Source organism: Kineosphaera limosa NBRC 100340, assembly GCF_000298215.1.
In the GTDB taxonomy this organism is placed as follows: Bacteria; Actinomycetota; Actinomycetes; order Actinomycetales; family Dermatophilaceae; genus Kineosphaera; species Kineosphaera limosa.
The window spans coordinates 57,672-98,614 of the sequence record NZ_BAHD01000014.1; the positions used below are offsets into that span (position 1 = coordinate 57,672).

Annotated in this window: 22 protein-coding genes (1 of these 22 only partly in view); 19 read left to right on the top strand and 3 right to left on the bottom strand. The window is 72.9% G+C overall.

Annotated features, from left to right (window positions below; translation table 11 throughout):
- Together KILIM_RS04530 and KILIM_RS04535 are read right to left on the bottom strand one after the other, a co-directional pair.
- A protein-coding gene (locus KILIM_RS04530; RefSeq protein ID WP_006591450.1) for an ABC transporter permease crosses the window boundary here: on the bottom strand, positions 1-1,120 show its 5' portion. The gene continues 410 nt to the left of window position 1, outside the view; only the first 1,120 of its 1,530 coding nucleotides appear in the window; its start codon is at positions 1,118-1,120; its stop codon lies off the left edge, out of view.
- A 116-nt stretch (positions 1,121-1,236) separates the two neighbouring features.
- The gene (locus KILIM_RS04535) at positions 1,237-2,301 is read right to left on the bottom strand and encodes an extracellular solute-binding protein (protein WP_006591451.1); all 1,065 of its coding nucleotides are present in this window, start codon (positions 2,299-2,301) and stop codon (positions 1,237-1,239) included.
- A 547-nt stretch (positions 2,302-2,848) separates the two neighbouring features.
- On the opposite strand from KILIM_RS04535, the gene KILIM_RS04540 reads away from it, so the two are divergent.
- From KILIM_RS04540 to KILIM_RS04630, 19 genes are all read left to right on the top strand, one after another.
- Positions 2,849-4,597 (top strand): heparinase II/III domain-containing protein, encoded by a 1,749-nt coding sequence (locus KILIM_RS04540; protein WP_006591452.1) that lies wholly within the window; start codon positions 2,849-2,851, stop codon positions 4,595-4,597.
- Positions 4,598-4,702: 105 nt separating this feature from the next.
- Positions 4,703-6,160: a DUF3375 domain-containing protein gene (locus tag KILIM_RS04545; protein ID WP_006591453.1), complete on the top strand. Its 1,458-nt coding sequence runs from the start codon at positions 4,703-4,705 to the stop codon at positions 6,158-6,160.
- A complete protein-coding gene (locus KILIM_RS04550; protein ID WP_006591454.1) occupies positions 6,157-6,900 on the top strand; it encodes a DUF4194 domain-containing protein in 744 nt (247 codons plus the stop codon). The genes KILIM_RS04545 and KILIM_RS04550 overlap by 4 nt, the downstream gene beginning before the upstream one ends.
- Complete coding sequence (locus KILIM_RS04555) at positions 6,897-10,241, top strand: ATP-binding protein (protein WP_006591455.1); 3,345 nt, start codon at positions 6,897-6,899, stop codon at positions 10,239-10,241. The genes KILIM_RS04550 and KILIM_RS04555 overlap by 4 nt, the downstream gene beginning before the upstream one ends.
- Positions 10,238-11,581, top strand: coding sequence for a Wadjet anti-phage system protein JetD domain-containing protein (locus KILIM_RS04560; protein ID WP_006591456.1), 1,344 nt, complete (start codon positions 10,238-10,240; stop codon positions 11,579-11,581). The genes KILIM_RS04555 and KILIM_RS04560 overlap by 4 nt, the downstream gene beginning before the upstream one ends.
- A 360-nt stretch (positions 11,582-11,941) precedes the next feature.
- Positions 11,942-12,649 (top strand): isochorismatase family protein, encoded by a 708-nt coding sequence (locus KILIM_RS04565; RefSeq protein WP_006591458.1) that lies wholly within the window; start codon positions 11,942-11,944, stop codon positions 12,647-12,649.
- Between the two features lie 142 nt (positions 12,650-12,791).
- Positions 12,792-13,925: an isochorismate synthase gene (locus tag KILIM_RS04570; RefSeq protein ID WP_006591459.1), complete on the top strand. Its 1,134-nt coding sequence runs from the start codon at positions 12,792-12,794 to the stop codon at positions 13,923-13,925.
- Complete coding sequence (locus KILIM_RS22065; protein WP_006591460.1) at positions 13,922-17,047, top strand: SidA/IucD/PvdA family monooxygenase; 3,126 nt, start codon at positions 13,922-13,924, stop codon at positions 17,045-17,047. Before KILIM_RS04570 ends, KILIM_RS22065 begins: the two co-directional genes overlap by 4 nt.
- Complete coding sequence (locus KILIM_RS04580) at positions 17,044-17,898, top strand: ABC transporter ATP-binding protein (protein WP_006591461.1); 855 nt, start codon at positions 17,044-17,046, stop codon at positions 17,896-17,898. The genes KILIM_RS22065 and KILIM_RS04580 overlap by 4 nt, the downstream gene beginning before the upstream one ends.
- On the top strand, positions 17,885-18,193 hold the full coding sequence (locus tag KILIM_RS23105) for a phosphopantetheine-binding protein (protein WP_006591462.1): 309 nt from the start codon (positions 17,885-17,887) through the stop codon (positions 18,191-18,193). Before KILIM_RS04580 ends, KILIM_RS23105 begins: the two co-directional genes overlap by 14 nt.
- A 48-nt stretch (positions 18,194-18,241) precedes the next feature.
- Positions 18,242-19,246 carry an ABC transporter substrate-binding protein gene (locus KILIM_RS04590; RefSeq protein WP_006591463.1) on the top strand — a complete coding sequence of 335 codons (1,005 nt, stop codon included), beginning with the start codon at positions 18,242-18,244 and terminating at the stop codon, positions 19,244-19,246.
- Positions 19,243-22,593, top strand: a complete 3,351-nt coding sequence (locus tag KILIM_RS04595; protein WP_006591464.1) for a non-ribosomal peptide synthetase — start codon at positions 19,243-19,245, stop codon at positions 22,591-22,593. The genes KILIM_RS04590 and KILIM_RS04595 overlap by 4 nt, the downstream gene beginning before the upstream one ends.
- Positions 22,590-31,127: a condensation domain-containing protein gene (locus KILIM_RS04600; RefSeq protein WP_006591465.1), complete on the top strand. Its 8,538-nt coding sequence runs from the start codon at positions 22,590-22,592 to the stop codon at positions 31,125-31,127. Before KILIM_RS04595 ends, KILIM_RS04600 begins: the two co-directional genes overlap by 4 nt.
- A 1-nt stretch (position 31,128) precedes the next feature.
- Positions 31,129-35,256 (top strand): non-ribosomal peptide synthetase, encoded by a 4,128-nt coding sequence (locus KILIM_RS04605; RefSeq protein WP_006591466.1) that lies wholly within the window; start codon positions 31,129-31,131, stop codon positions 35,254-35,256.
- Positions 35,257-35,280: 24 nt separating this feature from the next.
- Entirely contained in the window at positions 35,281-35,541 is a 261-nt protein-coding gene (locus tag KILIM_RS04610) for an MbtH family protein (RefSeq protein ID WP_006591467.1), read from the top strand.
- Positions 35,538-37,076, top strand: a complete 1,539-nt coding sequence (locus KILIM_RS04615) for an MFS transporter (protein ID WP_006591468.1) — start codon at positions 35,538-35,540, stop codon at positions 37,074-37,076. The genes KILIM_RS04610 and KILIM_RS04615 overlap by 4 nt, the downstream gene beginning before the upstream one ends.
- Positions 37,073-37,945, top strand: a complete 873-nt coding sequence (locus KILIM_RS04620; RefSeq protein WP_006591469.1) for a siderophore-interacting protein — start codon at positions 37,073-37,075, stop codon at positions 37,943-37,945. Before KILIM_RS04615 ends, KILIM_RS04620 begins: the two co-directional genes overlap by 4 nt.
- Positions 37,942-39,057, top strand: coding sequence for a FecCD family ABC transporter permease (locus tag KILIM_RS04625; protein WP_006591470.1), 1,116 nt, complete (start codon positions 37,942-37,944; stop codon positions 39,055-39,057). Before KILIM_RS04620 ends, KILIM_RS04625 begins: the two co-directional genes overlap by 4 nt.
- The gene (locus KILIM_RS04630) at positions 39,054-40,160 is read left to right on the top strand and encodes a FecCD family ABC transporter permease (RefSeq protein WP_006591471.1); all 1,107 of its coding nucleotides are present in this window, start codon (positions 39,054-39,056) and stop codon (positions 40,158-40,160) included. Before KILIM_RS04625 ends, KILIM_RS04630 begins: the two co-directional genes overlap by 4 nt.
- Before the next feature lie 19 nt (positions 40,161-40,179).
- Here KILIM_RS04630 and KILIM_RS04635 read toward each other — a convergent pair whose 3' ends face one another.
- Positions 40,180-40,929 (bottom strand): 2,3-dihydro-2,3-dihydroxybenzoate dehydrogenase, encoded by a 750-nt coding sequence (locus tag KILIM_RS04635; RefSeq protein ID WP_006591472.1) that lies wholly within the window; start codon positions 40,927-40,929, stop codon positions 40,180-40,182.
- Between the last annotated feature and the right edge of the window lie 14 nt (positions 40,930-40,943).

The window sequence follows — 40,943 nt, forward strand, 5'->3', positions numbered from 1 at the left end:
CCGCGGGTAGGAAGAGCACGACGTAGGCGAAGACGAGCATCGGCCCGCGCTGGTACAGGTCAGGCACGACGCGCAGGCCGAAGAACACGAGGGACAGGGCGACGACGATGCCCGGCAGGGCGTGCCCGGCCCACGTCGCGGACTCGATGAGGCGGGCGGCGCGGCCGCGGTAGCGGGCGGCGAGGATGCCGACGGGCACGGCGAGCAGCGTGCAGACGAGGGCTCCGGCGACGGAGTAGCGGGCCGTGGCCAGGGTGCTGGCCAGGAGCCGGTCGACGTCGATGCCGGCGTTGAGGCTGACGGAGGCCCAGCGCGCCAGGCCCGCGAGCGGCACACCGAGGGCGAGCACGAGGAGGCCGACGACGCCGGCCCACCAGGCCCAGCGGCTCGCGCCGAGGGTCACCGGCTCGTGGCGGCGGGACATGCCGCCGCCGACCCGGGCGGTCTCGGTGCCCGAGCGGGTGCTGTGTTCGGCGGTGGTGATCGCGATGGTGAGGCCGACCAGGACGCAGGCCAGCACGGCCGCGGGGGTGCGATCGAAGCTCGCCTGATAGCTCATGAAGATCGCCCGGGTGAAGACGTCGCACTGCAGCATGGCGACGGCGCCGAAGTCGCTGAGCGTGTAGAGGGCGACGAGCAGGGCACCGGAGGCGGCCGCGGGCCGCACGCGGGGCACGGTGACCCGGCGGAACGTCTCCCAGCGGCCGGCGCCCAGCGAGCGGGCGACCTCCTCCTGTGCGGGGTCGGTGCGCCGCAGGGCGGCCGCGACCGGCAGGTACACGTAGGGAAAGGAGACGAGCGTCAGCACGATGCTCGCCCCGAGCAGCCCGCGGGCCCACGGCGCGGAGATGAGCCAGGCGAACGCCGCGACGTAGCTGGGGACCGCCAGGGGCAGCCCGGCGAGCACCGCCAGCACGCGGCGGCCGGGTAGGTCGGTGCGCACGACGAGCAGTGCGGTCGTGATGCCGAGCACGAGGGAGCCGCCGGTGACGATGCCGGTGAGGGCCAGGCTGCGGAAGAGCAGTTCGAGGGTGCGGGGGCGGCTGAGGATCTCCAGGATGCGCTCGGGTCCGGCCTCGGCGGTGCGCACGAAGAGGTAGAGCAGCGGGATGAGCGCCACCGTGGCCGCGACCGCCCCGGCCGCCAGCAGCAGCGGCGGCGCGGAGTCGGGGCGGCGGACACGCCGACGGCGCGCCGGGGTGGAATCCTCGGCGCGCCGCTGCGTCGTCGTCAGGCTCAGGTCAGGCCCACCTGTCCGAGCAGCTCAAGGGTCTGGGGCAGGGAGTCCAGGTCGTTGAGGTCGATCGCGGGCTTCTTGAGGGTGCTCAGGTCGGGTAGGTCGTGCTTGGACGTCACGCCTTCGATCACCGGGTATTCGGCGGTCTCGTCGGCGAAGTACGTCTGCGCCTCCTTGCTGAGCAGGAAGTTCACGGCCTTGTTCGCAGCCTCGCTCTGGTCGGTGCCCGCGACCACTCCGACTCCGGCGACGTTGATGAGGGCGCCGGGGTCTTCGCTGTCGAGGAAGCGGATCTTGCTCTTCACGGCGTCGCCCTCTTCGGCAACCTTGGCATACCAGTAGTAGTGGTTGATGAGGCCGAGGTCGACCTCGCCGGACTCCACGCCCTCGAGCACCCCACCGTTGCGCTCGTAGGCGCGGGGCTCCTGTGCCTTGAACTTCGTCAGCCAGTCGCGGGCGCCGTCCTCGCCCTTGGTGACGCGCAGCGCCGTGACGAAGGACTGCCAGGAGGCGTTGGTCGGCGCGTACCCGATCTTGCCCCCCTTGTACTTGGGCTCCAGCACAACGTCGATGGAGGTGGCGTTGGCGATCTCCGGCGCCGTCGCCGGGTTGTAGGCGATGACGCGGGCGCGGGCGGACGTGGCGACCCACAGGTTGTTCTCGTCGGCGTAGCCGTCGATGACCTGGCCGGTGGTCTGGGCGTCCAGCGCGGCGAGTCGGTTCTGCTTGGCGAGGGCTCCGAGCGCTCCGGCGTCCTGGCCGAAGAAGAGGTCGGCCGGGGAGTTGTCCCCCTCCTCCAGGATCTGGGCGGCCATGGCGGCGGTGTCGCCGTAGCGCACCTGCACGGGAGCGCCGACGGCCTGCTCGAGTTTGCCCAGCAGCGGGCCGACCAGCTTCTCGTTGCGGCCGGAGTAGATGACGAGGCCGGAGTTGTCGGCCGCGGCGGCGGCGGTCTGCTCGGCGGTCGGTGCGCTGCCCGCGCCGGCGCCGTTGCCGCAGGCGGCGAGCACGCCGGCCGTCAACGCCGCGGCAAAGATGGTGGTGACCGCGCGGGTCGAGTGCATGGTGGAGGCCTCTCCTCAGCTGTATCTCAGGAACGCGCCCACCCTATAAGGCAAGGCTCACCTAAGAGAAGGGGTGGGTTGTCTCGGCTGGGCCCGCGGCCCGGGGGGCCCGACCACACCCCTCGGCCCGGCCCCACCCCTCGGCCCGGCCCCTCCCCTCCGCTCGGCCCCACCCCTCCGCTCGGCCCCACCCCTCCGTTCGACTGTTGCGGTCGTTGCCGACGGTTGTGGTTGCGACCGCGCCCCTCGGCAGTGGGCGCAACCGTCGACTTCGGCGGCGACAATGCGGGAACATTTCGATCAATCGTTCAAGACGAACGTTTCAGGATTTCGCTGTTCTCGACATTCTCTTCAAACACTCGGCGCCTTTCTGGATGGCCCGACAATTCTTGACCGAGCGGGTTCGGCGACCTAGCCTGAATTGCATACACGTGCGCCGAGCCGGCGCGTGTCCACCCAGGACGTGAGATGCGGGGGTATCTCGAGGCAGCAGCGCTGCGCGTCCGGCGGTGTGAGTTGACGGGGGTCCGGGTGGATAGGGGCGGCGATGCCGCGTGTGCGTGTGCTGGCGGCTGCGGCCGCCTGCCTGGCCGTGCCGATCCTCGTCACGACCCTGTTCAGTTCCGGCGCGCCGCCGCAGGCACCGCCGTCGCAGCTAGTGGCTGAAAACCCCTGTCCGAGAACTGAGGTCGATCCGCTGGGGTTGAACCGGCAGGTCACCAGCCGCTGCGACCGGACGAGCGAAGAGCCGGTCCGCGACGACGCTCCGATCCACGTGACCCTCGACTCGGGGCCGTCGTTCACGCTCGGCGCCGAGCCCTGGCGGCGCGGCGGGCAGCTCTCGAGCGACCCGACGTGGCAGATGACGATGTTCAGCCTCGACTGGGTGCCACCGTTGGTGCGCCGTGCGATCAGTGATTCGCAGGATGAGGTGAAAGAAAGACTGCTGGCGACGGTCACCCGCTTCTATGCCGAGAATCCGGACCCGGGAAACAATGACCGGGGATGGGACGAGGGCACGTCCCTGCGCCGGCTGGAGGCCCTCTCCTGTCTGTATTCGATGACCTCGGATCGCCGCCTCATCCCGGCCATGGAGGCGGAGGCCGGGGTGCTTTTCAGCGACCGCTATTACGGCCCGCCGAATCACCCGGTGCACAACCACGGACTGATGGCGAACGTACGGCTCATCGAGGCCGGCCGCCAGATCGGCCGGGACGACTGGGTGCGGGACGCGACGGCGCGGCTCAAGGACGAGATGCCGGAGGCGTTCAGCACGAGCGGCACGACGCTGGAGCAGTCGTCGGGGTACCAGATCATCAACGCGAACATGTGGGCCGGCGCTGGGCGGATGGTCGCGGCGGCTGATCCCGACGATCCGTTCCTGACGTTGCTGGGTGAGACGGTGACGCGGGCGCGGGGCGTCGCGGCGTGGCTGACGGAGCCCGACGGCCGGATCGTGCAGATCGGCGACGCGAATCGCGTGAAGGGCACCGCGACGGACTGTTCGGCGCCGGGGCTGTTTCGGGATGACGAGGCGGGGCTCGTGGTGGGTCGGTGGTCGTGGACGGACCCGAAGACGACGTACTTCACGCTGCGCTACGGCCCGCCGCGCCGATCGCACGGGCACCACGATCAGGGGTCGCTGACGTGGACGGCCGGCGGGCATCGGGTGCTCGTGGGCAGCGGCTTCTTCGGCTACGACCAGAAGGATCCGCTGGTCGTGTGGGGCTTCTCGCCGGCGGCGGCCAACGTGGCGCGCCCGCCGGGGGCGGCGCCGACCCGCAAGGACGGGTTCATCCTCGTCGACGAGGCGCAGGACGCGGCGGGCCGCACGCTGACTCTGACGGGCTCGCCCTACGGCGCGCAGCAGCGGCGGATCGTGCACATCGACCCGGGCCGCGCAGGCGTCTCCACGGCGACGATCACCGACGACCTCCCCAGTGGCGCCGAATCGCCGCTGGAGCAGCGCTGGCTGCTGGACCCGGACTGGACCGCGGCCAAACAGCTGGCTCCAGGCCGCTGGTCCCTGACGCATAAGTCCGGCGCCCAGCTCGTCGTCGACAGTCCCGGCGCCACCATCGCTGCCGTGCGCGGCAGCAGCGATCCCATCGGCGGTTGGGTCTTTCCGCACCGCGGCCAGAAGCAACCCGCCTACCAACTGACCATCACCGGCCCCGGGCTCGTCCGCACGACCTTCCGTCTCACCACCGAAAAGCCCGCGCCGTCCGGCTCGGCGACTCCGTCGGTCGACCCGACCGCTTCGAGCCACGCCGACGCTGCCCAGGCCGCGCCGTAGGGGCCTGCTGCCGGAGACCCCCCGGCGGCGTCGGGTGACCGCCACAGCGGTGGCGCAAGAGCGGCCCTTGGGCGGGTGGAACAGGCCGTCGGGCAGCATGGGGGGATGTCCGCCCTCGCCGCCGCGCTCACCTTCGGGCGGCTCGTGCGCGAGAGCGCGACGCTGCGCCTGCTGCGGGCCGACCATGTGGCGGTGGCCGCGGCCATGCTCTCGACGCACCTCGGTGCCCCCGGCGCGCGCCTGCCGGCCGATGACCTGCACGAACTGCTCGAGGCCGACCTCGAGGAGCTGCGCGATCACTTCGATCTGGGGGCCAAGTCCGCGAAGGCGTACTGCGACGACTGGCGGGCGGCCGGCCTGCTCGTCCGCCGTCCCGCGCCGGAGTCGCGCGGGGAGACCTACGAGCTGTCTCCGGAGGCGATCGACGGGCTGCGGATCCTCGCCCAGCTCGACGAACCCCGCTCGACGGTCACCGAGTCGCGCCTGGTCGGGCTCATGGCGGCGGTCCATCAGCTCGCGATCGACACCGACACCGACGTCACGCGCCGCGTCGAGGCGTTGCGCGCCGAGCGGGACCGGCTCGACGCGCAGATCGACCGGCTCACCGGAGGCGACGTCGACGTGCTCGACGATCGGCGGGCCCTCGAGCGGGTCACCGACGTGCTTCTCCAGGCCCGCGACCTGCCCGCGGATTTCGCCCGGGTGCGGGCCCGCTTCGAGGAGCTCAACCAGGACCTGCGCGCGAGCATCGTCAACGCCGACGCGGCCCAGAGCACCGTGCTCGACGACGTCTTCCGCGGCGTCGACCTCATCGAATCCTCCGACGAGGGAAGGACGTTCACGGCCTTCTCGGCGCTCATCCGGGATCCGGAGCGGTCGGCGACCTTCGACGTCGACGTCGCCGACATCCTCGATCGGGAGTTCGCGCGGCGCCTGCCGCCGGAGGCCCGCCGGATGCTGCGGACCCTCGTCCGCGAGCTGAAGAACGGCAGCCGCGAGGTGCACGGTGTGCTCACGGAGTTCGCCCGCGGCCTGCGGCGCTACGTGCACTCCCAGGAGTTCGCGCGCGACCGGGCGATGCGCCAGGCCCTCCAGGAGGCGCTCGCCGCCGCGATCCCCGCGAGCCGCCAGACCCGCCCGTACCGCGACGTCGGGCTCGAGCTGGAGCTGTCGGCGATGCGCCTGACCAGCGTCGGGGAGACGACGCCGCACGATCCGACGGAGTTCGACACCGGCTCCGCCCTGCTCGACGAGCCGCCTGGCAGCGTCGATCTCGCGGTGCTCGCGGCGCTGGCGCGCGAGACCGAGATCGACTACCCCGAGCTGGTGCGGCACGTCAACGCCGTGCTGGCGGGAGCCTCGACCGCGAGCGTCGGCGAGGTGCTGCACGCCCATCCCGCGAGCCAGGGCGTCGCGAGCGTCGTCGGACTGCTGTCGCTGGCCACCCGTTACGGCGAGGTGCGCGACGCCGAGACCGAGCAGCTCACCTGGCAGGGCGTCGACGGCATCGACCGCCACGCCGACGTCGAGCGGCACCTCTTCACCCAGGAGGTGGACGCGTGAGCCCCGATCAGCCCGTGAGTTCCGACCGGCCCAGCGGCGTGGGGATGGGCCAGGAGATCGGCCACGACGATTGCCGCGACGATGCCCACGACGACGGCGCGCAGGTCGGCCTGTGGCCCGGCGACACCGGCACGCTGCACGACGGCTCCCGCCGCGCGCTGCTGCGCCTGCTCCAGGGGCCCTACGTCTCGGGTCGCGCGAATCCGCAGCTGTGGGCCGCGCTCGTGGCGGACGAAAAGGCGATCCGGTCGCGGCTGCACGACCTGTTCCTCGACCTCGTCATCGACCGGGTCGACGAGTTCGCGTTCACCCGCAAGGTCCGCACCACCCAGGCCGACGTGCCGCAGGCGCTGCGCAGCGAGCGACTCACCTTCGTCGACACCGCGATGCTCCTCGTGCTGCGGCAACTCCTGCTGTCCGCGGCTGGGGAGCCGCGCGTCATCGTCGGTCAGGAGGAGGTCTACGAGCGGCTCTCGGTCTATCGCGACGGCGACGAGAGCACCTACCTGCGCAACCTCAACGGCGCGTGGACCCGCATGAAGAACCGCTTCCGGGTGTTGCACGACGTCGGCGAGGACCGGGTCGAGATCTCGCCCGTCGTCAAGTTCCTCATCGACGAGGAGCAGGTCGGGGCGCTGAGCCGGGTCTACGCCAGGCTCGCCGAGAGCGACGAGCCAACGCTTCCCGATGCCGATGCCGATGCCGATGCTGCGGAGACCGATGACGGGGAGGCTCCGTGAGCGACACCCTGCCCTTCGACCTCGCCGCCGAGCCCGACCGCGACGCGGGCGCCGCGCCCGACGGGCAGTGGCGCCTCGCCGAGATCCAGGTCGCGAACTGGGGCACGTTCGACGGGGCGATCTACCGGATGCCGATCGCGCGCGCCGGGCACCTCGTCACGGGGCCGTCCGGCTCGGGCAAGTCGTCGCTGCTCGACGCGATCGCGGCGGTCCTCACCCCGGATCGGTGGCTGCGGTTCAACCAGGCCGCGCAGGGGGCCGGCGCGCGCGTCGACCAGCGCAGCGTCGTCAGCTACGTGCGCGGCGCGTGGTCGCGGACGACGGACGAGCTCGAGGACCGGGTCGTCTCGGCCTACCTGCGCACCGGCGCGACGTGGAGCGGGATCGTGCTGCGCTACGAGAACGGCGTCGATCGGCCGGTCTCGCTGGCCCGGCTCTTCTTCGTCAAGGGCACGGGGACGACGTCGTCGGATGTCAGCGACCTCTATCTGCTCGACCGGAGCGCGATCGACCTGCGCGACCTCGAGCCCTACGCCCGCGCCGGGCTCGAGACCCGCAAGGTCAAGGCGGCCTGGCCGGATGCGGTCGTCACGTCCGGCGGGGCGCACGCCCGTTTCTACGCGCGGCTGCGCTCGCTCTTCGGCATCCCGCACGAGGGTGCGCTGCAGCTGCTGCACAAGACGCAGTCGGCCAAGAGCCTCGACAGCCTCGACCAGTTGTTCCGCGAGTACATGCTCGAGCGGCCGGGCACGTTCGCGCTCGCGGAGTCGGCGGTCACCCAGTTCGGGGAGCTGCGCGACGCCCACGACCACGTCGTGCAGCTACGCAAGCAACGCGACCTCCTCCTGGAGCTGCGCACGGCGGCCCAGGAGTTCGACCGCGCGAACACGGCGGCGAGCACGGCGGGGGCGCTGGCGGAGGCGTTGGGTCCGTATCGCACCCGCCGCGGCCTCGACCTCACGCGCGCCGAGATTCGGGGGGTGCTCGAGCAGATCGCCGGGCTGAGCCTCGACGCGCAGCGCGCGCAGGAGACCGCGGCCCGGGCGGAGGAGGACTTCGAGCGGGCGCAGCGACGGGCCCGCGACCTCGGCGGCTCCGAGGCCGAGCATCTGCAGCACCGGATCCGGGCGGCGCGGGAGGCCGTCGACTCCACGACCCGGCGCTGGGAGGAGCTGCGCCGACTCGTCAGCACCGCCGGGATCGCGCACACGCCGACGACGTCGACGGAGTTCACCGAGCTGCTCGCGCAGATCGACACGGCGCCGACGCCGAGCGCGGCCGGCCCGACCCACGCGCAGCTCGACCGGCACGCTCAGGCCCGCCGCGAGAAGGAGCGGGTGGAGGTCGAGATCGCGTCGCTGCGCCGGAGCGGGTCGACGGTGCCCGACCGGCTCGTCGCGGTGCGTGCCTCGATCGCCCAGGCGACGGGGCTGCCGGTGAGCGCGCTGCCGTTCGCGGCCGAGCTCATCGACGTGCGTGCCGAATTCGCGGAGTGGGCTGGTGCGATCGAGCGGGTGCTGCGGCCCTTCGCGCTCACGCTGCTCGTGCGCAGCGAGCACCTGCCGGTCGTGCGCCGGTGGGTCGATGCGCACCGCATCCCGGCGCGGCTAGTCTACGAGGAGGTGCGCGGCGACGCCCCGGCCCCGCGGCCGGCCGGGCACGAGAGTTCGCTGGTGCATCGCGTGCGGGTCGCCGACGGCCCGTTCGCCGCGTGGGTGTCGGGGCAGCTGTCGGAGCGCTTCGACGTCGCGTGCGTCGACAGCCCCGACGATCTCGACGCGCATCCGCGGGCCGTGACGATCCACGGCCAGATCAAGTCGCGATCGCGCTACGAGAAGGACGACCGGCAGCGCCTCGACGACCGCGCGCACTGGGTGCTCGGCGACCGGGAGGGCAAGCTCGAGGCGCTCATCGCCCAGCTGCGCGAGGCGACGCGGGAGGAGGAGGCGGCCGGCGCGATCGTCGACCGCGCCGCGCGGCTGCGCAGCGAGGCGGACTACCGGCGGGCGACGCTGGAGTCGATCCGCGGCCAGTCGTGGGCGGACCTCGACCGCGCCGCGGCGCAGGCCGAGGTGGAGCGCCTCACGACGACGCTGGCGCAGCTCACGGCCCACGACGGCGACCTCGGCGTCGCGGTCCGGGAGGCCGAGGAGGCTCGCGTGGCGCGCGACACGGCGACCGGGCTGCGGGAGGACGCGCGCCTCGCTCTGCGGCAGGCGGGCTCGGCGCGCGACGAACTGACTGCTGCCGCGCAGGCGCTGGAGGCGCAGATCGCCTCGGGCGAGGTGCCCGAGGTCGACGAGGCGACGTGGGCGGAGCTCGACCGGCGCTTCCGGGCGGTGCAGCGTCGCATCACGCGATCGACGATCGCCGACGTCGGCCACGACGTGATGCGCCGGCTGCAGCGGGAGCGCGACGTGGCGCAAGAGGCGGCGCGGGAGGCCTCCGGTACGGTGACGACGCTCGCGACCCGCTTCAAGGAGCGGTGGCCGGCGTCGTCGGCGGACCTCGTGCCGCGGGTCGAGGATCGCGCCGCCTACCTGGAGATCCTCGATCAGATCATCGCCCACGGCCTGCCCGAGCACGAGGCGACGTTCCTGCGGCTGCTGCGGGAGCGCTCGCGGGACATGATCGGTGAGCTGGTCAGCGACATCCTCGCGGCGCCACGCGAGATCGAGGATCGCGTCGTGCCGGTCAACAGTTCGCTGCGCCGCTCGCCTTTCGACGACGAGCGGTGGCTGCGGCTGCGGGTCAAGACGCGGCGCAGCGAGACGGTGACGCGCTTCATCGGCGATCTGCGGTCGATCGCCGAGGGCGGGTGGGGGCAGGACGATCTCGACGCGGCCGAACGCCGGTTCGCCACGCTCGCCGAGCTGATGCGGCGGTTCGCCTCGAGCGACCACGTCGACCGGGTGTGGCGCACGCAATGCCTCGACACGCGGCTGCACGTGACGTTCCGCGCGGAGGAGATCGACGCGCACGGGCGGGCGCACGCGACGTACGACTCCGGCGCCGCGATGTCGGGCGGCCAGCAGCAGAAGCTCGTCGTGTTCTGCCTCGCCGCGGCACTGCGCTACCAGCTCGCGGACGCCGACGAACCGCATCCGCGCTACGGCACGATCGTGCTCGACGAGGCCTTCGACAAGGCGGACACGCGCTACACCCGGATGGCGCTCGACATCTTCCGCGAGTTCGGCTTCCACCTCGTGCTCGCGACCCCACAGAAACTTCTGCAGACGATCGAGCCGTACGTCGGCGCCGCGACCTCGATCGAGAATCCGACGCGGCGGCGGTCGCAGATCGCGACGATCGAGTGGGACGAGCGGGGCGCCTCCTCGTGATCGGGGTCGCCGCGGCGCGGGAGCTCGCGCGGGCGCGGCTGCAGGCCAAGTCGGCGCAGTGGGCGGCCGCCGCAGTGTCGGGCGCCATGTCGGGCGAGGTGTCGGGCGCGGTGACCGGCGCGGTGGCGGAAGCGTCCGGGGAGGGCGCCGAACTCGTCGCTGACAGCCCGGATGGTCCAGTCGGCGCGCTCGTGTCGATCCCGCTCAAGCCGCCGACCGAGCGGCAGATGCTCGCCGACGAGCCGGCGGCGGAGGCGTGGGCGCGCGAGTGGGCCGGCCTTGCGCCACTGTCGGGGGTCGAGGTGGAGTGGCAGATCCGGTCGTGGCGCAGCATCGGGCGGCAGCGGGTGCCGGTGCGCCTGCACCTGAGCGACGCCGACGCGGTCGGGCGTTTCGTCGGAGGCTCGGCGGAAGCGCACTGGCGCCGGCTGCGGGACCGGGCGGTGTGCCTCGCCGACCGGCTCGGCGCGCTGGACGCGTTGGGCGCGGTGATCCGGCGGCACGCCCGCGACCTCGCAGGCTATGACCCGGACCGTTTCGGGCAGGTGGTCGACGTGGCGGCCTGGATCGTCGCGCACCCGGTGGCGGGGTTGCGTCCGCGTCAGGTGCCGGTGCGGGGGGTCGATTCCAAGTGGCTCGGCGCGCACCGGAGGCTCGTCACCGACCTCGTCGCGGCGGCGACAGGCTCGCCGGACCTCGGCCTCCTCGACGCCGACCGGCTCATCCGCATCCGCATCCTCGACGATGCCGACGATGCCGACGAGGCTGGCGATGCCGACGAGGCTGGCGAAACCGACCAGGCTGGCGAAACCGACCAGGCCCGCCAGGCCCTGGCGGTGGGCGGCCTGCGCGACCTGGCCGCCCCCGCGGCCCAACTCGCCGAACTGGCCCTCGCGCCGAGGCTCGTCATCGTGCTCGAGAACCTCGAGTCGATGCTCGCGCTGCCGCCCTGGCCGGGGGCGGTGGCGGTGCACGGCTCGGGCTACGCGGTCTCGGTGGTCGGCGGACTGCCGTGGGTGCGGCGTGCGCCGGTCCTCTACTGGGGCGACCTGGACTCCAACGGTTTCGCGATCCTGCGGCATCTGCGCCGCGGTCACCCGAACGTGACGTCGGTGCTCATGGACGAGCCGACCCTCCTGGCGCACCGCGACCTCTGGGTGCCCGAGCCCACCCCGGTCCGCGGCGACATCGACACGCTGACCGAGGGTGAGGTTCGTGCGCTGCACGCGCTTCGACGCGAGGGCGATGTGCGCCTGGAGCAGGAGCGCATCCCGTGGGAGCACGCTCTGGCGGCCCTGCGTCGGGCCGCGCCACAAGAGGCTGGCGACGGGCCACTTTGACCTGGGGAAGGCTGAAAAGGCGAGCGTTACCAGCCAACTACCAATTGCTGCCACATTGGAAGTTCAGACCTCGCCCGCGGGACTGACCGCACAGGAGTGGAGGTGGTTGGTCCGCACCGAGCGGCGGGGAGCGGAGCGATCCCTAACCTGCGTGATGCGAATGGGCGGCCGCCGACGTTCAACCTTCCCGACACGCTGCTCGCGGACTTCAACGACGTCCGACGCGCATGGGCGGCGCCTCGAGGACGCACGCCGGAGAAAGGAGGACAGCCGCCTAGTTAGGTAAGGCTAACCTTTGCTAGGGTCGCGGCGGGCAGGATCCCTTGCCCGCTCCAATGGCCTTGGGAAGGACATCGACTCGTGCCGATTCCGACGATTCGCCCCTACCCGTTCGACCCCGCCACGGGCCTGAGCGACAACGTGACGGCGTGGCACTTCGACCCGCGCCGTGCCGTCTTGCTCGTCCACGACATGCAGGAACACTTCGTCGGCGTCTTCGACAGGCGAGGCCCGCAGGGTCCGGACCAGCTCGACGCGGCGATCGAGCACATGACCGCCCTCGTCGCGGCGGCCCGGCGGGCGGGGGTGCCGGTCGTCTACACCGCACAGCCGCCCGCTCAGGACCCGGCCGACCGAGCCCTCCTCACCGACTTCTGGGGGCCGGGGCTGGCCGACGCCAGTGCGGCGGGCATCGTCGCGCCGCTGACTCCGCGAGAGTCCGACGTGGTCCTCACGAAGTGGCGCTACAGCGCCTTCTACCGCTCCGATTTGCGGCAACGCATGGAACTCACCGCCCGCGACCAGCTCGTCGTCACCGGCGTCTACGCCCACATCGGTTGCCTGACGACGGCACTCGTCGCCTTTATGGAGGGCATCCGGGTCTTCTTCGCTGCGGACGCGATGGCCGACTTCAGCGCGGAAGATCACATCATGGCGACCCGCTACGTCGCCCGGCGCTGTGGCCAGGTCGTCACCACTCGCGAGGTCCTGCGTTCCCTCGACGAGCACGTCCTCCGGGGTGCTTGCTCCGACACCCCTGCCGTCCCGGCCGATGCGCTGCGGGGCTGAGCCGATGTCCCTCCTCACGAGCCCGACAGCGCCCGGCGCTGCGCCCCGACAGCCTGCAGACCTCGGCAGTCCCGCGGCGGACCAGGGTAGAGGCGGTGTCGGTCCGGCGCACGCAGACTTCGTCTTCGCCGCGGGAGGCACCGTGGTCCAGGGCTATCGTGGCCCAGCCCTCGACGTGCCTGCGCTGGCGGAGGCCGGGCCGGGCGGGTTGGCGCGGTGGGCCACGGCCGCCCTCACCGGGCAGACACGCCGCCGCGGCGGGTTGGTGTGCGGCCTCGTGCCCTTCGACCCGCAGGCGCGTCCCGACCTTTTCGTCGTGGAGCAGCCCCAACGGCACCGCGTCGACCTCTCGGCGGTCTGCGCCGAACAACAGCGGACACCCGGTGCCGACGAGGCGCTGGAACGGGCACGAATGTCGATGGCAGCGGACCTACGCGAGGCCGCGACGCGGTGCGACGACAGCTATCGACGCAGTGTCGCGCAGGCCCTGATCAGCATCGCCGACGGCGCCCTGCGCAAGGTCGTGCTCGCGCGCAGCATCGACCTCTCGCTCGCCGACCTCGACGTCGACCTCGTCTGGGCCCGGCTGGCGGCCCGCAACCCGCAGGGCTACGCGTTCGCGGTCCGCAGCCCGGGCGGAGTGGTCTTCCTCGGTGCGTCACCCGAACTCGTCGCCGAGGTCGATGGCACAGGCTTTGCCACCCACCCCCTCGCCGGCTCGGCGCCGCGCAGCGGAGACGCCGCGACCGACGCCGCACGGGGCCGCGAGCTGCTCGCCTCCGACAAGGACCGCCGCGAGCACCGCTTCGTGGTCGACCACATCGTCGACCGGCTCCGTCCGCTCCTGCGACGCCTCGACGTGCCGAGCGGACCCGGGCTGTTCGCGACCGATGCGATGCTGCACCTAGGCACCAGGCTCACCGGAGTTCTGCGGCCCGACGTCACCGCCCTCGAGGCCGCCGCGACCATTCACCCGACACCCGCCGTGTGCGGCGTGCCCACCCAAGGCGCCCTCGACGCGATCCGCCATCTCGAGCCCCACGACCGCGGCTGCTACGCAGGGTTGGTCGGGTGGCAGGACGCCGCGGGCCACGGCCAGTGGGCACTCGCGTTGCGCTGTGCGCGGATCCGCGACGGGCAGGCCCGCCTCTTCGCCGGCGCAGGCGTCGTCGCCGGCTCCACCCCCGACGCCGAACATGCCGAGACCGCCGCGAAGTTCGCCACTATGACCGCCTCCCTCGCCCCCGCGTCGGCAGGCACAGGAGACCCCCGATGACGTCCCTGCAACACTCTGCGGGCGTCACGCCCTACCCCCCGTCCGATGTGCAGCGCTACCTGCAGGCCGGTCTGTGGGGCAAGACGCGCATCGAAGACCTCATCGCCCGCCGCGCCGCGCGCCGGCCCGACGCCCCCGCAGTCGTCGACGCCGCCGGGACGACGACGTACCGGCAGCTCGTGGCGGCCGGCGAACGGGCGGCCGGTGTCCTCGCCGCCGGCGGCGTGACGGCCGGCGACGCCGTCTTCCTGCACATGCCGAACACCGTCGATGCCATCGCCGCCCTCCTCGGCGCATTCCGGCTCGGGGCCCTCCCGATCGCTGCCCTGAGCACACACCGGGGCGCGGAGATCGCGGGGTTCCTTGCGGCCGGACGCGCCACGCACTGGGTTCTCGGCGACCTCCTCGGCGTCGATCCCGACACCCTCGTGCGCGACGTCACAGCCCGGGTCGGGCACGACGTTGCTGTCATCCGCTGGACCGGCCGACCGATGGATCGGATCGAGGCCCCGCCGCCTGCACGAGACTGGGCCGATGCGGAGGAGCTCGCGTTCTTCCAGCTCAGCGGCGGCACGACCGGAGCGAGCAAGCTCATTCCGCGGGCCCACCGCGAATACGCCTACTCGTTCCTGCGCAGCAACGAACTGTGCGGCGTCGATGAGTCCACGGTGCTCGTCATCCCGCTGCCGCTCACCCACAACTTCCCGATGAGCTCGCCGGGCTTCCTCGGAGTCCTGTCCGCCGGCGGCTGCGTCGTGCTGTGTGCCCACGGCGACCCGGCGACGATCTGCGCCGCGATCCAGACGAACCGCGCCACCCACCTCATCGGCGTGCCGCCCCTGATCCAGGTGCTGCTGGACTCTGCGGCACGCCGCGGGGCCGACTTGCGCACTCTGCGGCGGGTGCTCGTCGGTGGTGCCCGGCTCTCGCCCGCGGTGGCCCGCCGGATCCACGGAGAGCTCGGCTGCCTCCAGCAGGTCTACGGCATGGCCGAGGGGCTCGTCTGTTACACCAGCCCGACCGATGACCTCGACACGATAGTCACGACCCAGGGGCGACCGATGTCGGCGTTCGACGAGGTCCGGGTCGTGGCCGTCGACGACGCAGGCGCAGGCCTCGTTGGCACGCCCGTCGACGTCGGAGCCGGTGAGGTCGGGGAGCTACAGGTGCGCGGGCCGTACACCATCCGCGGCTACTACTTCGGCGGGCCTCGCGAGCACGCCTCCTTCACCCCGGACGGCTTCTACCGGACCGGTGATCTCGTGCGGCGGGACGAGACGGGCAGCATCACCGTCGTCGGCCGGACGAAGGAGCAGATCAACCGCGGCGGCGAAAAGGTCGCGCCCGCCGAGGTCGAGGACGCCCTGCTACGGCACCCTGGCGTTCACGATGCGTGCGTCGTCGCCGAGGCCGACGAGTTGTTGGGCGAGCGCGTCGTCGCCTACGTCGTGCCTCGTGCGACCGCGCCGTCGTCGTCGGAGGCGAACGGGTCGTCGGGCGGGCACTCGGCCGCGCCCCCCGCGCCCATCGATCGCCGGGAGTTGCGGCGCCACTTGGTCGCCCAGTCGCTCGCGGCCTACAAGATCCCCGACGCCTACCGGATCGTCGAGGCACTCCCGACGACCGCGGTCGGCAAGGTGGCGCGACGCCGGGTCACGCCTCCCGTCGCCACCATCGCTGCCTCGGCCGCACCTGCGGCGGCGGCGCCTCGATCCGGCCCCGAGGTCCTCGACGTGCTCGGAGTCGGCTTCGGGCCCGCGAACATGGCCCTGGCCGTGGCGATCCGGGAGGAGAACGAGAGGCGCGCGACGGGGCTGGCGGCGCGGTTCGTCGACGCGGCGCCGTACCCGCGCTGGCACGAGGGGCTGCTGTTCGAGGACGCCTCGATGCAGGTGGCCTTTGCTAAGGACCTTGCGACCATGCGCAACCCCCGGTCGGCCTTTACTTTCGTGCAGTTCCTTGCCGAGCGCGGGCGACTCGCGGATTTCGTCAACCGCGGCTCGATGACGCCGCTGCGGGTCGAGTTCGTCGAGTATCTGCGGTGGGCCGCGGAGAAGCTGCGCGACGACGTGACGTACGCCGCTCGCGTCGAGGCCGTGACCCCCGTCGTCGTGGACGGCGCGATCGAGGCCTACGACGTCGACATCAGCGACGCGGCGGGGATGACCCGCCTACGCAGCCGCCACGTCGTGCTCGCGGTCGGCCTGCAGCCGATCATGCCCGCCCAACTGCCCGCGGGCCCGCGGGTCTGGCACGCAAGCCAGCATCTGCATCGCGTCGGCGACCTCGACCCCGCGACCACCCGCGACGTCGTCGTCCTAGGCGGCGGGCAGAGCGCCGCGGAGGTGGTTCTGCACCTGCGCGAGCAGCTGCCGTCGGCCCGGATTCACGCCGTCCACGGGAAGTTCGCCTACACCCCCTCGGACTCCTCGCCGTTCGCCAACCGGATCTTCGACCCGGCCAGCGTCGACGTGCTCTTCGACGCGCCGGAACCCGAACGAGCCCGCGTCAACGCCCTGCACGCCAACACCAACGACGCCGTCGTCAGCCCCGCCACGCTGCAGACCCTCTTCGACCTGGACTACCGCGATCGGTGGCTTGGGCGCGAACGGGTGATCTGGCACCCCTGCACGCGCGTGCTCGAGGGCCGAGACCGCGGCGACGCCGTCGAGCTCGATCTCATCGAGCTGCTCGGCGGATCCTTGGGAGCAGGCGAGATGCTCGCGAGGGGGGACTCGACCGGAGCCGGACGAGTGCGGCTGCGCGCCGACGCCGTCGTGTGTGCGACGGGCTACGTGCCGCTCGACCCAGCTGCCCTGCTGGGCGACTCCGGCCGGGCGCTCCGCCGCGACGCCTCGGGCAGGCCGCTGGCTCGGCGCGACTACGCGGCGGAATGGGACGTGAACGCCCGCGGCCAGCTCTTCCTCATCGGCCAGACCCGCCACCAGCACGGTGTCTCGGCGACGTTGTTGTCCAATGTCGCCGTTCGCGCGGGTGAGATCGTCGCCACCGTGACGCAGGCCGGTCGCGCCGCCAACGCATCGACAGCGGGGCCTGGCCGTGTCGACCGCCCCGACCAGAGCAGAGGCTCGTCGCGGCCGACGACGGTCGCCCTCCCATGAGCGAATCCCTCTTCGACGTCGCGGCGCTGCACGTCGGCTACCCGCGCCTGCCGGATGTCATCCGAGGCCTCGACCTGAGCCTGCCCCGTGGCGGCTTCACGGCGGTCGTCGGCCCGAACGGGTGCGGAAAGTCGACTCTCCTGCTCACCCTCGCCCGACTACTCCGACCCGCCTCGGGGCAGGTGAGTCTGCACAGGCGTCCCCTTACCTCCTATCCTGCGCGTGACCTCGCCAGGACCCTCGCCTTCCTGCCCCAGCAGCCGCTCGCCCCCGACGGCATCCGCGTGCGCGATCTCGTCATGCGCGGTCGCCAGCCGTACCGGCGCTTCCTCCTGCCCGCGACCGCCGTCGACCACGCGGCCGTCGACGCGGCGCTCGCCGCCACGGGCACGAAGGATCTCGCCGACATCGAGCTGTCCGGGCTCTCCGGCGGGCAGCGCCAGCGCGTGTGGATCGCGATGACGCTGGCCCAGGACACCGACGTCGTGCTGCTCGATGAGCCGACGAGCTTCCTGGACATCGCGCATCAAGTCGACGTGCTCGAGGCCGGCGCCGCACTCGCCCGCAGCGGCCGCAGCGTCGTCGCCGTCCTGCACGACCTCGGGTTGGCCGCCCGCTACGCCGACCACCTCGTTGTCATGAAGTCCGGGCGACGGATGGCGTCTGGGGCGCCGCACGACGTCGTCAACGAAGACCTCGTCCACGAGGTCTTCGGGCTGCGCTGCCGCGTCGTCGCCGACCCCGAGACGGGCACGCCGCTGGTCGTCCCGCGCCGACGCGCCGGCACCTGCGAACCCGACCAGACCGTCCCGACCAGCACCGATGAAAGGACTGCCCATGCCTGCACCTGAGCCCAATGCCCACCCCGCGCTCGACCCGCAATGCGACCCCACAGCCGCACCGGCGACCGGGCGGGGGACGCCGGCGCAGCCGGATCTGCTCGCCGACCTCGCAGCCGCCGCAGGCCTCGACGTCACCGACATCCGCCTCGACGAAGACCTCCTCGGACTCGGCCTCGACAGCGTGCGACTCATGCGCCTTGTCGAACAGTGGCGTGCCGCCGGGCTCGACGTCGCCTTCGCCGACCTGGCTGCGGGCGGCACGGTCGCCGAGGCGCTCGAAACGGTCTCCGTCGGCCGGGCCTGACCGGGACCGACGGTCCGTCCCACCGCACCCCCATCGAAAGGGCAACACGTGAACAACCCCCGCCTTCTCGCCGCCGCCGGAGCCCTTGTCATCGGGCTCGGGATCACCGCCTGCGGCTCCGCCACCTCCGCGACCTCCGGCGCGGCCGGCACGAGCACCGAAACGGCGGCCGCGGGCGCCGAGGCGACGACCCACTCCGTCGACACCGCCTTCGGCCAGGTCACCATTCCGACCAAGCCGACGCGTGCCATCGCCCTCGAGGGCGGCGTCGGGCCGCTGCTGTCTGCCGGGATCACCCCGGTCGCTACGGCCGACGGTGACTTCGCCGACTCCTTCCTCCCGGAGGAGTACGCGAAGGTCAAGGACCTGCCGATCATCCTCGGCAAGGACGGCCCCGACCTGGAGAGGATCGTGGCACTCAAACCCGACCTCATGATCGGCTTCGTGCGCGGCGGCAAGACAGCCGAGCTGAGTGCTGATGCCAAGGCGCAGTGGACCAAGCTCAACGCGATCGCACCCACCGTGCTCATCCGCTCCGACGGATCGGCCCAGACCAAGGACGCCACGCTGACGATGTCCGAGGTCCTCGGCGACGGTGAGCAGGCTCAGGCAGCCAAGAAGGCCTACGAGGAGAAGGCTGCCGAGCTGAAGAAGACGTACGCGGACGTTCTGGCCAACAACGTCTTCGCGCCGCTGGACTACTACGAGGAGGTCAACGTCTACTCCCCGATTTCGTGGCCGGGCGACACCCTCCTGGACGCCGGAGCCAAACTCACGTCGGTGTCGGCGAACGAGCGGACCGAGAACGCGACGTTCCTCTCGGCCGAGCAGCTCGGCAAGATCTCCGACGCCACCGTCGTGCTCTATGACGAGACAGTCGACGGTCAGCCGGCCGAGGGCGCCGCCGAGCTGGCGAAGCTGCCCACCTACACCGCGCTGCCGGCGGTCAAAGCCGGGCACAGCTACGGGCTGCGGTACTTCTTCGCCGACCGCTACGAGACCGCGTTGAAGTCGCTGGAGAGCCTCGAGGCGACCCTGAAGAAGTTGGCGTGACCCACTCGCACCACACGAGATCCGCGCCGGCACTCACCCGCTCGCAGGAGGGCGTGGTCCACGCCCAGCTCATCGAGGCCGGTTCTGCCCGATACACCGTCGGGGAGGCCGTTGAGCTGCGCGGGCCCGTCGAGTTGCCCGCGCTGGCCGCGGCGATCGAGCGCGCGGTCGGCGAGGTTCCTGGCTGGGCGCTGCGCGTCGACGCGGACGGGGTCACCGCGATGGCCGGCGGCTCGGGCGCCGGCCAGGTGTGCGAGGTCGTAGATCTGCGCGCCTCGCCCGACCCCTGGGCGGCGGCCACGGAAGTGATGGCGCAGCAGATGGTGCAGGGCCTGTCGTTCGGGGGGCAGGCCCTGCACCGGCAGCGGTTGCTGATGCTGGCACCCGATCGGGTCGTGTGGCTCGCCGCCGCCCATCACGTGCTCGTCGACGGCTACGGCCTCGTCCTGCTCGTGCGGCGAGCGCTGCAGCTGTATGCCGACGGTCGAGCCGGCCGTGCCAGTGCACCGACTCGCTTCATCGGGGTGGAGGCGATCGTGGCCGCCGAGCGCGCCTACGAGGCCTCGGCCTCCCACGACCGGGACCGCGAGTACTGGCTGGAGGTCGATCGGCGCGCCGAAGAGGCGGGGGCCGCGCGCGCTCTCCTGCGGACAGCCGGCGGCACTGGCTCAGGGGTCTTCGCGACCTCGCGCGCGGACCTCGACGCTGCTGCCGACCGGCTCGGCCACACGTGGCCGGACCTACTTGCCGTAGCGCACGCGGTCGCTGTCTCGCGCCTGGCTGGGCATCGCGACGTGGTTACCGGCATCCCGCTCATGAACCGCCTCGGACCCGCCGCGCTGGCACCGACGAGCGTCGTCAACATCCTTCCGCTGCACGTGCACGTCGACCCCGGAGCAAGCGTGGCCCACCTCGTCGCGCAGGTCGCGGAGCGGCTGCGCGCGCTGCGCAGGCACGGGCGGTTCCGCGCCGAGGAGCTGGCCCGCCTCACCGGCCGGGTCAGCGGGGACGCACCTTTGGTCGGCGCCGAACTCAACATCAAGGTGTTCGACCAGCCGGGGCGCGTCGGCGACCTCGACGTGACGATCCACAATCTGGCCGAGGGACCGGTCGACGACCTCGGCCTCAGCGTCTACCGCCATGACCGGGCGCTCATGTGGTCGGCCACAGCGCCCGGGAGTGCTCCGGTGGCCACGCTGCGGGCCGCGGGCGCCAACGCCGGGGCGACCATCGACGCCGCCAGTGCCGCCAGCCCCACCAGCCCCGCCGAGGCGGCGGGGCACCTCGTCGGCGACGTGCTCGACGCTCTCGTACGCGCCGAGGCACGCACTCCCGTCGGTGCGCTCGCCGCACCCGCCGTGCCGCTGCCCCCGCTCGGCGCGGGCGCGCTCTCCCCCAGCACGATCGCCGATGCCGCGCAATCGCCGCCCACGGTCGCCACCCTCCTGGCCCGGACCGTCGCCGCGCACCCCGAGCGAATCGCCCTGGTCGACACCGCGCACGACACACGGTTGAGCTACGCCGACCTTGCAGTCCGCGTCGCGGCCACCGCCGAGGCGCTGACCGCCCGGACCGCTGCGGGCGACACAGTCGCCCTCGAAGTGCCCCGGTGCGCCGATGCCGTCGTCGCGCTTCTCGCATGCCTCGTCAGCGGCCGCGTGGCCGTCCCCCTCGACCCGATGTGGCCCGATTCACGGCGGGCCGAGCTGCGGGCCGGGGTCGGCGCCGGCTGCACCCTCGAGTCCGCCCCCATGTCGTCACCTGTCAGCGAAAGCCCGGCCTGCGACGAGCGGGACGCACCTGGTGGCCACACTGGCCGCGACGACGCCGCCGAGCGTCTGCAGCTACCCATCGACCGTCACGCGATCGCTTACGTCATCCACACCTCGGGATCGACTGGCCGCCCCAAGGGTGTCGCGGTGAGCCACGACGCCCTCGCGCACTTCCTCGCCCATCACCGCGCCGAGACCTTCGCCCCCCTCGCCGACGGACAGTCGTTGCGGGTGGCGCAGACCCTACCCTTGGAGTTCGACGGGTCGTGGGACACGTTGCAGGGACTCTTCCTCGGGCACGAGGTGCACCTGTTGTCGCGGGAGGTGACCCGCGATCCCGCGGCCACCGTCGCGCAGGTGCGGGCGCACGCCCTGGAGTTCCTCGACACAACCCCGACCGTGCTCGCCGCCCTGCTCGACGAGGGCCTGCTCGACGCCGGGCATTCGCTGCGGATGGTGAGCGTCGGCGGCGAGGCATGCCCACCGGAGCTGTGGGCGCGGCTTCTCGCTGAACGGGGTCTGCAGGTCGCGAACTTTTACGGCCCCACAGAGACGTGTGTGGATGCGGTCGGTCTCGTGCGCCCCGCCGCCGGACCGCCAACCGGCGCGGAGATCACCGGCCGGGGATCCATCGGCAGTCCCCTGCGCAGCGTCCGCGCGCTCGTGCTCGACCCGCACCTCGGCTCGGTACCCCCAGGTGTCGTCGGCGAGCTGTACCTCGCCGGGCCGCAGGTCGCCCTCGGCTACCTCGGGCGCAGCGCGCTGACCGCCGAACGGTTCGTCGCCGACCGCACCGGACCGCCCGGATCGCGCATGTACCGCACCGGCGATCTCGTCGTCATCGGGCCCGACGGGCTGCTCGACTACCGAGGTCGGGCCGACGACCAGGTCAAGGTGCGCGGCTACCGCGTCGAACCCGGCGAGGTCGAGGCCGGACTGCGCCGCCTCGCGGGCGTGCGGCAGGCCGCGGTCGTCGCGCGGGACGGTGCGCTCGTCGCGTATGTCGTCGCCGCCGAGCCCGGGACGCAACTGCGCGACGCGGCCCGCGACGTGCTTCCCGAACATCTCGTGCCCGCACGGGTCGTCGTGCTCGACGCTCTGCCCCGCACGTCCACCGGCAAACTCGATGTCGCCGCCCTGCCGCTCGACGACGAGGCGCCGACAGCCACGTCGCCCGCACTCGCTCCCGCAACCGATGCGGAACGCGCCCTCGCCGGAGTGCTCGCCGACGTCCTCGCCCTATCCATCGCTCGGATTGGCGGCGACAGTGACTTCTTTGCACTCGGCGGCGACTCGATCTCGGCCATCAAGGTCGTCGCGGCCCTGCGCCGCGCCGGACACCACACGAGCGTCGGCGCCATCTTCACCGACCGCACCCTCGCCCGCATCGCCGCAGGCATCACCCTCGCGGACACCACCGAGGGAACCGCCGACGGATCCTCGGCCGGCTCGGATGCGGCCGGCCCCGACCCGCGACTCACCGCGACCCAGCTCGCGAGCGTGCACGACCTGATCGCCCGCCGTTCCCGGCGCCCCCGCAGCGGCCGGCAACCCGAGAGGACCCCCCGCGCATGACGACCGGCACCCCGCTCATCTGGCCGACCACCCCGCTGCAGCAGGGCCTGGTCGCTCTCGCCGAGCTCGGCCGCAGCGACCCGGCGTCGGTCGGCGCCGCAGCAGGGGGCGGGGACGGTGGCGACGATGCCGCGGTCGGGATCGCCCGCAGCGGCGCACCGACCGACTACGTGGGGCAGTCGGTCGTGCAGCTGGCCGGACCCGTCGACCTGGACGCCCTGCGCGCAGCCATCGCCGCCCTGGTCGCCGACCAGCCCCACCTGCACGCCGGCTTCCTCATGAACGACGACGTCGCGCCCGTGCAGTTCATCGAGGAGCTCGACCCGGTCATCGAGGTCCACGACCCTACGGACCCTGATCCGGAGCCCGTGGCCGCGGTGCTCGCGTGGCAGCGCCGCCTGGCGTGGGACCTGCACGAGCCGCCGCTCCTGCGCTGGGATGTCGTCCTGGACGCCGACGACCGACCAGCCGCGCTGGTCATCGCCGCCCACCACATCGTCCTCGACGGGTGGTCGATGCCCCTGCTGGTGGCGCAGGTCGCGCGTCATTACGCCCGCCTCGTGGGCGCCCCCAGCGAGTTGCCCGCGGTGCGCGGCAGTTACGCCGACCACCTCGCCTGGCTCGCCGAGCAGGACACCGACGCGGCTCGCGCCTTCTGGGCCACCCACCTCTCCGACCTCGACGCGCCGACGCCGGCTTGGCTGGGGCCGACCGGCGGCGCTCGCCGCCCGACCCGCCTCGAGGCCGTCATCAACCCCCTCGACCCGACGCGCCTCGCCGAGTGCGGCCTCACCCCGGCGGCCGTCGCGCGCACCTGCTGGGGCCTGGCGCTCGACGCTGTCACCGGCTCCTGCGGGACGCCGTTCGCCGTGGCCGTCTCCACCCGCGACGCCGGCGTCACCGACGTTGACGACCTCATCGGTCTGACGACCGACGCTGTGCTCGTCGCCGAACGACCCGACCCGGGCGGCGACGTGCTTGCGGCGGCGGCCGATGCTGCGCGGCGTTGGACCGCGAGCCTGCCCCACCAGCACGTCGGGCTGCGCGGCATCCACGCCGCCCTGCGCCGCCCGGAGACCGCGACGAGCCTGCTTGCCATCGAATCCGCTCACAAAGCAAAGACTTTCGCTGCCGGTGAGGTCACCTTCGCGCTGACGCGCGTCGACGATGACACCCACTATCCACTTGCCGCGACCCTCGTCCTGGGGCATCGGGGGGACAACGCGCCGTGGAGGTTGGAGGTCACCTACGACGCGGCCTGCGTGGAGGAAGCCACCGCCCGACGCCACGCCGATGCGTTCACCGCGTTTGTCGAGGCCGCCCGAACCGCGACGCGCCTCGGTGCCGTCGACGTGCTCGGTGCCGCCGACGCAGCTCTCCTCGCGGGCGCCGAGAGCCGTACCGCGCATCACGCAGTCGGCCCGGTCGGCGCGGAAGGGGCCTCCCGCGAACGGATCCCGCCGCTCCTGCCCGAGGCGTTCTCGAACGCGTGCGCGCGCTTCCCGCAGCGCACGGCGCTCGTGGATGCCGACCCGGACGGCCGCCGTGCCCACTGGACCTTCGCCCAGCTCGCGGTCGATGTTGCCGCACTGCGCGACGACCTCCGCAAGCTCCTGCCCGCCAGGTCGGAAGGCCCGCCCATCGTCGCAGTGACGCGGCCGCGTTCGGCCCGTACCGTCGTCGCTCTCCTGGCGATCCTCGAGGCTGGAGCCGCCGCCCTGGTCATGGACCCCGCGCTGCCGTCGACCCGGAGCGAGGCGATCCTCGCCGAGGTCGGCGCGGCGCTCGTCGTCACGGCCGACGGAGTGCAGGTCCGCCACGACCACATCCGCGAGCAACCCCACCCCCACGAACAGCGCCGCGGCGTGGCGACGCGCGCACCGCAGCCCGGCGACATCGCCTCAGTTGTGCTCACTTCGGGCTCGACCGGCATGCCCAAGCCCGTCGCCGTGCCGCATCGTGCGCTGGCGCACCTGCTCGAGCATCACAGCCGCGAGCTGCACCCCGAGGGCGGCACCGCGCCGCGCCAGGTCGCCCACGCCGCCGCGTTCCACTTCGATGCCCACTGGGACGCACTCCTCGCGATGTTCGCCGGGCACACCGTGCACGTGCTGTCCGACGATCTCTTCCTCGACCCTTTCGCCCTCGCCGAGTACGTCGAGCGCGAGGGCATCGACTACCTCGACCTCACCCCCACGGTGTGGTCGGCGTTGCTGGCCGCCGACGCATTCACGCGCCTGCCGCGCGTGTGCGTGCTCGGGGGCGAGGCGCTGCCGCCGCAGCTGTGGGCGCAGCTGCGCGAGCGCTGCGCCGAAAGTGACACGGTCGCCCTTAACCTTTACGGCCCGACCGAGGCCACCGTCGACGCCGCGTGGGCGTCACTGGCCGACCATCCGACGCCCGTCGTCGGCCGGCCCCTCGGCACGACCGGGCTCCTCGTCCTCGACGACCGGCTGCGTCGGGTGCCCCCCGGCACATCCGGCGAGCTGTATCTCACCGGACCACAGCTCGCCGACGGTTACTTGGGTCGGGCGGGGCTCACCGCCGAGCGGTTCGTCGCGAACCCCTACCCGCGGCGCGATGATGTGGGCGCGATTCGCGTGGGGGACGAGCGGATGTACCGCACCGGCGATGTCGCCCGTTGGACCCAGGAGGGGCTGCTCGTGCTCGGCGGCCGCACCGACGGACAGCTCTCCCTCGCCGGTCGCCGGGTCGAGCCCGGCGAGATCGAGGCGGTACTCACCGCCGATGGGCGGGTGCGTGAGGCGGCCGTCGTCGTCCGTGACAGCGTCTCGGGGCGGGGTCGGGTCGTCGGGTACGTCGTCCCCGAGCGCCTCGGCGGCGGCCAGGGGTGCGTGCGCGGCCAGCTTCTCGCCGAGCTACTGACCGCTTGCCGCGCCGCCCTGCCCGCGGCGCTCGTCCCCGCAGACCTGGTGCTGCTCGATGCCTGGCCGTTGACCCCCAACGGCAAGCTCGACCGCTCGGCGTTGCCCGCGCCCGGAGCCGGAGCGTCGGAGTCGGGTCCCAGCGGCGGGCCGCTCGCCGCCGCCGAGTCCGACCGCCCAGCCAGCTCGGCCGGAGACGCTCCCGTCGACCCGTGCGGCCCCGACCGCGCGACGGCCGACCTGCGCGACTGCCTCGCCGACGTGCTCCAGATGCCGGCCGGTGCGGTCGGTGACGACGCCGACTTCTTCGCCCTCGGCGGCGATAGCATCGCGGCCATCCAGATCTGCGGCCGGATGCGCAGCCGCGGGTGGACGGTACGCGCGGCGCAGGTGCTCACCGCGCGGTCCGTCGCCGCCATCGCCGCGTGCGCCCAGCCGACGACACAGGACCCCGACGCCGGTATGGCCATCGAGGACCCGACGCCCGCGCACGAGGAACCGCCGAGCGCGGCGGACGACCCATTCGACCTACTCACTCCGCAGCGCCGCGCCAACCTTGCGGCCCACCTCCAGGCAAGAGTTCCCGGCGCGCGCCTCGAGCGGGTCCTGCCGCTGTCCCCGACCCAGCTCGGCATCTACATCGACTCCCACCGCCTGCGCCCCGACCCCTATCGCACGACCGTGACGCTGCGGCTCGACCTCCCGCCAGGTCGAACGGGAGGCAGCGCGACGGCCGAGGACATCGACGCAGGCGTCGCCGCCTGGTTCGCCCGGCACGAGAGCCTGCGCATCGCGGTGTGGCAGGGCGATCTGCCGCGGCCGATCGCCGTCGTCGTCGACCACCTCGACGTACCCCACCGCCACCTCGACGCCACCCACCTCGACGAGACCGGTGTCGCCGCCCTCCTTGAACGGGTCCGGCGCGACGAACTCGAACGCGACATCTCCTTCGAGGCCGCGCGCCTCGCGGGGTACACGTGGGTGCGCACCGGGCCGGCCACCGCCTATCTCATCGTGTCGATGCACCACCTCCTCGCCGACGGCTGGTCGACACCGGTGCTCGCGGCCGAGCTGCGCGACCACCTCGTCCTCGCGCCCGCAGCGGCTCCCCAGACCGACTCCGACAGGGCCGCTGATCGGGTCTTTGCCGACTATCTGCGCTGGTGGGAGGGTCAGGACGGCGCCGCGTCCGAGGACCTGTGGCGCCGCGAGTTCGCCGACGCTCCGACTCCGACGCTGCTCGGCCGAGGAACCGGGGCTGACACGTCCTCGCGGGAGCGCACCGTAGCCCACATCGACCTCGACGACACTGCCGCCACCGCCCTGTCCGGCGCACTCCGGCGCCACGGGCTCACCGTCGCCGCGGCCTGCCAGGCCGCGTGGGCCCGCGTGCTCGCCGACCTCACCGGCGGCGACGACGTGACCTACCTGCTCGCCTCCGCCGGCCGGCCGGAGCACCTACGCGACATCGAGTCGGCCGTCGGCATGTTCGTCACGACCCGACCCGTGCGCCTAACAGTCACCGGGTCCCTGGTGCAGGTGGGCCGCGACGTCACCGCCGCCCTGGCGCGCACGGAGACGGCAGCCCATCTCGGGCTCGGCCGAGTCAATCAGCTCGTCGGTACGGTCGCCGACAGCCTCGTCGTCGTCGAGAACTACCCGCGGCCGAGCAACGCAGACGACCCCAACGAGCCGCGCGTGACGATGGTCGAGGGCAACGACGCGACGACCTTTCCCGTCACCGCCACCGTCACCCTCGGCGCTCGACCCGCCCTCGAGGTCGAGATCGACCCGGCGCAGTGTGACGCCGACGCGCACACGCTCGCACGGGCGTGGCGCAACGCGCTGGGCGCGCTGGTCAGCGGCGCCGATGCCGGGCGCACGGCTGCGCGCGACGCGTCGGGCGGGTCGGCAGCGATCCGGCCGCGGCTCGTTCCAGTGACGCTCGAGGACTCGGCTGCCGGGCCCGGTGTCTGCGCGCCCGACGGCACAGCCGCGATCCGCGGCGAAGGGGGGCGGGCCGACCAGATCACGACGGCGGCCGAGGTCGCCGGGGTAATGGCCGAAGTGCTCGGAGCGGCCGAGCTGCCTCAGGACGCCTCGTTCTTCGACGTCGGCGGCGACAGCATCCTTGCCGTGCGCCTCGTCGGCGCGCTGCGCGGGCGGGGGCTGCGCGTCGGGATCGCCGACGTCTTCGGCGCGCCGACCCCGCGGGCCCTTGCCCCGCGGGTCCTTGCCGACCCCCTGAAACACGGCGACAGGTCTCGACTCCGCGACGGGGACGGGCTGCGCCTGACGCCGGCGCTGTCCTGGTACCAGGAGGTGCTGCAACGCGGCGGCTCGGGGCGCGGCTTCCAGCAGTTGCGCGAGATTCTCTTGCCCGCCGGCACCTCCGTCACCGCGATCGGCGCCGCGGCGCAGCGCCTGGTCGAGCGCCATGACGCGCTGCGCCTACGGGTCGGCCTCGACACCGCCGACGTCGTCGCGGCCCCGCAGGCGCGGCTCGCTGTCGTCCCCGCCGATGCGCTGAGCGCCGAGCTGCGTGTGCTCGCCGACGAGATCGATCCCGGCGCGGGGGATCTCGTGCGCTGGGCGGTGGTAGCGGAGGCCGAGCGCGTCCGGCTCGTCGTGCTCGCCCATCACGTGGCCGTCGACGCGGTGTCGTGGGGCATCATCACCGACGACCTGCACCGCCTCATCGCCGGCGCCGATCTGCCGCCCGCGCCGTCGTTCGCCGAGTGGACCCGCACGCAGGCGGACGACGCCGTGCTCGCTGCCGCGGCCGCCTCCGCGCCGCGATGGACGCGGGCCCTCGCACCGGCCGCCCCCCTCTTCGACGCCTACGCCGACGTCGACCTCGGGCTGGTCGGTGCCGCTCGCGACCTCGAAGTCCGTCTCGACGCCGACACCACTCAGCGACTGCGGAGCGCCGGGCTCCGCGGATGGCGCATGGAGACGCTGCTGCTCGCCGCCCTCACTGCCGGGCGCGCCGCCGACCTCGTTGTTGAGCTCGAAGGTCACGGCCGCCCTACCGAGGTGGCCGCCGCCGATCCGCGCGCGCAGCACCCGGGTGCCGGAGCCGTCGGCTGGTTCACGGCGACGTGGCCGGTACGCCTGCCCGGAGTCGACGCTGGAGCCGACGACGGAGTCGACGCCGGGGTCGGGGAGCTCACGGGCGAACCGGGGGCGTTGTGTCGGCACGTGGCTCGCGTCGCTCAGGCAGTGGAGTCCGCGCGGGTCGACGGGCCCGACTACGGGCTGCTCCGCCACCTCCATCCCGAGCACCGGGAGAGGCTGGCCGACGCCGAACGTGGCTGCCCACCGCAGATCCTCCTCAACTACCTCGGCACGTCGGTCGCTGCAGGCGACCGCGACCCGGCCGCGTTGGAGGGCGAGCTCGGGCTGCACGCCGACCTGCCCGTCTCCCACCTGGTCGAACTCAACGTGCACCTCGCCCCGGCAACTGCGACCGACGGTCCGCGGCTCGTCGCACACTGGCAGGTGGCCTCCGTCGCCGCCGACGGCTCCGACGCCCTCGTGCAGCAGTGGGCGCTTGCTCTGCGCGCGATCGCCGCACTCGACCTCGGGGTGCCGCCGACGGTGGTGCACGACGCGGTCGGGTTGTCGCCGCGGCAGCTCGAGACCATCTCGCCCCCTCTCGTTCGCGACGATGCCGGAGAAGCCTCTGCGAACGGCGCGGCTGTTGCGGAGGACGTGGTGCAGGCCGTCTGGCCGGCGACGCCGGTGCAGCGCGGCATGATCTTCCATGCCGGCGTCGAGACCGATTCCGCCGTGTCGGAGGCCGCCACCGCCGCCCGGGCCGGAACGGACCCGTACACATCGGTGCTCGACGTGGGCCTGGCGGGCGCTCTCGATCCGGCGGTGCTGCGTGCCGCGATCGAGGGCGTGCTGGCCGAGCATCCGCAGCTTCGGCTGCGCGTGCGCTGGATTGCAGCCGAGGACGATGGCGTCGGTGCCGGCGTGACGCCCGGCGGGGCTGGTCGACGCTCCGGCACCTGGCTGCCCGTGCTCGTGACCGTTGCAAGCACGGACTGCGCGTGGCGCTTCATCGACCTGACCCGCGGCGATGCCCTCGACGAAGTCGATCCGGCCGACGCGGTCGCCGGTCTCGTCGCGGCTCAACTCAGGCGCGGCTACGACCTCGCCCGAGATCCGCTGCTGCGGGTCACCCTCGTGCGCACCGCCGACGACGAGCACCGGCTCGTTCTCGCCAACCACCACCTGCTCCTCGACGGATGGTCGATGCCGCTGCTGCTCGATGCGGTCCTCGACCGCTATACGGCCCTCGGCACCGGCGCGGCCGCCACCACCGAGGTGACGTCGGACGGTTCGGCCGCTCTGGCCCGCAGCCCGTTCGCGCGGCACATCGCCCGCGCCGAGCTCGCGGCGCGGGCGGGTGCGGATGCGGCATTGGAACGACGCCGCGCGTTGCTCGCCGACAGCCCGGCCGGGCCGGTGACGACAGCCGTGCCGGGAGACGCGATCGACCAAGGCAGCCGCGTGGCGGACTACGCCGGCGTCCGCCGCGCCGCGCGTCGGCACGGCACGACCGAGTCCGCGATCATCGCGACCGCCTGGGGCGCGCTACTCGCCGCCCTGACGGGTCGCGACGAAGCAGTGACCGGCACGGTCGTCTCCGGGCGCGACCCCGAGACCGACACCGACCTGCTCGGCATGTTCACCGACACCATTGCGGTGCTGGCACGGTTCGGGGCCGGGCGCACGATCGCCGCGGCCGTGGCCGACCTTGCGGGGCAGATCACCGCCGCACTCGTCGAGCCGCCCGTCGGGCTGGCGCGTCTCGGTTCGGCGCTCGGTCGCGGACACCTGTTCGACGCGTTGCTCGTGGTCGAGAACTACCCGGGTGGTGATACCGACGCCCGGGCCGTCGCGGCCGGTCTGCGGATCACCCGGCTCGACGGTGGCGACGCGACGCACTATCCGCTGGGCCTTACCGTCGAGACCGCCTCGGAGCGCAGCGAACTCCGACTCGAATACGACCGGGCCACCGTGCCCGACGACGTGGCGACGGCAGCGCTCGACGCCCTGGGGCGCGTCCTTGATCGGCTCGCCGACGCCGACCCGACCGAGTCGGCGACCGCGCTCGTCGATATCGCCGCCCGCACACTGCCGGAAACGCACCTCGGTGCCCCGGCCGGTGCCGCAGCGACCGCTGAGGACGACGACACGGATCCGTCCGCCTGGCCGGTCGCGCAGCTCGTCGCTATCTTCCGAGACCTTTTCGGGGCCGCGGCGCCGGCCGACGCAGCGACGACCGCCGTCACCTCGACCGGCGAGGCCGTCGACGCCGACGCGAACTTCTTCGCTCTCGGCGGGGACAGCATCCTGGCGATGTCGCTGGTGACCGCCTGCCGGGAACAGGGGCTTCGGATCCGCGCCGGCGACGTCTTCACCGCCCCGTCGCCGCGGGCGCTGGCGCAGCGGGTCACGACCGCGGCGCCGACACCAGTGGCGACGCCAATCGGGTCCCACGGCGCCGCCGACGCGGCCGCGAACCCAACAGCCTCAGAGCCCGGCCCGGCTGCGACCCGGGCCCGGGTCGGCGACCTCATCAGCCTGGACGACCGCGGCGCCACCGCCCTCGAAGATCTCCTGCGGAGCCTGTGACATGACGATCAACACACAACTCACTGCGAATGAAGCGACCAGCACGACCACCGAGCAGGCCGCGCCCGCACCGCGCGCGCAGGTGTGGCCGCTCGCGCCGCTGCAGGCCGGGCTGCTCTACCACGCGGTCTCCGGCGAGGGTGGCCTCGACGTCTACTCCATGCAGTCCACCTACGCTTTCGGGCCCGGGCTGGACCTCGACGTCCTCGAACGCGCCTGCGCGAGCCTGCTGGCCCGCCACGACGCCCTGCGCGCGGGCTTCTCCGCGGCGCTGCTCGACCGGCCGGTGCAGTTCGTGCCGCACGCGCTCGCCACCCCGTGGCGGGTCGTCGACCTGTCCGGACATGACAGGCAGCAGGCGCTGGCCGTCCTCGAACAGATCCAGGTCAGCGAACGGCAGCGCCGCTTCGACATGGACGCCCCGCCGCTCATCCGGTTCGTCGCCGTCGACCTCGGCACCGCCGGCGTCCGGCTCGTCATGACCAACCACCACATCGTCATCGACGGCTGGTCCGACGCGCTGCTCGTCGTCGAGCTGCTACACCACATCGCGGCCGGCGGCAGGGACGAATCGCTGCCCCGCGCACCGCAGTTCCGCGACTATCTCGCCTGGTTGGGGCGCCGCGAGCCCGGGCCGGACCAGGACGCCTGGCGCCGCGCCCTCTCGGGTCTGGAGTCCGGGGCGACCCTCGCCGATTCCGATCCCGACCGCGAGGCGGTCTTCCCCGACGTCGCCGAGATCGACCTCGGCCCGGAGCTCACGGCGGCCGTCGGTCGCCTGGCCCGTGCGTGCGCCGTGTCGACGAACACCGTGTATTCGACGCTGTGGGGCTTGCTCCTGCGCGGGTTGCTCGGCCGCGACGACGTCGTCTTCGGCACGACGGTCTCTGGGCGTCCGGCCGACCTTCCGGGTGTCGACGCGATGGTCGGGCTCTTCCTCAACACCGTCCCGCAGCGTGTGCGGGTCGCGCCCGGTGAGAGCGTGGCCGACCTGCTGCGCCGCGTCCAGGGCGAGCAGGCCGACCTCGTCGAACACCACCACGTCGGGCTCGGCGCGATCCAGCAGGACGCGGGGCTCGGGCCGCTCTTCGACACCCTCTACGTCATGCGCAACACCCCGACCGACGACGAGTCGTTCGCGCGGCTCTCGGAGTCGGTCGGGCTGGCCGACATCGACGGCGGCGACGCGACGCACTATCCGGCGACGTTCATCGTGCACCCCGGCGACGCGACGCGGCTCATCCTCAGCCACCGCACCGAGGTCATCGACACCGACGCGGCCCGCGCGCTGCTCGCGTCGGGGGTGCGCCTGCTCGAGGCGATGACCGCCGATCCGCGGCGCCCGGTCGGGTCGCTGGCGATACTCACTCCGGAGACCGAGGCGCAGCTCGTCGAGTCATGGACCGGCGACGCCCTCGACGTGCCGCAGACCTCCCTGGTCGACCTCCTGCGCGCGACCGCCGCAAGCGTTCCCGAGCGGACGGCGCTCGTCGACGAGACCGGCTCGATGACCTTCGCCGACCTCTGGGAGGCCGTGACCGCCCAGGCGGCCGCGCTGGTCCAGGACGGCGTCGAGCCCGGCGACCTCGTGACCATCGAGCTGCCCCGCGGCAACGACGTCGTCGTCGCGATCTTCGCGGTCTTCGCCGCCCGGGCCGCCTACGTACCGATCGACGCCGGCCTGCCCGACGCGCGCCGCGCAGCCCTGCGAGAGGCCAGCGGTGCGCGGTATGCGATCACCGGCGACGCCCCCGTCACGCGGCTCGCACCGCCGATCGACCGCCCGCGCGTGGAGCCGGGTGGTTACGGGCACGACGACCTCGCCTACGTGATGTTCACGTCCGGCTCGACGGGCGCCCCCAAGGGCGTCGCCATCGACCACGTCGGCCTGGTCAACATGCTGAGCAACCACCGGCGGCGGATCTTCGAGCCGGCCGGGGCGAGCCCTGCGGTGCCGTGGCGCGTAGCGCACGCCGTGTCGTTCGCGTTCGACATGTCGTGGGAGGAGCTGCTGTGGCTGCTCGACGGCCACGAGGTGCACCTGCTCTCGGAGGAGGTGCGCCGCGACCCCGCCTCGATGACCGACTACCTCGCCACGCACCGCATCGACGTCATCAACGTGACGCCTTCGGTCGCTGGGGCACTGCTCGCCGGGGGGCTCCTCGACGCGCAGACCCCGACGCCGCGGCTCGTGCTGCTCGGCGGGGAGGCAGTCGGGCCCGACGTGTGGTCGGCGCTGCGCGACGCGCCGAACACCCACGGCTACAACCTGTACGGGCCGACCGAGTACACGATCAACACCCTCGGCGGCGGCACGCAGGAGAGCGCGACCCCGATCGTCGGACGCGCCATCGACAACACCGACGTCCGGGTGCTCGACTCCGCCTTGCGCCCAGTGCTCGACGGGGTGCCGGGAGAGCTCTACGTCACCGGCGCCGGCCTGGCGCGCGGCTACCACGGGTCTCCGCGGCTCACCGCGGAACGTTTCGTCGCGGACCCGTTCGGGCCGCCCGGGTCGCGGATGTATCGCACCGGGGACATCGTCTCGCGCCGCCCCGACGGCGTCTTCGACTTCCACGGCCGCAGCGACGCCCAGGTCAAGATCCGCGGGCACCGCGTCGAGCCGGGCGAGGTCCAGGCCGTCCTCGCCGCCGACCCGCGCGTCGCGCGGTGCGCTGTCGTCGCGCGCCGGCTGCCGCACGGCGCCCTCGCCCTCGTCGGGTATGTCGTCGCGGCCCCCGCCGCGCTCGCGGCCGCCGGGTCGTCGCAGACGCTGCACCGCGAGCTGTCGCGTGGCCTCGCCGCGCGGCTCCCCGAGGCGATGGTGCCCGCGGCACTTGTCGCCGTCGACGACCTCCCGCTGACGATCAACTCCAAGCTCGACGTCGCCCGGCTGCCGATGCCGACGCTCGAGGCCGGCGGCGGTCGACGCCCGCGCGGGCCGCAGGAGGAGGCGGTGTGTGCGGTGTTCTCGCAGGTTCTCGGCCTGGAGTCGGTCGGCGCCGACGACAACTTCTTCGCCCTCGGTGGGCACTCGCTCGTCGCGATGCGCGCGGTCACGCTCATCGCCGAGCGCCTCGGCCGCCGCGTCGGGGTCGCCGCCCTGCTCGCCGCGCCGACACCGGCCGGGCTCGTCGTCGGCCTCGACGGCGACCACGACCCCTTCGCCGTCGTCCTCCCGCTCGGCGGGCATCCCGGGCGCGGCCGGGCACCGGTGTTCTGCGTGCACCCGATGCTGGGACTCGGCTGGACCTTCTCCGCCATCGCCGCCCGCCTCGACGGGTCCTTGGGCCGCGCGACCCGTGGCGACCGTGGGGCGCCGGCCGTCTACGCGTTGCAGTCCCCGGCGCTGCGCGACCCCGACAGCGACCCGGCGAGCCTCGACGCTCTGGCCGACGACCTCATCGACGCCGCCCTCGCGGCCGCGGCGGGCGCCGGCGACGACGTCGCACAGACGGGATGCCACGTCATCGGCTGGTCCTTCGGCGGGCATCTCGCGCACGTCATGACGGCCCGGCTCGAGGCGCGCGGCATCGGCGTCGCGTCGCTCACGCTCCTCGACCCGGGCGCCCCGACGCCGACGGACGAGCTCGAGGTGCCGACCGGTGACGGCGTCGAAGCACAGGCCGATGCGGCCGGCTTCCAGCCTGACGAGACCGAAGAGACCGACGGGCCCGACGAGGACATGCAGGCCGTCCTTGCGTTCCTGCTCGCCGCCGGGCTGCGCGACATCCCGGACTGGCTCACACCTCCCTACGACGTCGAGGAGGCGCTCGACTTCCTCACCGACGGGACGGGCGCCTTCGCCGGCCTCGGTGCCGACGACCTCGAGGCCTTCCGACGGGTCCGCGCGCTCAACGGGCGGCTGCTGCTGCGGGCGCGCTACACGCCCGTGGACGCGCCGACAGTGCTCGTCACCTCGACGGCAACCGACCCGCGCGACCCGTCTGCCGACGGTCCGGCCGCCGACCCCGCTGCTGCGGCGCGGGCCTGGCGCGAGCTGTCGCGCGCCGGCTTCGCCGAGCACCTCCTGGACGTCCCCCACGACCTGCTCACCTCGCCCTACGCGGCCGAGCGGATCGCCCCGCTCGTCCCCGTCGACACGGGCGCGACCCGCTTTGACCGCTGACGACACTGCACCCCAGGAGCCTCGATGAATCCCTTCGACGACGACGACGCCGACTTCCTCGTGCTCGTCAACGATGCCGGGCAACACAGCCTGTGGCCGACCTTCCGCCCCGTACCCGCGGGCTGGCGCACTGTCTACGGGCCAGGTCCACGCGGCGACGCCCTCGCCTATGTGGAGGCCAATTGGCACGACATCCGCCCGTTGGCCCCAACCCAGGCAGCGGGCGAGGCGACTGCCGCCGGCTCGCCCGCCGCAGACGGCATGCGGCTGACCCCGACCTCGTGAGCGGCGGGTTCACCCTTTCCGCGTGGGCGATCGACCTCACGCCCCTGCGGGTCAACCGACAGTTCCGGCTGCTGTTCATCGGCCGACTCGTGTCGATGTTCGCCCTCGGCATGCTCATGGTCGTCCTGTCGGTGCAGATCTACGACCTCACCGGGTCCTCGCTGCAGGTGGCGCTCGTCAACACCGCCCTGGGTGTCTCGACCTTCGTCGGGGCACTCGCCGGGGGTGTGCTGGCCGACCGCGTCGACCGCCGCCGGGTCATCCTCGTGAGCCGCGCGCTGGCCATCGCGGGCCTTGTAGGTCTGGCCTGCAACGCCTCCCTCGACGAGCCGTCGGTCGCGGCCCTCTATGTCTTCGCGGTCTGGGACGGCGTGACCGGTTCGATCGGCTCGACGGCCTTCGGCGCCGCGGTGCCGGCTGTCGTACCGCGCGCGATGCTGCCCGCGACCGGCACCCTCATGGCGATGTGCCTCGATCTCGGGTCGGCGGCCTCGCCGCTGGTCGGCGGTGTTCTGGCTGGGGCCGGTGGATTCGCCCTCGTGTACTGGGTCGTCGCCGTGATCAGCGTGATCTCGTGGCTGTTCCTCTTCCAGCTCCGACCGATCCGGCCGGGGGCGAGCGAGGAGGCGCAGGGCGGGGAGGCGGCCGAGCCGGCACCGGGAGCTGCGGAGACGGAGCCCGGACCGTCGAGCGTGTTGCCGGGAGAGTCGTCGGGGGAGTTGTCGGGCTCGGGCTCGGGCTGGCGCGGCTGGCGGGCCGACCTCGTCGGCGGCCTGCGGTTCGCCTCCCGCGAGCCGGTCGTCGCGGCCGTGCTGCTCATGGGCTTCCTGCAGATCTTCTTCGCCTCTCCGCATGTCCTCATCCCCGAGTTCGTGCAGAGCACCCTGGGCGGCGGCCCGGAGGCGGTCGGCCTGATGTACTCGGCGACCTCGGTCGGCGCGATCATCGCGACGCTCGCGAGCGGCTGGGTGCCGCGCGTGCGCCGGGTCGGGCTCGTCATCGTCGGGGTGTATGTGTCGTCGTCGATGTGGGTCGTCGCCTTCGGTCTGTCGCCGACCGTCGCGATCGCCGCCGTCGCCATGGCCCTGGTCGGCGCCGGTGACGTCATCGGCGAGATCCTGCGTTTCACGGTGCTCGCCGAGCGCACCCCGGACCGGTTGCGCGGGCGCGTCCAGAGCCTGTGGGCGGCGCAGGCGACCGTCGGCGACAGTCTCGGCGGGCCGGTTCTGTCGGTGGGCGCCCGACTCATCGGAGTCGGACCGGTCATCGTCGTCGGCGGCCTTGTCGCCGCCGTGACCACCGCCCTCCTCCTGCTGACCCACCCCCGACTGCGCACCCTCACCCGCACACCCGACACCGGCGCCGCCGACACGGAGGCTGACTCGCAGACCGAGGTCGACACGCAGACCGACGCAGGCACGCAGACCAACGCAGGCACGCAGGCTGACGCAGAACCCGGCCGGGATCCCGAAGCCGATCTCGCCCATAAGCCCGCCCACAACCCAGCTCACAAGCCCACGAGGAGTACCCCATGACGGCGACCTTTGTCCCGCGCCACTACCTGCCCGACGTCGAGCGCGACAAGATCGCGCAGTACTACTTCGACCTGCGCGCCCGACGGATCACCGTGACCGAGGTGATCCGGCTTTCGCAGCGGATGATGCGGGTGCGTTTCACCGGGCCTGACCTCGAGGACTTCCCGACGGTCGCCCCCGAGGACCACGTCAAGCTCTTCTTCGACAAGGACGCCGGCGGCGCGGTGCGGATGCCGCAGCTGCAGAACGGCCGTTGGTCGCCGGCGGAGTACACCTTCCGCGACTACACGGTCCGCGCGTTCGAGCCGCAGGGCCCGTTCCTCGACATCGACTTCGTGCTGCACGGCCACGGCGTCGCCGGACCGTGGGCCGCGCGGGCGCGCCCCGGCGACGAACTCGGGATGCTGGGGCCGCGCGGCGCCTTCCTCGTGCGCGACGTCTGCGACTGGTACGTCCTGGCCTCCGACGAGACGGCTCTGCCGGCGCTGGCGCGTTGGGTCGAGGGGCTGCGCGCGGGAGTGCCGGTGACGGCCGTCGTCGAGGTGCAGGACGCCGGAGACGAGATCGCCATCGACACCGCCGCCGACCTCGACCTGCGCTGGCTGCACCGCGGCGACGCCGAACCCGGCACGACGTCGCTGCTCGAACAGGCCGTCCGCGGGCTCGAACTGCCCGACGGCGACGGCTTCGTCTGGGTCGCGGGCGAATCGATGTCGATCAAGCCGCTGCGCCGCTACCTCTCCCGGGAGCTTCGACTCGACCGCGACAGCTGGGACGTCGACGGGTACTGGCGTCGCGGCGCCGCCAACCACGACCACCATGCCGAGGACGACGACGAGGACGACGCCGCTCCGCAGGCCACCTCGTGACGACGGTTCGCGACCACGGACCGGCCGATGTGCAGGCCGGGTCGGAGCCTGGCCGCCCGCCCCGCCGCCTTGACCGCCTCCACCCGATCGGCGGGGTCACGCGCAGCGGGGACGCGCGGGTCGCCGTGCTCACCGTGCTGCTCCTGCTGGCCCTGGGGGCGGTGATCTACGCGAGCCTGGCCTACGGCTCCTCCCACCTGGAGTTGTCGCAGGTCTGGGCCGCACTGCGCGGTGACGGCACCGACGCGCAAGCGGCGATCGTGCTGGGGCTGCGGGTGCCGCGGACCGTCGTCGGGCTCGTGTGCGGTGTCGCGCTCGGGGTCGCGGGTGCGCTGTGCCAGGCGCACACCCGCAACCCGCTGGCGGACCCCGGACTCCTCGGCGTCAACGCCGGTGCCTCGCTCGGTGTGGTCATCTCGATGGCCTACCTCGGGGTCACCGCGCCGGCCGGGTACGTGTGGATCGCGGTGTTCGGCGCGGTCGTCGCCGGCGCGGTCGTGCTCGGCCTCGCCGCGCGCATCCGCGTGCTGGAGCCGATGACGACCGTCATCCTGGCCGGCACGGTGCTCACGGCCCTGCTCGGGTCGGCGACGACCGCCATCGTCCTGTTCAATCCCACGACGATGAAGTCGTTCCAGTTCTGGAGCGTCGGCTCGCTCGCTGGTCGGGACTTCGCGGTCGTCGCGGGTGTGGCCCCCGTCCTTGCTTTGGGCCTGATCGCCGCCCTGGCCAACCTGCCCGCGTTGCCCGGCCTGGAGCTCGGCGAGCAACTCGCCGCCTCGCTCGGCCGCAACACCGCCCTCGACCGGATCGTCGGTCTCGGCGCGGTCGTCCTCCTCGCCGGCGCAGCCACCGCGGCCTGCGGCGCGCTCGGCTTCCTCGGCCTGCTGGCACCCCATGCGGCCCGGCGACTCGTCGGGGGACGCCCCATCGCGACCGTGCTCGTCTCGGCGCTCACCGGCGCGGTCGTCCTCCTCGTCGCCGACATCGCGGGCCGGCTCGTCCTGACCACCTCCGAGGTCAGCGTCGGCATCATGCTCGCCATCATCGGCGCCCCCCTCTTCATCGTCCTCGCCCGCCGCCTCGGCGGCACCGCCGGGAGCCTGCGATGACCCCGCCCACTCTGACCAGCGCCCTCGACTCCCGGGGCGGTGCCCCCGCACCCGACGACGGCGCACCGGCCGGGCGACGTCGAAGGACCCCGCTCGCGCGCCGCCGGATCGGTTGCACCGTGGCGGCCGTCGTCGCGCTCGCCGTCGGTGTCGTCCTCGACCTGTGCCTCGGGGACACGTGGATCCCGCCCGCCGACGTCGTCGGCGTCCTGCTCGGCACGGGGGATGACGCCGCGCTCGACTTCCTCGTCCGCGAACTGCGCGGCCCCCGGGTCGTCGGTGCCCTCCTCGTCGGGGCTTGCCTGGGGATGTCGGGGTCCATCACCCAGTCGCTGCTGCGCAATCCGCTGGCCAGCCCAGACATCATCGGCGTCACCGCGGGCGCGTCGTGCCTGGCCGTGGTCTCGCTGCTGGCGGCGTCGTCGGCCTCGTCGTTCGCCCCCGAAACGGGGACAGTGACGGTACCCGTCCTCGCCGTCGCCGGCGGTGCCCTCGCCGGTCTTCTGGTCGTGGCGGTCTCCTGGCGCAACGGGTTGGACGCGCGCCGGGTCATCCTCGTCGGGCTCGGCGTCAACGCCGGACTGTCGGCCTTCACGTCGTGGCTGCTGCTACGGGCCGACTTGCCAGACCTCACGTCCGCCATGATCTGGCTGACCGGGTCGCTGTCGGCCGTCGAGATGGGCACCCTGCGACCCGCTCTCGTTGGCGCACTCCTGTGTCTGCTGCTCGCGGGGATCACGTCGCGCTATCTCGGGCTGCTGCGCTTCGGGGAGCTCACGGTGCGCTCGCTGGGGGTCAATGTTGCGCTCGCCCAGCTCGGCCAGGCCGCGATCGCCGTTGTCGCGGCGTCATTGGCCTGCGCGATCGCCGGTCCGGTCGCCTTCGTCGCGTTCTGCGCCCCGCAGATCGCGATGTTCCTCTTCCGCACGGAGGGTCCGCCGGTCGCTGGGGGCGCGCTCATCGGCGCCGTCATGGTGGTCGTCGCCGACGTCGTGGCGCGCACCGCGTTCCCCGCGCCAGTGCCGGTCGGCCTCGTCACCTCTTTCGCCGGTGCCCCGGTCCTGCTCTGGCTGCTGACCCGTTACGCCGGCCGCGACGCCTGATGCCGCCTCGTGCCTTGACCTAACGCGTCATCGCCGCGCCGCCGTCGACGACGAGATCCTGCATCGTCACGTGCCGTGCCGCGTCGGAGACGAGGAAGGTGACGACCTGCGCGACGTCCTCGGGCTCGGCCAACCGCTGCAACGGGATTCCGACCTTGAAGCGGGAGACGTCGCCGCGCACGATGGCCTCCTCGTCGGAACCGGCGTCGGCGAGCATCCGCTCGACCATGCCGGTGCGGGTCGTGCCCGGTGAGACGACGTTGCAGCGGATGCCGTGTTCGGCGAGCTCGAGCCCGAGGGACTGGGTGAACAGCGCCGCGGCGGCCTTCGATGCTCCGTAGGCGGCCATGCCGTGCCGGGGCAGACGTCCTGAGTTGGACGCGACGGTGACGATGACGCCCCTCCTACGCGGGATCATCCGTCGGGCGACGGCCGTCGAGACCGTAAACACACCTGTGGCGTTGACGGCGAAGACCCGCTCCCACTCCGCGAGCGACGTTTCGACGGCGACCCGGTTGCTCAGGGTCCCGGCGCAGCTGACGAGCACGTCGATCGGGGCGGCAGCGTCGGCCTGAGCGACGAATGCCTCGACGGCGGCCGCGTCCCGAACGTCGAGGACCGTCACGCCTGGCGCCGGACGCGCGTCAACTCCCAGGACCTCGCGCCCCTGAGACCGGAGCGCGGCGACCACCGCCGCCCCGATCCCCCCGGCCGCACCGGTGACGAGGGCGTGCGAACCGTCAGGGCTATCGGTGAGTGGCGTCGCCATCGGCTCAGCTTAAG

Coding starts and splice junctions, on each gene's coding strand:
- KILIM_RS04535 (WP_006591451.1), bottom strand. CDS start 2,301: ATGCACTCGACCCGCGCGGTCACCACCATCTTTGCCGCGGCGTTGACG.
- KILIM_RS04540 (WP_006591452.1), top strand. CDS start 2,849: ATGCCGCGTGTGCGTGTGCTGGCGGCTGCGGCCGCCTGCCTGGCCGTG.
- KILIM_RS04545 (WP_006591453.1), top strand. CDS start 4,703: ATGTCCGCCCTCGCCGCCGCGCTCACCTTCGGGCGGCTCGTGCGCGAG.
- KILIM_RS22065 (WP_006591460.1), top strand. CDS start 13,922: ATGACGTCCCTGCAACACTCTGCGGGCGTCACGCCCTACCCCCCGTCC.
- KILIM_RS04580 (WP_006591461.1), top strand. CDS start 17,044: ATGAGCGAATCCCTCTTCGACGTCGCGGCGCTGCACGTCGGCTACCCG.
- KILIM_RS23105 (WP_006591462.1), top strand. CDS start 17,885: ATGCCTGCACCTGAGCCCAATGCCCACCCCGCGCTCGACCCGCAATGC.
- KILIM_RS04600 (WP_006591465.1), top strand. CDS start 22,590: ATGACGACCGGCACCCCGCTCATCTGGCCGACCACCCCGCTGCAGCAG.
- KILIM_RS04605 (WP_006591466.1), top strand. CDS start 31,129: ATGACGATCAACACACAACTCACTGCGAATGAAGCGACCAGCACGACC.
- KILIM_RS04610 (WP_006591467.1), top strand. CDS start 35,281: ATGAATCCCTTCGACGACGACGACGCCGACTTCCTCGTGCTCGTCAAC.
- KILIM_RS04620 (WP_006591469.1), top strand. CDS start 37,073: ATGACGGCGACCTTTGTCCCGCGCCACTACCTGCCCGACGTCGAGCGC.
- KILIM_RS04630 (WP_006591471.1), top strand. CDS start 39,054: ATGACCCCGCCCACTCTGACCAGCGCCCTCGACTCCCGGGGCGGTGCC.
- KILIM_RS04635 (WP_006591472.1), bottom strand. CDS start 40,929: ATGGCGACGCCACTCACCGATAGCCCTGACGGTTCGCACGCCCTCGTC.